We start from the raw sequence: 43854 nt of genomic DNA, 5'->3' as shown, positions 1-43854 counted from the left end.
ATCACGAAGTCTGCGCCAGACCCTGGAAACCAACGTGATCGGGGTCATCCGGGTCACCAACGCGATGCTGCCGATGCTGCGCGCCTCGGCCGCACCGCGGATCGTCAACATGTCCAGCAGCGTCGGGTCGCTGGCCCTGCAAACCACGCCCGGCATCGACATGGGCCCGGTTCCCGCCGCCTACTTGGCCTCGAAGACCTTCCTCAACGCCCTCACCATCGAATACGTCAAGGAACTGGGTGATACCAACATCCTGATCAACTCCGGCTGTCCCGGTTTCACCGCCACCGACCTCAACGGCTTTCGCGGCGTCCGTACACCGCAACAGGGTGCGGCCATCGCAATTCACCTCGCGACCCTGCCCGACGACGGACCGACCGGCGGATTCTTCGACGACGCCGGAACAGTGCCCTGGTGACGGGCACACCGGTGCCCACCATTCCCGTTCTCGAGGTCGGCCGCGCGGCGCGCATCGGAGGAGAAGCAACACAATGGCAATAGCAGTCAGATACGACGAGTTCGGCGGAATCGAGGTCTTGCGGGTCGACGATGTCGACCGTCCCGTACCTGACGACGGGCAGGTCCTGGTTCGGGTAAAAGCGGCAGGCATCAACCCTGGTGAGGCGGCCATCCGCACCGGCGCGATGGCCGGCGTCTTTCCCTCGACGTTTCCGTCCGGGCAAGGCAGCGATCTCGCCGGGGTTGTCGTCGAGGTCGGCGTCGGAGTCGACCGATTCTCGCCCGGCGACGAGGTGATCGGGTTCTCCGAGAAGCGGGCCGCCCAGGCCGAGTTGGTCCTGGTCGACGTCGACAACCTCACACCCAAACCGAAGAACGTCTCATGGGCGGTGGCCGGCGGCCTGTACGTCGCCGGGGTGACTGCCTGGGGGGCAGTACATTCCGTGCAACTCGACAAGGCGGAGACCGTTGTCGTGTCCGCAGCAGCCGGCGGAGTCGGCTCGCTCGCCGTTCAGCTCGCTCGCCGTGCCGGAGCCACTGTCATCGGCCTGGCGAGCCGGCATAACCACGAGTGGCTGCAAAGCCACGGCGTGATCCCGGTCGCATACGGTGACGGAGCCATCGACCGGATCAAGGCCGTCGCACCGGGTGGCGTCGATGCCTTCATCGACACCTACGGCGGCGGGTACGTCGAACTGGCCCTTGCCCTCGGCGTCGCAGTCGAGCGGATCGACACCATCGCCGATTTCGCAGCGGCCGCGAAGTACGGAGTCAAGACCGAACCCGGAACAAACGCCAGGCCGGGCGCCGAGGTACTCGCCGAATTGGCCGCCCTGATCGCCGAGGGACACCTCGAAGTCCCGATCGCGAATGTCTACCCGTTGACACAAGTCCGCCAGGCCTACACCGAACTCGAACGCCGACACACCCACGGCAAAATCGTGCTCGAGCCCTAACCTGTACCAGCACAATGCAGCCCGCTCGAGAACCGCAGGATGAATCCCGTCGGCGCTGTCCAGTCGGCCACCCTGGGGACCGCTACAACCCGACGTCGCCGGGCTGAACAAGGCCGTCCGTGAACAGGAAACCGTTCCGGTCCGTTTCGGGAAGCGCCGGAGCGCAACAGCGCTTCAGCCGTTGCTGTAAACGCGATCCGGGAGCACGAGAACGACCGCCCGGCGCTCGGCGGCCATAACGCTGTCGTACTCCACCCAGTCCTCGTGGGTGCCGCCAGCCGCGGTGAACACCTCGCGCAGCAGTAGCCGCAACCGTTCGGCATCGATGCCAGGGGCCGGGTCGTCCGGACCGACGATCCACACCGGGCCCTCGACAGCCGCCCACTGCCAACCGACACGAGCCACGACCGTCATGCGAGCCCGGGCACGCACGTTCTCCAATTTGCGCGTACCGCCGCGCACCACCATCCCCACCACATGCTCGCCGGTAGCAGGGTGCTCCAACACACCCGCGTTGACAACCGAGGACTGAATCGTGCCGTCCGCCCGCACGGTAGAGACGACACAAAGTCCATGGTCGCCGGCAATCAGCTGTGTGAAGTCCGCGAGATCGCTCATCCGCTGAAGTCTACGTACTCCCGGAAGCCGCGCTGCGCGACGACTGCGGCGTAGCCGGACCGCTGGGTCCGGATGCTGTCGGGAGCGACAGGCGAGGTGGTGGACTGCCAGGCAAAGTCGGGCAACCCGCCGCAGCGTGCTGCGGTACGCCGCGTGCTGCGGTACGCAGCGTCCGCCCGGCGGACACCAACGGCCGCGTGGCCGACATCGCCGTGTTGACGGCATTTGATCGGCCGCCCGGTGATCAGTTGTCGTAGCAGATCAGTGGCGGGTTGATCGTTGATAAACCGCCGAGACACGATCGCTTACCGGGGCCTCTGCTCCTACGAGGAGGCCGTGGTGTGGTGGATGCCGTGGGCTTCGGCGACCCCTGGGCCATTTCCGGTTCCGCCGTTTTCGCCCCCGCCGTTTTCGCCGCAGCCGTTTTGTTCCCCGGTCCCGTTGTTCTCGCCGCAGTCATTATTGCCCCCGCCATTACCCCCGCAGTATTCATTGTCGCAGCCATGGGGCGCGACTGGCGGAGGTGGCGCGGCAGCGTCATTGCCGGCCCATCCCCGAGGCTGATCGAACTGCACGATGCCCGGCGCAGCGGTCGGTGCGGCCACGGCAGGAATCGCCGCCATCGCAGGGAACGCTGTCGCTATCCCCGCCATCGCGACCATGGTGAACAGTTGACGGGTGGTGCTGCGGTACGTCTCCTTGATCATCATCATTGCCTTTCTGGCGAGACCATTGCCTTTCCGGCGAGCTCGGTGAACCGAATTGTGCATTCGATCGCTTTCGTCACCTCGCATATCTCGTTCGCGTAACAACGACGTCGTCGAGACCATCTGGAGCAGCGGCGCGGGCGACGGTCTCGCCGTGGAATCCCGCTTGCTCGGGTGCAAAGCGAGCAAGCCCCGGTCTGCCGGCCGGCTCCGGCGAGAACATCGTGAGCCTCGACCAGCACTCGATTTGACGACGCGTTCGCGGCAGCCGCTCCGGAGAACGCCCCGCACTATCGTCATCGGCAGCGAAGGGTTCAGCGTGTGCAGGGACGCCGTCCACGGATACCTCCATACGTCCCTGGGACAACCCTACTCGGATGATCAACTGCCGGAAATCGTCGTCTGTGTCGAACCCGTAAACCTGCGAACCGAGTTCCACAACTAGTCCCACCGGATCCGGCCCGGCGGCATAGGCGCCAGGTTCGGGACCAGACCGCACGCGTGGACTTCGACAGCAACATCCGCCGGCCGGGGCCGGGAAACCAGCTCGATCGTGAATGGTTCACCCAGCCGGTGGTAGCGTGCGGCGGCCTCACGGGTGTCCTCGTACGACACGCTGCGACCGTACCGGCGCATTTTCACCAACTTGCCCGCAGAATGGTTGGGTTCGATCGGAACGGGTGCTGGCCATATCGAGCCCGAGGACCTCGGTGACTGGCATCGAAATAGCAGGAGCAGAACCCACTAGCTTCTCCTGCACGACAGCCGACTTCCCGACTCGTTTCAAATCGATCAGGTTCGGCCGCGTCCACTGGCCCGACTGCAGAGGGAGAATCAGATGACCGAATCCGGCCCCGCTGGTCTCAAGGCACGGCAGCGCGCAATGTGGGCACTGGGCGACTACCCGGCCGTCGCCACCGAAGTCATCCCTGAGCTGGGTCGGCGTCTCGTCGAGGCCTGCCGTATCGCCCCGGGGCAGCGTGTGCTGGACGTCGCGGCCGGATCCGGAAACGCAGCGATCCCGGCCGCGGAGACCGGTGCCGAAGTCGTTGCGAGCGACCTTACGCCGGAACTGTTCGACGCAGGCCGGCGTCTCGCTGCCGCGCGGGGCGTCGACCTGCAGTGGCAGGAAGCCGACGCCGAGGCGCTGCCCTATGCCGATGCCGAGTTCGACGCCGTGATCTCCTGCGTAGGCGTCATGTTCGCGCCGTTCCACCAGGCGGCCGCAGACGAACTGATGCGAGTGACCAAGCCGGGCGGCACGATCGGGCTGATCAACTGGACACCCACCGGATTCATCGGGCAGATGTTCGCCGTGATGAAACCGTTCGCTCCGCCGCCCCCGCCCGGGGCGCAGCCAGCCCCGATGTGGGGCGACGAGACACATGTCCGGGCGCTCTTGGGTGATCGCGTCGCCGACCTGGAGTTGCGACGCGAAAAAGCGGTCATCGATCATTTCGCCGACGGCGCCGAGTTCCGCGACTTCTTCAAGGCCTACTACGGACCGACGATCGCCGTGTACAAAGCCATTGCCGCAGAACCCGACCGGATCGCGCGGTTGGACCGGGAACTCGCGGATCTCGCTGCCCGACATGACGTGGGCAACGGCCGGATGGAGTGGGAGTACCTCCTGGTCACTGCACACCGATCAGCCTGAACTGGTCATATAGCCTTGGCCGGACCGTGGGAAAAGACACCTACACGTTCGCCGCCGCCGACGCCAGGGTGTTGAAGGTGCGAGAGCAAGGGGCGGCACACCCTGGCCGGGTGGGCGCGCACTGTTGAGTCGCAAGCCGGCGAGTAGGACCGCGGACGGAAAGGTGCACAGCAGGGTCCGTTCGGAGTCGCCGTCGGGGAGGCGAAGCGGAGTGCGCGGCCTGCGCGGCGTTGCACCGACGGCAGGACCGGCATGGCTACCGAACTGCCTGCGGCCGAACCCTATCCATAAAGGCTGAATCGCTGTTTGTCGGTTGGTGCACAGTTTCACGAAGTTGCGTCGCGCACGACGCACCGGAAGCCGAGATGGCAGGTAGCGGTTTCCTCGGTCTGACCTTGTCGGGCCGCAGGCCGGTACCGCAGGCAATAGCATGCCGCGCACAGATATGATCCACCTTTGATGATACGACGTGGAAACCGTTGCGGCACTGTCGATTCTGGTGTGCCCACCTGCGGATTGCGTGGAGCGCAGCAGGTCGGCGTCGGATGCCGAGGGCGGAAATAGTCGATGGTCCATTCCCAGACATTGCCGGTCATATCGTGCAGACCGTAACCGTTCGGCGCATAGGTGCCGACCGCTGTGGTGCCAGGAGTCCCAGCCTGCCCGCGACCGGGTTCGAATTTCCACGGAAACGCGCCAACCCAGACATTGGCCATACGGCGACCGGTAGGTTCGAATTCGTCGCCCCAGGTGAACGTGGCCCCGTCCAGTCCACCGCGAGCGGCATACTCCCATTCGGCTTCCGTCGGCAGCTGTTTGCCGACCCAAGCCGCATACGCTTGCGCGTCCTCGTAGGCGACCTGAGTGACCGGGTGGCGGTCGAGCCCGTCGAGTGTGGTGCCGGGCCCGCGTGGGTGGCGCCAGCACGCGCCGGGCACGTACCGCCACCAACGGTGCCAGTTGTCCAATGGCACCGGTCGCCTGGTGGGCCGGAATACCAGTCCGCCCGGGATCAGGTTCTCCGGCTCCGCATCCGGATAATCCTCGGCTGCGGGAGTGCGTTCGGCGACCGTGACGTATCCGGTCTGCTTCACGAACCGTCGGAAAGCGGCGTTGGTCACCGGGTGCGGGTCGATCCAGAACGCATCGACCCGCACCCGGTGCACCGGCCGCTCCTCGGGAAAGAAGTCCTCCGATCCCATCGCGAAGCTGCCGCCGGATATCCGGACCATGCCTCGCCGAATATCGTCACCGATCGCGGTAGCCACGAATCGCCACCTCAATCCCGCGAAAATGCCGCAGCCGCGGCCATTTCCAGGTCCTGATACGGTTTGCCGCTCACGTCCTCGATGACCTGACGCATGGTGCCCCCGGTGAACGGGAACGGTGCGCGGTAGCGTGCGGAAACAGATTGACCACCGTCGCGACCGACGCGGATTCCTTCCCCGACACCGGAGAACACGATGGGCTGGGTGCGCATGTCCTCGAACGAGCCGACCGGATCCTCATCGATATACAGGACGGCCTCCCCGGTCGGGGTGAAGTTGTCAGCGCGGGTTCCACGACGTTCGTACCGTATCCCGAGGATGTGATCGCCCAGCGGTATCGTTCGATCCGAAACGATGGTCTGCTCTTCCTCGCCGAGGAAGTTGTAGGTGTAGTGCAGGTGGCCGTCCTTGACATAGAGCGTGTGTCCGCCGAGTCGGCCGCCGTGGGCGAACAGCACCCCTTCGGCATCTGCGCGGTCGATCGTGGTCTCCGCGAGCAGCGCGAACGACCGGCCCTGAATCTCCAGTGCCGCACCGGGTCCCACCTCCGCGCTGCCCGGATAGTAGACAGCACTGTCCCGCTTCGCGCCGTATGTCGGACGGTAGCGGGTCAGAGCGGAGATGACGTCGAGATCATTGAGCGGCATGCCGTTGTATTTGTCGGCCTCCGCGAACCACAGCGCTTTCAGCTCCTCGAGTTTCTCGGGGTGAACCTCGGCGAGGTCGTGCACCTGGCTGCGGTCCTGCTCGATATGGAACAGTTCCCAGCGGTCCTTGTCGAAATTTCCCCAGCCGGACGGGCATGCCGCATGAATGGTGTCGGCGAACCACCCGCGATGCCAGATGCCGCGCGTGCCGAGCATCGAGTAGAACTGCGTGTGCTTGCCGACGTCCGCGTTCGCGTCGTCGAACAGCGCCCGGAAACTGACCCCTTCCAATGGGCGCTGCGCCACATTCTTCACGGTGTCCGGCGGTGTGATGCCGAGTAGGTCGTAAACAGTCGGGGTGACATCGCAGACGTTGAGGTACTGGTGGCGCACTTCGCCGCGGGCCGCTATCCCGGCGGGCCACGACATCAGGCACGGGTCGGCGATGCCGCCCTCATGCGAGGCATATCGCTTGTACAGCTTGTACGGGGTGTTGAACGCCATCGCCCACCCGATGCTGTAGTGGCTATAGGTGGTCGGCGAACCCAGTTCCTCGAGCTTGGCCAGACTGTCATCGATCGTGTCGAGGTAGCCGTTGAAGAACTTCATCTCGTTGGCGGTGCCGTTCGGACCGCCTTCGCCGCTGGCGCCGTTGTCCGAGAACGTGACGATGATGGTGTTGTCGAGTTGGCCGCTTTCCTCGAGATAGTCCAGTAGTCGGCCGATCTGCGCGTCGGTGTAGGACAGGAATCCGGCGAACACCTCGGCCTGCCGTCGGAACAGCCGCTTCTCGTCCTCCGACAGCGAATCCCATGGTCGCACCGTGTCCAGCAGCGGCCACGGCTTGCCGTCGGCACTGGTGACATCCGCATACGGGTTCATGGGTGAGAGTTCGGTGTTCTCCGGCACCAGACCCAGGCGCTTCTGGTTCTCCAACACGATCTCGCGGTATTTCTCATAGCCCATGTCGAACCGGCCGCGGTACTTGTCGGCCCATTCCCGTGGCACGTGGTGCGGGGCATGCCCGCATCCGGGGCAAAGGTAGGTGAACCACGGCTTGTCGGGGGCGACCACCTTCGCGTCGCGGATGAACTCGATTGTCTTGTCGGCGAGGTCCTTCGACAGGTGATATCCGTCTTCCGGTGTGTACGGCTGCGTGATCGGATGATTGTCGTAGACCAGATTCGGATACCACTGGTCGGCCTCGCCACCCAGGAACCCGTAGAACCGCTCGAACCCACGCCCCAGCGGCCAATGCCGTTTGGACGCCGCCAGATTCTCCTCTTCCAACGGTGTCATATGCCATTTGCCGACCGCGTAGGTGTTCCACCCACGCTCGGCGAGCACCTCCGAGCACAGCGCCGTTTCTGCCGGTATGCGACCGCACATGCTCGGGAAGCCGTCAGTGAACTCCTCGATGGTCGCCATACCGACCGAGGTCGCATTCCGGCCGGTCATCAAGGACGCGCGAGTTGGTGAACACAGGGCAGTGGTGTGGAACTGCGTGAACTGCACACCACTGTCGGCGATGCGCTTCATATTCGGCATTTCGACCAGACCGCCGTAACAGTCCCAGGTACCGATCCCGATGTCGTCCCACACCAGATACAGCACATTCGGCGCGCCCCGCGGTGCCGTCGGTTCCGCGTAGGGCCCCCAATCGGGCACCGAATCACGTATATCGAGCGCGACCTCCCCCTCGAACTTCCTGGCCATCATCCACCTCCGGTAACGAAAGCTGATTATTTGCCATTCATCCTGTTATCCGGGCTCGGGACCTCATGTCGGCTACACCCGAGAGCGCCGATCGGTGCGGCTGTCGTGTCGGGATGGGCATTCCCAGCTCCGGCGATACCGCGGAGACGGGCTCGGATGTCCGATTCGATGTGTGGTGGTCATGCTCCTCCAGAACCTGATGTCCGGATATTCGCTGATCAACACCTTCGGTACTCAGAGAGTACGACTACATACGGCGGTGTGCTCCCGAATCGATCGGATCGAAGAGACAGCAGCAACTGCTCACATCGCCCGGTTACGAAACAGGTTGCGATTTGCAAGTGGCCGCCGTGCCTCGAGTTTCTCGGCTACGTCGGTGGCGGATGTCAGGCCGGAGGAAGTGCGGGCGCCGTCGATGGCACCGTGTCCCGGTGCGGTGCCGGCACCACCGAACTACCGGTCATTGGCGTGGGGGCAGCCAGCCCTTGTCAACCGGACGCGGACAACGGCCATCGCTCGCCGCGGGTGACCGAGACGACTGTTCCATCGAGTTGGTTACGACCCCCACACCGGACGCGGGGTCGGCAACCTCATCGCCGCACCCTTGGCCGGAGCCCGCCGCCAGCACGGCACCACCGTCTTCGTCGACCCCGCCACCCTCGAACCGTTCGAAGACCAATGGGCCTGTCTGTGCAGCATTTCTCGACTGTCCCTGAAACAGTCGATTTCACGCTCTTCTGCAGGAACCAGCGATCTCTGTTCAAGACGTCGTCTCGATGAATCGCGAACAACATGTCGGGTCGAATTCCTTGTCAATCGTGCTCGATTTCCGCAGTGACGTCCCGTCCGGGATCTCCGTCCGGCAGGTAGGAGTAGTCGCCTCGCTGCTGGCGTGCTACCAGGTCTTGATAGATCTTGCGGTAGCGGAGGGCGCCGACGTCGAACCGGGAGTTCATTTCCGGCTCCTCGCCGGCCCGAAGGTACGAGTTGTTCTGGGCGCGCAACGCCCAATTGTCCTGTCGCGCGATCAAGTGCGCGGACAGGGGCGAAAGATGGCGAGCCAGTGGCGAAACGCGCAGCGTGTCGAAGGTTACCGGAGTGCGTGTCCGTGCGGGCGACTCCGGATTCGCCGGATGCATCATCCAGAACAGCAGTCCCGGCTGATACGAGCCGTAAGAGATGCAGATTCCGCTGCGGACGTAGACAAACGTCGCCAGGCGCAAGTTCTGCCGGTCGCTCCCGAGTCTGCGGCGCTGCGCCTTCGGAACGGGCCGGTCATTCGCCGTGCGCACCATCGTGACGGTCTCCGACGTCGAGGTGACCCGGATTTCGGATCCGACGACCTGCTGTGACCAGGAGTGCAGGAAGTCCGCGTGGGTGAGATCGAGCAGATTTTCACACACGAGCTGCTGGCTGCAGTCGAAGACCACGTTGTTCAAGAAATGGCGGGGCAATCCACCTGCGGCGGGCAGATGCGGGATCCGCGGAATCAACTCGAACGAGGCCGCGGCTACATCGCCGTACCAGACCCAGACATATCCGTATCGCTCGGCGACCGGGTAAAGTCCGGTGCCCCTGGTCAATTCACCTGCCCGGAGTCGGCCGTGTTTGCGGTCGGCCGGGGAGTGTTCGGATGCGTGCACCGCCCCGTTCTCGCGCCACAAGTAGATCGGTCGGCCGTGGATCGGCCGGTACACCGGCCGGCGGCCGACGAGTCGACTGTGCGCGACCGGGAACCACACGTCGCGTAGCGCGAAACCATTGGGAGGCAGAGCCACGTTGTCGGGTGCCGGCTCGTACTGCGGCGACGGGAGGGTCGGCGATGCTGCCAGGACGGGCGAATTCGTGGTCATCTTGTTCATTGCGCCTCCGTTTCAACAGCGCCGGTTCGGAACTCACGCACCCGATCGACGGCGGGATCGCTGACCGCCTCGGCGGCATCAGCGGTTGTTTCCAGTGCACGTACCACCTGGATGGCAGACCGCCCGGCCATGCTCGCCCACAGGCGCATCCGCGCGTGCAGCGCGGAAGTGCCCTGCGCCTCGACCAGCCACCGGACGGTGGTGCGGTGGCCGGCGGTCGGAGTCAGCCCGACCAGGATCCGCACCGCGGCCGGGCCTCCGCGGGTGTCGGCAGCCGCGATAGTCGTCCCCGTCGTGGGGACGACAGCCACCCGCGCGTCGGTGGTGCGGCGGCTGACCGGGTCGAAGGTCGCCAGCCGTGGCAGATTCCAGGTCAAACGGCGTCGGCGGACCACCACGCCCGAGGCGTTCACGGCAACCTCCGGGCCGAGCGTCTCGTCACCGCATCCGAGAAGTCGGCCGAGTCCGAGTGCCTTTCCCGGGTTGACGAGCAGCGCCTCGGCAACCAGGGAATGCGGCGCCCGCACTTCGGCTACACCACGGACCGTTCGAACCTGGGCGGGCCCAGCCGGGACCCCCGCCGCAGGCAGCGCACTGGCGAGCGAGTCGGGTGGACCGAACCCACTCCAGACGAACACGAACCCGCCCTCCTCCATGACCGGATAGGCGGGAACCCGGATTCTCGCCGGCAGCTTCTCGTCCGGGCGTACGCCGGGAATCAGCGAACACCTACCGGTCGCCCCGTCGAAGGTCCAGCCATGGTATGCGCACTGCAAACCCGCTGAGGTGAGCCTGCCCATCGAGAGCGGCAGCCACCGATGCGGGCAGCGGTCGGCCACTGTTCGGACCGAACCGGCCTGATCACGGTAGAGCGCGATGTCCCGTACGCCCAGGCGGGCGCGACGGACGGACTGCCGGACCTCGGCGGAGAAAGCGACCGGCCACCATCCCGCGGACAGCCCGAACGGTCCCTCGCGCAGCGCACCGGTATCCGCCGACGGTTCCCGTGGGTTCCCGGTCGATACGGTGCTCACGTTCGTATGAATCGGCATGCCTACCCCTCCTCTGCGTCGACCCGGTTCGGATCGGTTTCTATCAAGTTCCTTATGAACGAAAACAATTATCGGATCGAATATTCAACGGAATTCGGCAAAAGTGTTCGGGCGACCCGTCAGAGCCGGAAAGGTCGTCGACTGAATAATTTAACGATGGTGTTGGCGCCTCGCGACGAGATCGTCGCGGATCTGCCGGGGTGCGACGTCGGGATGGGACACTTTGGCGATGATCCTGGTCCGGCACACGATCCGACCGCCTGGCTGCTCCGTGATATGCGGCAGATTTTTCGGAGCGAAATCTGGCAAACATTTCACCGAATCTGTGGCTCCAGCTGTTGATTCACCCGAGATATCACTATTTCCCGGTTCCAACGGCGCGTCTTTCTCAGTGATCACTTGTACTCCTTGGGGCACTGCCGACGGTATCGGCCGGCGCCCAGCCGAAGATGTTGCCTTCCAGTACCTTAGCGGCTTATCACGCGTTGGCAAAGGTTTCGCCGAATCCGATGCGCCATCCGATCTCGATGGATTGGTGACTCCAGGTTTGCTGGAGACCGTTGGATCTGGAAAGAAGCAGCGATTTGGGGTTCGGCGGGAACCAGGAAGCCGGTTGAACTGTGGGAATGTGCCGCGGCGAGGGTTTCTGAGGGTGAGCGAGCGGGGTCCCCGAACTCGAGCGCGCCAATTCAATTCTGAAGGTGCTCCGGCCTTTTTCGCCAAAGAATCGGCCTTTTTCGCCAAGGAACTGGACCTTCCGCCGCCGATATGGTGGGGTGTGATCGACACCCACCGGTCCGACGTGTCTGGCACGCCAGGAAGCCGAGAAGTAGTCGTTGTCGTATACCAGCGCTACTTTGAGCGTGTGACTAGGTTCGTGGACTTCAGCATCAAACTGGCCGTTATCGACGAACTTATGTACGGAGACTCTCCGAAGCTTGCGCCATGGTCGCTCGAGGACACACTGGAAGCCCGTGGGTTCGACGGTGACCTCTGGGAGTATTCCTTCGACAACTATCGCGACCAGGTCATGCCGGAAGCGCGGACGTACTTCGAGAGCCTGGAGCTTTCTGCCGATCTACTCGGAGGGGTTGAGCAGCTGATCTTCGATGGTGGCTGTCAGGTCTACCTCGAATGCTGCCCACACTGGGATGGTGAGAGCGACCAGTTCGACGTCGCCAGTCTCGATGACCTCCATCTCCTTCCGAATTTGAAGCGCGTGATCGGTGCGGATCGGCTTGCACCCCAACTGCAGGCCTTCTTGCGTTCCCGGGGCATCGAATTGATCGACTAGCCTCCAGCACACATCGGCAGAAGCGGACGCTCGATACGCGCGCCCAGCGGAATGAGCACCCACCGCGCCCGGCTCGGAAAATGACACGACGATCCAGAGCGGTTCAGCGGCAGCAGTTGGGGTCCAGCCGCCGCCGCACAACGCCGACGAGGCCTCGCGTTTGGCGTGGTGGACCACGTTCACTCCGGCGTGTTCGGAATCGACGAGTCCGGCTTGCGGAGCCGGCCGACACCGCTGGGAACCTCGTTTGGGTGTCGTCATCGTCCTCGATTGGCGTGTCGGGACACACCGCCACGTCACCCCGTTACCGTGCGGGGGTCGACCACAAAGGACTGCCCGGCGGCTGGCGGGTAAGAGTTCCCTTGGCAGCCGGGTACTGGCGTAGCCCGATTGAGAGGATCTGGACCTTGAGCGATCTTTCTCGCCGCGACCTGCTCAGGACGTCGGCGGCCGCTGGCGTCGGAGCAGTCGTCGGCGCGGGCCTCACGGCCGCGGACACACCGGATATTGCGGATGCAAGCGCCCCGGGAATCGAGGCCGCGGGCCAGCCCAGTGAAAGCCCGGGATGCCCGCCCGCGACGCTGACCGGCCACATCATCCGCCCCGGTGACGCGTCGTACACGGATGCGCGACTCGGCTGGGACCAGCTCTTTTCTCACTATCCGCTGGTCATCGCCTTCGCGCAGGAAACCAAGGACGTGGTGAACGCCGTCACGTGGGCGCGGCAGCATGACATCGCGCTGCGGGTGCGCAGCGGCCGCCACGCCCTAGAGGGCTGGTCGAACGTCGACAACGGCATCGTAATTGACGTCAGCCAGCTGAAATCGGTCCAGATCGACCCTGGCGCGCGTATCGCGACGGTCGGAGCCGGGCTGAACCAACTGGAAGCGGTGACGACGCTCGCGAAGCAGAACTTTGCGGTCACAACCGGAAGCGAAGGCAGCGTAAGCCTGTGCGGTGCGACGCTCGGCGGTGGCCTCGGGCCGCTCAACCGCTGGCTCGGCATGGCCTGCGACAGCCTGATCGCGGCCGAGGTCGTCGTCCCGTCAGGTGACGACTGCGCCGAGGTGATCAACGCGGACTTGCAGCACCACTCGGACCTGCTCTGGGCGCTGCGCGGAGCAGGAAACGGCAACTTCGGGATCGTCACACAACTGACCTATAAGGTGTATCCGCTCGAACATCTTGCCTATGTGCAGGCGACATGGGATGGACTCGGGGACCTTCACGGGGTTTTCGAGGCATGGCAGCGTACGGTGCCGTCCGCCGACAGCCGTCTGGGATCCGAGCTCGAGATCCACAAGTCCCAGATCCAGCTGTCCGCGTGGCTTGTGGACGGGGCAGCCGAACAGGCCAGACAGATGCTGGCTCCGATCCTGTCGGTCGGCACGCCTGATGTGACGGTGCAGGTCGGTAACTGGGGCGACATCTTTGCGGGAGCCCAGATCCCGCTCGCGCAAGAGCCCGCGAACTGGAAGTTCTTCTCGCAGTTCGTCAAAGAGCGGTTCCCGAAGACAGCGATCGACATCATCGGCGATTTCATGCGAAACGCCCCCACAGAGGAGAGCAACTACTTCGTCGATGCCTTCGGTGGGGCGATCAAGACGGAGCCCCCGGGCGGCACGGCGTTCGCGCATCGCGACGCGCTTTTCTACGGCGAGATCGGCGCAGCCTGGGGGACTCGTTCACCACAACCAGGCGTCGGCGACCCACTGACCTCGCAGGCCCAGGCCTGGACCGCTGAGTTCAGCCAGGCGCTGCGGCCCTACGCGGATGGCGCCTACGTCAACGTGCCGAACGTCGCAATGCAAGACTGGGAGACCGCTTACTGGGGGAGCCAGCGTTTCGAACGGCTGCGTAGGATCAAGGCGAAGTACGACCCCCACAACGTCTTCCAGTACGAGCAGAGCATCCCGCCCGCGTCACACTGATCGCAGTTCGCCGCTGCTCCCCCAACCCCTCGGGTAGCTGTCGGCGGCGCGGAGGGTTCCGGCGCGTCATCGCCAGCCTCCTGAAGATCGTCATCCACAGAACGACCGACGCCGCTACGGCGACATAGCCACGTGCGGCTGGACTACTGAATCTCGAGTTCAGGGATGGTCGACATCGGGGATGATGGTCTCGGGCTTGAAGATCACCTTGTAGTGGTAGCGGCTCACGTCAGCGCCTTCGAGCTGTTCCACGAAGTAGCTCACGTTGTCCGAGAGTCCGAGGAAGTGCTTCTTGTATTCGTCATCACCGGTCTTGCAAGTAACCTCGAGCTGGTTGTTCTCATCCTTGATCGAGCACCTGCCCTCGATGGACAGCAGGTACTTGTCGGTGATTCCGTTGAAGAACACCACGCGCCGGTTGATCTTGAACTGGTCCGATTCTTTGGACAGGTTCTTGGACACTACGTCGGCGTCACTCGAGCACCCGGTCAGTGCGATGACACCCGCGAACAGAGCCGCAGCAGCGGCGATGAGCTTCTTCTTCATTCCCTACCCCTACCGAAATCCACCGAGGCGGAACCAGAATCATATACTCCGATGAACTCTGCCTGAAAGGGTGCGCATGGGGTCGAGATCGGGTACATCCGGCATCAGCACCTCCGCTGGCCGATGCCAGCTGTGATGACGTATCTCGTGGATGGTGAGCAGGCATGCGTCAGGTATTTGGCGTCCGGCTATCGCCGATCTTGGTCTGCGCTCAGTTGCGCAACACCGTTGCCGGCGAGGAGATCTCGCGCCGCATTACGGCCGGTGGCAAGTAACAGCAACGCGGCGGCAGGCCCTTCGATGGCCAGCGGCCCATCCCACATCGGTTGCTACGACGCGATACGCAGCCAACTTTCTGCGGGAACCGAACATACCGGTTTTCCAGACTCGTTCGAGGGCCAATCGCGCAATGTCGTTGGGCATTTCGCGGGCAATGCCGAGTCGCCGCTGAGCGGGCAGGCCTGGTCGAACTGCTGGAGACGTTGTCCGAAGCCGACTGGGACCACAGCTCCCTCTGGGGGCTGGCGCGTCCGTGATGTCGTCGCGCATAGTCCGAAGCCCGGTCAGTGATCGTAGGCGATCAGTGACCGGGTGACCGGTGCATCGATGATGTGGCTGTGCGAGATCGCGGCGGCCATGGCCAGCGCGCGCTGGGCGACGCGGATTTCCACGCCCTCCATAAATCGGCACCGCCGCCTGTGGCTCGGCGCACCGACCTCCAACCCAGGAAGGTGCCTTCGGCACCCTCTCTGCACAACCTTCGTCTACCTAGCGAGCTGCGCGTTCAGGCGGGGGCGCCTTCGGCCGCGACCGACACCTCGGACCACTCGTCCCACGTCTTGAGTCGCTCAGCGTAGACCTGCGGGACAATCTGGAGGGGGGTGGTGCCGAAGAAGACCCGAAGCGGAGGGTTCTCTGCGTCTACGATTTTCAGCAGAGCAGGGCCTGCGGCCGTGGGGTCGCCGATCGTTCCGCCGGCGAACGCCGCAGCGACGGCTTCGCGTGCACCGTCATAAGCTGCGAGCGGTTCGGACTGGACCGCGGACGAGCCAGCCCAGTCTGTGGCAAAGCCTGCGGGCTCGACGAGGGTGACTTTGATCCCGAACGAAGCGACCTCCTGGGCCAAGGCATCGCTCAGACCCTCCAGGGCCCACTTCGAGGCGTTGTAGCCGCCCAACGTGGGAAATGAGGCTACCCCGCCGACGGTGGAAATCTGCACGATGTGGCCGTCACCCTGGTCACGCAGGTACGGCAGGACCGCCTGGGTCACCCACAGTGCGCCGAAGAAGTTCGTTTCGAACTGATCGCGGATCTCCTTCTCATTGATTTCCTCGACCGCGCCGAAAAGGCCATAACCAGCGTTATTGACGACCACGTCCAAGCGCCCGAAGTGATCATGAGCCTGCTGAACAGACGCGGTGACTGCCGCTTTGTCGGTCACGTCCAACGCCAGCGGGAGGATCGCGTCGCCGTACGCGGCGACCAGATCGGACAAGGTTTCGGTGTTACGGGCGGTAGCCGCAACCTTGTCACCGCGGGACAGGGCCGCATCGACGAAGTGGCGGCCGAAGCCACGGGACGAACCAGTGACGAACCAGATCTTGCTCAAGGGGCGCTCCCAAAGTTGATACGAAGTATTCAAACGCAACCATAGATCATTATGAGACTGGATCTCAATTTGAGCCCTCAAGTGTAGACTTGTTGTAATGACTGACACATCGAGAGCTCCGACCCGCCGCGAGGCGCCCTCCACACTTCGCGCTCGGACACGACAGGCAATGCAGGCCGAGGTAAGCTCCGTGGCTTTCCGCCTGTTCGCCGAGCATGGCTTCGATCAGACAACCGTCGACCAGATCGCTTCCGAGGCGGGCTTGTCGCGTGCCACCTTCTTTCGGTATTTCGGGACGAAGGAAGATGTCATCCTCGGCGATCTCGAAGACCTCGGCCGAGACGTCGCGAGGCGCTTCGCCGAGCGCCCCGCCGGCGAGCCTCCCTGGGAGTCGCTGCGCCGCGCCTTCGACGCGCTGACCGAGTTCAATGCCGACGAACCCGAGAAGGCTTTGGCTTATGTCCGCATGCTCTGCGAGACGCCGTCCTTGAAAGCCCGACAGTGGGAGAAGCAACAGGCTTGGCACGACTTTCTCGTGCCGGAGGTCTCCCACCGACTTGGCATCGACCCCGCCGCCGTCGAGGACCCCCGCGCTCGCGCGCTCGTCGCCTCGGCCCTCGCATGCAAGGATGCGGCGACCGACGCCTGGACGGCTTGTGATGGCACCATTCCCCTCGCCACACTGATCGACCGCGCTATGGGGACCCTGACCCCTTAAGCCATAGATGGAACGTTCCACATACTGGTGGGATGTCGAAGGTGGAGAACGGGTCTGCACCGGATCGTCGGTCGGAGGCGCGCGAGGTAGCCCCCTGGCTCTTTCGGTGCCTGCCGGGACACCCGCCGTGGATCATCCGTGCCCAGCTGCTTCGCCGAGATGTACCTCTATCGACAAGTTCCAGTTTGGCGTCCGGATCGGCTTTCTGAACTCAGCGCGCAAAGGACAGTTCGGGGGTGCGAGCGATGAGAAGGCGCCGCACCTTGCCGTCCGCATCGAGCTGTGCGGTGGCGTTGAAGGAAGCTTCGAACACCCCGCCGCGGGTTGTCCGGCCGAGTACCAGCTCGTAATCACCCACCACCGCACCGGTGTCGATGTGATGGACCAGTGTGCTCTTCTCGCGCTGCGCCAAGTAGCCGACCAACCCCGCACGGTCCCCCACGAATTCGGCGGACTGCCCGGCCCCTTTGGAGAACTGTACCGACATCGCGAAGTCGCCCGAGATCATGCCCAGCACGCGGTCGGGGTCGTCCGAATCCATGTATTCGAACCATCTGGCCAGCACGGGTGGCTCTGCAGTCGTCATCCGGCCACTCCCTCGACGTCGAAAGATGTTGGTATCAGCGCGAAGTCGGTACTGAATGACACCTGGTAGCGATCGATCAGCCCGCTGGCATCGATATGCATCGCGCCGACGAAGAAACCAGTTGTCGTCACGTCGTTCTCGGTGACGGCGCCGTGCGCGAACTCCACACCATTGTCGGCGGCCACCCGCAACAGCCGATGCTTGCGGTTCACCTTCGGCCGGCCCTGCAGGTAATCGAGCATGGCCGCCCGGCCACGCCCGAGTTTCACTCCGGTGGGCAACAGCATCGCGAACTCGACGTCTTCAGCGAGTAACGCCACCGCGTCGTCCAATCGCCCACTGTCCAAGGTTGCGTAGTAGCCCTCGATGGCCAAACTCATGAAATGAACTTAGTTCGGTAAATCCCTTCTTGTCCAGACTTCGGCGCGATACTCTCGAATCATCAAACTGAACTCAATTTAGGCAGGTTAGATGTCCTCGCTCGCGAGAGAAGTGCCATGGCCCCACGCGGACCCACCTGCGCTGACACCCGGACCGGAGCATTCCGACCTGCGTGCGGCCGTCCGCGGCATACTCGCCGAACATGGCGGTATCGAGCAGGTGCGAACGGTCGCGTCCACCGACCCCGGCTATTCGCCACAGCTGTGGAAAACGCTCGTCGATGACATGTCGGTGACCACATTGACGGTCCCCGAAGATCGTGGCGGGCTCGGCTACGGCATGGTCGAGCTGGGGATCGTGCTCGAGGAATGCGGTCGCGCGCTCGCGTGCGAGCCGGTATACACCTCAGCAGTCCTCGGTGTCCACGCCCTGCTGTCGGCGGATCCCGGCCAGGACGGTGACGTACTCGCCGGAGTTCTGGACGGAAGCCTGCTCGCCACGGTCAGCGCCTTATCTGCCAACACAGATCACGTGCGTGCGGAGCCGACGCGGGCCGGGTGGCTATTGCACGGCACGGCGAGCCTGGTAAGTGGCGGCAACGCCGATGTGGCCGTCGTTTCGGCGCAATGTCCGGACGGCCGCCGCCTATTCGCCACCCAACCGGGCGCACCGCTTGCCCGGGCCGAGCGTCGAGTGCTCGACCCCACGCGCCGTCGCGCGGATATCACCTTCGATCGGACTCCGGCGAACGCGCTTACCGACGTCGATGCCACCGCGGCGACCGCGGCGCGGCTGGGCGAGCTGGCAACGCTGGCGCTGGCATGCGAGAACACCGGCATTGTCGACCGCCTGCTCGAGATGACCGTGGAGTACGCGGGGACTCGGTGCCAGTTCGGTCGCCCCATCGGCTCGTTCCAGGCCGTCAAACATCGGCTGGCCGATCTGCTGGTCGTCCTCGAACGTGCTCGATCGGCCTCCCGCTATGCGGCGGCGATTTACGCGCAGGACCCGGGATCGGCCTCGTTGGCCGTGGCGGTCGCCGGCGCCGTATGTACCGATGCGGCGGTGCACGCGGCGGCAGAAGCGATCCAGTTGCACGGTGGCGTCGGTTTCACCTGGGAACACCCCGCGCACTCCTACTTCCGCAGGGCAATGGGAAACGAAGCGCTACAGGGTGATTCACGTGCGCACCGAGCGCGAATCGCCACTCTCATCGGAATCTGAAGCAGCGAACGGCGCCGGCTCCCCTGTTGACGCGGAGCGATCGGCTAGGTAAAACTGAATTGAATCCAGTTCAAGTTCAAGAAAGAGGTTCGAGATGGTGGACACCGACCACATCGTGTTGGAGAAGGACGGTGACGTCGCACGCGTGTGGCTCAACCGCCCGCACAAGAAGAACGCCGTCACCGTCGAACTTCTGCACCGACTCGACGAAATCATCGTCGAGGTCGATAGGGACCCGGAGCTCAAGATGCTGGTGCTCCGTGGCCGCGGCAATACGTTCTGCTCGGGCTTCGACCTGGACGAACTGCTCGCCAACTATGTCGGCAGTACCAACGCGATGGATGTCGCAGTACTTTCGGCCAAGGTGTGCGATCGCCTCTACTCGATGAACACGCCGTCCCTGGCGGTTCTCGAGGGGCATGTGACGGCCGGCGGTTTCGAGCTGATGATCTCCTGCGACTTCGCGGTCGCGTCCGAGGACGCGCTGATCGGTGACTTCCACATTCGGCGTGCGCTTTTCGGTGGCGCGGGTCCGATCTACCGGTTGCCCCGCATGATCGGCATCCGCAAGACCAAGGAACTGATGCTGACCGGAAAGCTGCTGTCCGGCACGCAGGCCGCGGACTTCGATCTCATCAACGCCGCCGCGCCCGCGGACCAGCTCGACGATCTGGTCGCCGAGTTCATCGCACCGATCGTGGACAAGAGCCCGTTCACCATGAAGCTCACGAAGATGACCATCGACCGCGGTCTGGATGCGGACATCCAGTCGCTCATGGTGATGGAGCATCTCGCGGTGGGCAACGCCCTGCAGTCCGAGGACGCGCGCGAGGGCGTGAACGCATTTCTCGAGAAGCGCGAACCGAAGTGGGTCGGTCGCTGACCGACGCCACCGGCGTGCGACTCGAAGAGGAGATCGACATGGGCGAGCACACAACATCGGTGCTGGAAGGTAGCCGCTGCGCGGTCTGCAATACCGTCGCTTATCCGGCAACCACCATCTGCGCACGTTGTGTCCAGCCGACGGCCAGCGCAATGGAATTGAGTACGCGGGGAGTGGTGTGGGCTTATACCGTGCAGCGGTTTCCACCCAAATCGCCGCCGTATATGCCGCCCGCCGAGGGCTTTTCCCCATTCGCGGTGGGCTATGTCGAACTTCCGGAAGGTATTCGCATTCAAGCAATCCTGGAATGCGAGGACTTCGCCGAGTTGGAGCGGGCACCGGTGCAGCTCGTCAGCACCGCACCGGTGCCCCGGTTCGCGGTCGTTCCACAGAGAGAAGCGCAGTGACCCAGACAGTTTCGATCATCGGCGCCGGGCTGTCGAAGTTCGGCAGGCAGCCCGGCATCACCGGCCGTCAGATGGCGGTCAGCGCGATCGCCGCCGCGCTCGACGATGCCGGGGTGACCTGGCCCGACATCGAGGTCGCCTTCGGCGGGAGCGACGGTTCGGGACTCGCCGACACACTCGTCGCCGAACTCGGTTTCACCGGGATACCTTTCAGCAATGTGAGAAATGGCTGCGCCACCGGTGGCAGCGCATTGTTCTCGGCGGTCAATGCGGTCCGTTCGGGCACTGCCGAAATAGCGCTGGCGGTCGGATTCGACAAACACCCGCGCGGAGCCTTCGATCCGACACCCGCCGAATGGGGACTATCCGAGGGATACGGCTCGGCCGGGCTCATGGTCACCACGCAGTTCTTCGGCGCCAAGATCGGCCGATATATGCGCGAATACGGGATATCCGGTATGACCTTGGCGAAGGTTGCCGAAAAGGCGTATCGAAACGGCAGCCTGAATCCGAATGCCTGGCGACGTGCGGCGATCTCGGCCGGCGAGATCGCCGCCGCCGATATGGTGAACGACCCGTTGACGCGATATATGTTCTGCTCCCCGGGCGAGGGCGGGGCCGCCGTCATCGTCGCGACCGAGGCTGCCGTCCGGCGACTCGGCGGTCGGCCGGTCCGGTTGCGCGCGATCAGCCACCGCACCCGCCGGTTCGGCTCTTTCGAAGTATTCAGCCCGGCCGTTCAAGGCGGGGGCGAACCGACCAGCGTGAGCGCCGATGCGGCCGCGGCCGCCTTCGAACTGGCGGGCATCTCCCCCGCAGATGTCGACGTCGCGCAATTACAGGACACCGAGAGCGGCGCCGAGATCATGCATATGGCCGAATGTGGCTTCTGCGAGCACGGCGAACAGGAGTCGATGATCGCGGCAGGCCACACCGAGATCGGCGGACGACTGCCGGTCAATACCGACGGTGGGTGCATCGCCAACGGCGAACCCATCGGCGCATCCGGTCTCCGGCAAGTGCACGAGATAGTTACCCAACTGCGCGGCGAAGCCGGGGATCGCCAGGTGCCCGGAACGCCGAGGGTCGGCTTCACGCACGTGTACGGGGCGCCCGGAATCAGCGCCTGCACCGTGCTTTCGGTGTGAGATGACAACACTTTCGAGGTGAATCAGTGACCACACGAACACTTCCCGACCTCGTCGGCTTCACCGATGAGGCCGTCGCCTGGTTGCGCAGTGTGGCGGTCCCACGAGCGGAATCGATCTGGGGTTCGGGTTCGGATTCGGTAGCCGTTTTCGAGAGCTGGAACGCCGAGGAGGAACGCGCGCACACCGACCGGATCCGCGAGTACGAGCGCGCCAAATTCGACGCCGGCTGGGGCGCACTGAACTGGCCCGAGAGCTATGGTGGCCGCGGTCTGCCGATGTCCTACGTCCTTGCTTTTCGGCGCGCCGAAGAGGATTTCGATGTGCCACGACGCACCGAGATGTTCTCGGTGACACAACAACTGGTCGCTCCCACCGTCGAGCAATGGGGCACCGACGAGCAGCGGTCACGCTATGTCCGAGCCATGCTGCGCACGGATATCATTGCCTGCCAATTGTTCTCGGAGACCGAGGCCGGGTCCGATCTGGCAGCGGTGCGGACACGTGCCGTCCGATCCGCCGACGGCACCTGGACGCTCGATGGCCACAAGGTGTGGACCTCGGGCGCGCGGGTGTCCGATATCGGCGTCGCCGTGTGCCGAACCGACAACGCCGCAGCGAAACACGCCGGGCTCACCGTCTTCCTGGTGCCGATGACCAGTGCCGGGGTGACCGTCCGCCCGATCCGGCAGATGACCGGTGGCAGTTCGTTCAACGAGGTCTTCCTCGACGGCGTACGACTCGACGACAGTTATCGGCTCGGCCCCGTAGGACAAGGCTGGCCGGTAGCGCTCACCGTATTGGCCGCCGAACGCCTCGACGGGGGCAACCTCGGTCTGGCGAACGCGGATCGGGCGGTAGCGCTGGCACAGCATCTCGGACGGCAGCTGACCGAGATCGAACGCGATAAGGTCGCCGACCTCGTAATACGCAGCTATCTACAGCGAATCGGCAATATGCGGGTGGCGGGCGCCGTCGTAGCGGGCCAGGACCCGGGACCGGAGGCCTCAATCGGCAAACTTCTGGCGACCGATACGATGGCTCGCACCTCCGAGGTCGTGCGCCTGCTACTCGGGCGAGACCTCACCGTGGACTCCGGTCGCTGGGGAACCTTCGCGTGGTCCGAGCACATTCTCGGCGCGCCCGGCTACCGGATCGCCGGGGGCACCGACGAGATTCAGCACAACATCATCGCCGAGCGAGTACTCGGACTACCGAGGGAGCCACGCCCATGAGTTCAGCATCGGGTAGCGATTCGGTGGGGGGTGGCGGTCGGGCGAATACCGTGGAACAACGCGTCCGCGCCCGGCTGCACGCGGACCTCGACGCGACAGTCACCACCTTCGAGCCGCTGCTCGGCGGACATTCCGGTTTGACCTACCGGGTGCGAACGACCGGCGGTGACTTCGTGGTCAAGGCCGTTCCCGAGGGACAGCAGGCCATCGGCCGACACGACATGCTGCGGCAGGCCCGGATCATGCAGGCATTGGCACACACACCGGTTCCCGTACCGGGCATCGTCGCGGTCGACGACGTCGGACCGGCCTGGTTCGCCATGGAATTCGTGGCCGGGCAGGCATTGGAACCGGTGCTGGACGATCCAGCCGTCGAACCCGGCTCGGCCGCGGCCCGGATGCGGCGTGCCGCGGAAATTCTGCCGCGCCTGCACACGATAGATCCGAGCACCGTGCCCGGCGCGCAAGCCCCGCTCACGCCGGACGCCGAGCTCGCCCGCTGGGCACGCACCCTGGGGGCGGTCCCACCCGACCTCGTCGCCGGTGGTGACCGGCTGCTCGAGTTGCTCGGCCGGAGCACACCCGAACCGACGACACCGACACTGGTGCACGGTGATTACCGCCTCGGAAACATCATCTCCGACGGCGTCGAACCGGTCGCGTTGATCGATTGGGAGATCTGGAGCGCCGGCGACCCTCGGGTCGAATTGGGCTGGTTCCTCGTCTTCGCCGACGGCAGCAACTTTCCCGGCGTCGGCCGGGAGGTGCCCGGACTGCCTGCAGCGCAAGAACTGGTCGATCTGTACGTCGGAGGTGGGCCCGCGCTCACTGATATGACGTGGTTCGACGCGCTGGGTCGCCTCAAGATGGCCGCGATCATGGGCCACAACCTGCGCCGGCACCGGGAAGGCCGGCACTACGACCCCGACCAGGAAAAGCTGCCCGCCACCATCAACCGACTGATCGAGACCGGGACCGCGCTACTCGCCGGTTGATATCGACCGCACCAGTTCAGGAGCCGCACCGTGGATTTCTCCTATTCTCCCCGCACGCAGGATCTGCTCGGCAAACTCGAATCGTTCATGGACGAGTATGTCTATCCCGCGGAGCAGGTGTTCGACGCCCAGCTCGCGGCGAACGACAACCCGCATGAGCAGCCGCAAGTCATGCGAGATATGCAGGTCAAGGCCCGCGAATTGGGTCTGTGGAACCTGTTCATGACCCACGACGGCCTCGGCGCCGGACTCACCAATCTGGAGTACGCGCCACTGGCCGAGGTCGTCGGTCGATCCATCCTCGGAAACGAAGCCGTCAACTGCTCGGCTCCCGACACCGGCAACATGGAAATACTGGCCATGTATGGGACCGAGAAACAACGACAGCAATGGCTGAAACCATTGTTGGACTGCACTATTCGCTCCGCATTCGCGATGACCGAACCCGCGGTGGCCAGCTCCGACGCCACCAACATCACCTCCACCATCGTTCGCGACGGCGACGAGTACGTCCTCAATGGCCGTAAGTGGTACACCTCCGGCATTCTCGACCCGGACTGCAAGCTCATCATCTTCATGGGCAAATCGGATCCGCGGGCAGCGACATATCGCCAGCAGAGCATGATTCTGGTTCCCCGTGACACACCGGGGATCGAAGTGCTGCGCGATCTTCCGATGTTCGGCTTCCGTGACCGGCTCGGCCACGGCGAAGTCCAGTTCACCGACGTCCGCGTCCCGGCCGAGAACATGCTCGGCGCCGAAGGCGACGGTTTCGCCATTGCCCAGGGCCGGTTGGGACCGGGCCGGATGCACTACGCGATGCGCGCCATCGGCATGGCCGAGCGGGCGCTCGACATGATGTGCCAACGCTCCCTGGAGCGCATTGCCTTCGGCGGTCCACTGGCCGATCGCGGGGTCGTGCGCGAGTGGATTGCCCGCAGCCGCATCGAAATCGACCAGATTCGCTTGCTCGTCCTGAAGTCGGCCTGGCTCATCGACAACTACGGCAACGCGGCCGCCCGGTCGGAGGTCGCCGCCATCAAGGTTGCGGCAATGGAAGTGGCGCACACCGTCGTCGACCGCGCGGTGCAGACCTACGGTGGCGCTGGTGTCAGCGACGACACTGTCCTGGCCCGCCTGTATGCCATAACCCGGGCGCTGCAGATCGCCGACGGTCCCAACGAGGTACATCTGCGTACCATCGCCCGCCTCGAATTGAAGAAGCACAAATGAGCACAACGGAATTGACCGGAAAGGTCGCCTTGGTCACCGGCGCCAGCCGCGGCCTCGGACTCGCCATCGCGCGCGGACTGCGTGACGCGGGCTGCACGGTGATCGTGTCCAGCCGCAAACGCGACGCGTGCGAGCAGGCGGTTGCCGCACTCGGCGACGACGAAGGGGCGGGCAGCGCGCACCCATTCGAACTGCATGTCGGCAAGTGGGATTCGATCGAACCAGCCGTGGATCGGATCATCGCCGATTTCGGGAGTCTCGATATCGTCGTGAACAATGCGGGTATCGCACCGCTGGCCGACAGTCTGCTGTCGGTCTCGGAAGGGTTGTGGGACAAGACCATCGAGGTCAACCTGAAGGGCCCATTTCGCCTGATGGCGGTTGCCGGTGCCCGGATGGCCGCCGCCGGTGGCGGGTCGATCATCAATATCTCGAGTATCGGGGCCGTCCGCCCGAGTCCGCCCGAGGCGATGTACGCCGCGGCCAAGAACGGACTCAACGCCTTGACCATGGCGTTCGCCCAGGAGTACGCGCCCACTGTGCGCGTCAATTGCGTGATGCCGGGCGGATTCGCGACGGATATGGCCGAGAACTGGGACGAGGAGTTCGTCGGGAAGATCCTCGATCGCCTGCCGGCGGGCCGGTTGGGCCGGCCAGCGGAAATCGCCGGTCTGGTCACCCATCTGGCGAGCGCCGCCGCCGGTTACACCACCGGTGCGATGATCCCGGTCGACGGTGGCCGGACCGCGGTGTACTGACATGCGAAACGATGTGAGTGTCGCCGGAACGACACTGGGCGCCCTGTTCGGTTTGACCGGCCGGGTCGCTGTCGTCACCGGCGCGTCGTCGGGTCTCGGGATGGGCTTCGCGCGGGCTCTCGCTGGTGCCGGGGCCACCGTGTACGCTGCGGCTCGCAGGCTCGACCGATTGGCGGCGCTGGCCGCGGAGGATCCCCGGATCGTTCCGGTTCGTTGTGATGTGACATCCGACGAGGACCGCCGAATGCTGGTCGACCGCTGCTATGAGCAGTCCGGACGGCTCGATGTGCTGGTCAACAACGCGGGCAAGCCCGGTCCTGCGCATGCCGAAGACGAAACGGCAGCCGGGTTCGCCGCGCTCCTCGAGGTCAACCTGATCGCGGGATTCCACCTCGCCACCTATGCCGCGACACGACTGCCGGAGGGGGAACGCGCGTCGTATATCAATATTTCATCGGTGATCGGACTGGTCTCGACCGCACCGATCGGTGGCGCGAGCTATGCCGCATCCAAGGCCGGGATACTCGGACTCACCAGGGAACTCGCCGGGCAGTGGGGGCGCAGAGGGATTCGGGTGAACGCTGTCGTGCCGGGATGGTTCGATACCGAGATGACCGATGGCCTGTTCGACAACGAGAAGTCGGCGGGGTGGGTGCGCCGCAACACGATGCTCGGCCGTGGTGGCAAGGCCGGTGAAATCGACGGCGCGGTTCTGTTTCTCGCCTCCGACGCGTCGTCGTATATGACCGGCCAGACGCTCATTGTCGACGGCGGCTGGACGGCTCGCTGATGCTGGCCGTTCAACTGACCGAGTGGGGTTGCGAACCAGAGTTGCGCGAGATCGCCGTGCCGCAGCCACGTGGTGCCGAGCTACTGCTACAGGTCACCGCAGCAGGGCTGTGTCGCTCCGATCTGCACGTCATGGATGCCGCCGAATCGAGCTTCGACTATCCGCTGCCGCTCACCCTCGGCCATGAAGTCGCGGGCACGGTGATCGACACCGGTCCCGATGCGGATCAGTCCTGGATCGGCGAAGCCGTTGTGGTCCACGGTATCTGGGGCTGTGGCCGCTGCCGCAATTGTGCGCGGGGACGGGAGAACTACTGTCTGACGCTGCAACCTCGTCCGGACGGCAGACTGGCCCCGATCGGCAACGGCCTCGGCTATCCCGGCGGTCTGGCACAGGCCATGGTGGTGCCGTCGGCTCGATTCCTCGTTCGCACCGGCGAGCTCGAGCCCGCCATCGCCGCTCCACTCGCGGATGCCGGGACAACCGCCTACCACGCCGTGCGCCGGCACGCCGATGTCATCGACGAATCCGCGATCTGTGTCGTGATCGGTGTCGGCGGGCTCGGTCACCTGGCGATTCAGATCCTTCGCCACTTCGGTGCCGGACGTGTCCTCGCCATCGACAACCGGCAGGAAACCCTGCCCGGCGCCGTGCGGCTGGGCAGCGATGCGGCGTTTGCCGATCTCGCCTCGGCGCTTCCGGCACTCGACGGCGGCGCAGACCTGATCCTCGATTTCGTCGGCGCCGCCGACACGATGGAGTCGGCCGCGCGAGTGCTCGCGCCAGGTGGCCGACTCGCGGTCGTCGGCAGTGCGGGCGGCCGTCTGGCTGTCGGCAAACGGATCGGCCTCGCCGCCGGGTGGCAGGTTGACGCGCCGTTCTGGGGTGCCCGATCGGATCTGGAGGCCGTGGTCGAAATGGCGATCGAGAGGAAACTCCACGTCGAGGCCACGACGTATCCGCTCACGGACGCGGTCGACATCTACCGACGCCTGCGAGACGGGACCGTCACCGGACGCGCGGTGCTCGTGCCCCCGCTATTGACAAGCCACGCACCCCAGCGCGTGGAAGCGAGTAGACAGATATCGAGCGTCGCGAGAGAAGTGGGGCGATGAAGAAACTTGCGCAGGAAATGATCGAGCGGGCACAGCGCACGCCGGAGCAGATCGCGGTCGTGGACGAATTCGGTCGCCACACGCTCGGGGAGATCGTCGCAGCGGCCCGAGCGCTGGCCGAGCGGATCGAGTCCATCGATCCGGCCCCACCCACTGCCCTCGTCCAGGCCGACAACACCTGGCACACCGTGGCGGCCGCCGTGGCAATCGGTCTGCGTGGTGGTGTCGTCGCGGTATTCGGCGCGCATGCCACCGAATCCGAGTTCGCGCTCGCGGTCGCGGATATTGCCCCGGATCTGGTGGTCGCGGCACCGGACTCGCTGCAGCGCTGGGGTGTGCGGGAGGATCGCTTCCCGATTCGGGCGGCCGCCTTCGACGCACGCGTGTTGTGCTCGCGAACGGGACCGTTCGATCCGGTGGACCGATGGCACGCAGGCACGGCCATTGCGATGACCTCCGGGTCTACTGGTCGTCCCAAATGTGTGGTGCAGTCCGAAGAAGCCATCCGCTATGCCTGCCAGTGCACCATCGACACCGTTCGACTGCAGCCGAATGAGGCAGTCGGAGCGTTTGTGCCGCTGTCTTCGGTGGCCGCCTTCTGTTTCGGCATGTACCTACCTGCCTATCTCGGCGGCTCGATGGTGTCGATCGGCAAATGGGAACCTGCCGCTGCCCTGGCGGCCATGGCGGAGTGCCGTATTGCCTGGACGATGCTGGTTCCGACCATGGCGCTGCAGCTGTCGATGGTCGACGGCTCCGAAGGCGCGCTGTCCGCCCTGCGAGCGATGACCGTCGGCGGCGGTCCGATGAACGAACGCGCGCTGCGTGCGGCCGAGAAGAAGCTCGGTACCACGTTCCTGCGGGTTTTCGGTATGTCCGAATGTCTCGGACACACCACGCCACAACTCGACGATCCGCCCGCCATCAGGCTCGGCCGGGACGGGCGACCATTCCGTGGCACCGTCGTACGGGCGGTCGACAGCGCTGGGAACGTCGTGGCGGCCGGTGAGATCGGCGATGCGCAGGTAAAGGGCCCGTCCCTGTTCGTCGCTTACGCCCGCGGTGGCGTCGCGATTCCCCCGGCCCGCACCGCGGATGGTTTTCTCCCGACCGGTGATCTGGTCGAGGTCGCGGCCGATGGCTCCATCCGGGTGACCGGGCGCCAGAAGCAGATCATTATCCGAGGCGGGCGCAATATCGACATCAACGAACTCGAATCGGCCATCGCGAATGTGCCCGGCATCGTGCAGGTGTGTGTGGTCCCGGTACCTGATGCCATGCTCGGCGAACGAGCGGCAGCGCTGGTAGTCACCGACGAAGAATCGCTGACATTGGCCACTGTCACCGATCAGCTCGCGGCGGCGGACTTTCCCAAGTCGAAGTGGCCCGAATACCTGTTCACGGTGCAAGACCTACCGCAGAACGCCGTGGGCAAGTTGTCTCGGCCCGACGCGGTGCGGCTGGCGACCCAGCTGGCAAGCATAGTTGACCCGAGTTCATCTCAGTTCCGGTAGAGTCATGTCGAATGCACACCATCGAATGCGGGGTATAGACACTGATGACCCTTGACGCGGAGGTTCGCCGCGAAAGCGCGCGCTCGAAACGAAGCGGAATCCTGACCGCTGCCGTCGAGCAGTTCGGGAGAGTCGGATACGAGCACACCAAATGGGCCTCGATCGCCGACGAGGTGGGCATCGGTCAGACCGCTCTGTACCACTATTTCGAGTCGAAGGCCCACTGCCTGCTGACGATCATGCGACTCGAACTGGCCGATTCGGCCGAAAGATTCAACGCCGCAATCGCCGATCAGGCCGTCCCGGAGCAAGCGCTGCGCGCCGCCATCGCCGCGGCGCTGACCGCCTCGCCGACCGATGCGCTGCAGCGCCGCATCCTGCAGAATCATATGGATTTGCTGGCCACCCCGCGTCAGTCGGCCAAAGAAGAGGCCGAGCGCCTGCGATCGCGCGAGCTCGTGCGACAGATCGAGCAGAATTGGACCGGGCTGATTTCGGACGGCATCGAGGCCGGTGTCTTCACTCCGGGCGATCCGCGAATGCTCGGTCGAATGGTCCTCGGGCTGGTGATCAGCGTGTGGCGCTGGTACCGGCCGAAAGGCGGCGTCACCCTCGAGCAGATCACCGAGTCGGTGACCGAAGCAGCAGTACGGATCGTGCGTAACTGAGCTCCTACCGCCCATATGGTGGGAGCGCTACGCTCGCAGAACCTGAACAGAATTCAGTTAGGATTCACATGTACAACCTGATCGTCCTCGCATCGCGTCCCACGGATTGGACCCACGAGCAGTTCATCGAATGGTGGCGGGGTGAACACGCGGAGGTGACCTACCCACTGCCGGGCCTGCTGCGCTGGCAGCACACCGAACTCCTCGAATCCTTCGACGAGAAGTCCGCCGGCTGGGACGGTCTGTCGATTCTGAGTTTCGAATCCCGCGCAGCGCTCGACGCCGCATTGGCGAGCCCGGAATGGAAGGCCGCCGTCGAGAACGTGGGGACCATGCGGGGACGTCGCATGATCTGGTACGGCGAGGAGCAGACTATGGTGCCGCTCGCCCCGGCGGTCGAATGAGCGCCGAATAGGCCGATCCCGGGTGCTGTCCGAAACTTCTCGCCCACCATGACCGCCGGTTCGACGAAATCCGCACTGTCGTCGGTGATCTGGGCCGTACACCAGCGTTGCGGTGGCCCGCGCTCTGACCTGGACGTAGCGCGACCGCCCGTTCGGCACGCTCGACAACGTCGATCAGATGGTGGCGACGTGCGAGACGATGGCGCATCTGGATGTTCTGGTCGCCCGAAATATGTTGTCCGCGAAGGATGTGGACGGCGTCATAATACTTCGGATGGCCGCACGATGCGCCTGAGCGCCCGCTGAGCCGTGGACGCAACGCGCCTGACGAGCCGCTCCCAGCCAGAAAGCCCGCACCTCTGATCTGATATCGAGGTGCGGGACTTTCCGTTGCGGGGGAATCGCCGCACTATCGTCGGCGACGCCAACAGCTTCGCCGGTCAGGCGCAGGTCCAGCCGCCGTCGACATAGAGTTCGGTGCCGGTGATGAAGGTCGAATCGTCGCCTGCCAGGAACGCGGCGGCGGCGGCGACCTCTTCGGCGCGGCCGAGTCGGCCCATCGGGGTGTTGGCGACCATCGCCTGGTGTCGCTCGGTGCCCTCGTACCGTTCCAGCAGCTGTGGCGTTTCGATGAATCCCGGGTGGATCGAGTTGACCCGCACTCCCCTCGTCGCCCAATGCAAGGCGGCGTTCTTCGTCATGCTGCGCACCGCGCCCTTCGCCGCGGCATAGGCCACGCTGTTGCCGAGACCGCCGACGGTGCCGAGGATCGAGCAGATATTGACGATCGATCCGCCGCCGGTCCGCTCGATCAGCGCACCCGCGTGCTTCATGCCCAGCCAGGTGCCGGTCTGACTCACCTCGATCACCCGGTTGTACCGATTCAGATCCTCGTCCACCACCGACGCCAGGCTGCCGATGGCACCATTGTTGACGACGGCATCCAGACTCGGGAAGCGTTCGGACACCGCGGACATCGCCTGCTGCCACTGCGACTCCTGGGTGATGTCCAATCCCAGAACCTGATGCCGCGCACCGTGTTCCAGGTCGGCGCTCAGCCTCTCGCACGCCTCGACGTCGATATCGGTCAGCACGACCGAGGCCCCCTCCTCGGCCAGGCGGCGCACGATTTCGACGCCGATTCCCCCAGTCGAACCGGTCACCAACACGACCTTGCCATCGAGCCTCGAAACACCGAGAGGCATTGCTGTGCAGTCCTTTCGAAGTCGGAGCCGAGCTCCGCCGGTCAGAGCTTGCTGAGGACGTTGCGGCCGCCGACCAGCATGGCGAGTGCGACGCCGATCGTGGTCACCGCTGTCATGAGCAACGCCATCGCCGCGACCAGCGGGTAGGAACCGTTCTGCCACATATCGAAGAGCAGGGTCCCCATCACCTGGGTGGTCGACGCGCGCACCAGCAGCGATGCCGCGAATTCGTGCGTGAGCAGGATGAACATCAAGGCAACCGCGCTGAGGATGGTGGGACGCATCAACGGCAGCATGATCCGCGCGTTCGTCACGAACGGTGATGCTCCGCTGGTTGCCGAGGCCTCGGTATAGGTGTTGCCGAGCGACAGCATCGCGGTCATCTGCATGCGCGTCGCGAAGGGCAACATCAGTACGACGTAGACGAGAACGATCACCGTTCGCGTGCCGTACAGAATCAAGGGCGGCTCGGTATAGGTGAGCAAGAAGCCGACGCCGAAGATCACCGCCGGGATGCCGAGCGGCAATGCCGTGATGAAATCACCGATGAGCGCCAGTATTTTGGAGCGCCGGCCGCGCACCAGCAGGTTGGCCATCACGTACCCGATGGGTGCGCAGATCGCCACCGCGCCGAGCGATGTCAGCACACTGGTGATCACCGATTCGACGATCGCGTCGGTGGCGGCCAATTCTCGGAAATTGTCGAGCGTGAACAGGTTCCACGATAGCGACCCGGACCAGTACCGCGTCGAGGCCACGATGATCAACCCGACCAAAGGGATGACGAGGGCGAACAACGCGTAGCCGGCAATCGTCACTACGGCCCAGGTAGCGCGGCCGGTGGATGGTGCGAATGCCTTGCCGCCGTGCGTGACGAAGCGAGTCTGGTTGCCGAGCAAGGCCTTCTGGATCAGCACCAGTACGAGCCCGAAGATCACCAGTGGCGAACCTGCCGCAGCGGCGGCGGCGAAGTCGGACGGTGACTCGGACACGCGCCGATACATCTCGGTGGTGAGTACCTTGACGCCACTGTTCTGGCCGAGCAGCAGTGGACCGGTGAACTGGCCGAGGCCCAGCAACAACGCGATGCCGCCGCCATAGATCAACGACGGGCGCAGCAACGGCAGCACCACCCGGAAGAAGACTCCGAGCGTGGACGACCCGCTCACCTGTGCTGCCTCGAGATGTTCCGAGCTGACGTTCTGCATGCCCGCGCTGACGAATAGATACACGAACGACGTGAGCCCGAAAGCGGTGAGAATGATGATCCACGGAACGGTGTAGACATCGATCGGTCCGGAATCCGATCCGCTCCACCACGGCAACTTCCTGAGCACAAGGTTCAAGTAGCCGGGCCCTGGCGATAGCAGGAAGGCCCAGCCCACGATGTTGGCAACCGCGGGCATGACGATCGGCAGGATCGGAATGATCCGCAGAAAGCCGAGACGGTCCGGCAGTCGGCTCGCCGCGAACGCCAGGACCGTGCCGAGCACCATCGCGATCACGAGCGATCCGAGGGCCAGCGCGATGGTGGTCCCGATCGTTTCCGCGATATCGAAGCGGCCGTACTGGTTCCGATAACCTTGCGCGCCGTTTTCGAACGCCAGCGATTGCAGCCGGATCATCGGCAATACGACCAGATAGGCGAGAACTGCCAGCAAGGCCAGATATCCGATTCTGGCCCGCAAGTGTGCGGGAATCGCGCGCAATTCGATCGAGGTGGCAGTCGATGTGGCCATCAGGAGTGCCTTCCCGCGCCGGCCGTCGCCAGCACCGGCAAGTCGCTGCCTCCGCCGTCCGGCTGTCGTGCGAACACGCGCAAGCTCGCCGGCGAGAAACTCACGATCATGGGATCTCCTGGGCGGCTTCGGCGCAACGTGGCTCCATGGGCGGCCGCATCGACCCGCAGCGCGAGCTGTTCGCCACCCGTGCGGACGGTCACGTCGAAGTGGCGGCCGCCGTATTCGTAGGTCACCAACTCGGCATGCAGCGCCACATCGCCCTGCGGCACGTGGTCGATCGAGGAGTGGACCACGACATCGTCGGGACGCAGCCGCGCGACCGCGGACGTACCTTCGTCGGCTCGTCCGCGCACCACCGCATGCGTCAGGTCGATATCGTCGCCGGCCGAGGTCATCCAGCCACCGGGACCGCGGCGCAGTTCCAGCCGGTTGGCCATACCGATGAACGCGGCCACGTACTCCGATACCGGATGCTCGAAAACCTGCTCGGGCGCATCGTACTGTTCGATCTTGCCCGCTTTCATAATCGCGACGCGGTCGCCGAGCGCGAATGCCTCGGCCTGGTCATGGGTGACGAAAACCGCCGTGAATCCGAGACTGCGATGCAGTTGATGGATTTGCGTACGAACCTGATCCCGCAATCTGGCATCCAGATTGCTCAATGGTTCATCGAAGAGCACCAGATCGGGCCGGGCCACCAGGCCACGAGCCACCGCGACCCGCTGTTGCTGTCCACCGCTGAGCTGCGCCGGGTACCGGTCGAGCAGCTCTGTGCAATCGACCATGGCAGCGGCAGTTTCGACAGCGCCGCCGGAGATCTCCTTCCGCAATTTGCGGACCTGCAGTGGATATCGAATGTTCTTGCGCACGGTCATATGCGGCCACAGCGCATACGACTGGAACACCATTCCGATATTCCTTTTGTGGACCGGCACATTCAGCTTCGCCTCGGCGTCGAAAACGCGCCGATCCTTGAAGGTGATCGAACCATCCTGGGGCGTCTCCAATCCGGCGAGGCAGCGCAAGGTGGTTGTCTTGCCGCAGCCACTCGGGCCGAGGAGTACGAGGAGTTCGCCTTCCTCGATCGCGAGGTCGAGCTGGTCGACGACGACATTCGATCCATAAGTCTTGGTGAGACCGGAAACTGTGAACTGCGAGCTCATCTCATGCCTTCTAGGTCTGCTTCTGGGGTGTGCGGACGCCGGCGGCGATACCGCCATCGACCAGCAAGTCGATCCCGGTGACGTAGCTGCTGTCATCACCGGCAAGGAACAAGATCGCCTTCGCGACCTCCATGGGGCTGCCACGCCGCTGCAGGGGGATGGATCGCACATACGCTTCGACATCGTCGGCGGAGAAGTCGGGAACCGCGGTGATCTCGGTGTCGATGCTGCCCGGACACACCGTGTTGACGCGGATGCCGCGATCGGCCAATTCCAGTGCCGCGACCTTGCTCAGGGCGCGGACCCCGAACTTCGACGCGCCGTAGGCGCCGAGTTCGGCGGTCGCGAGTACGCCGCGCAGCGACGCGATGTTGATGACCGTCCCGCCGGCAACCATCGCCGCGGCGGCCGCCTGCAGTCCGAGGAATGTGCCGACCAGATTGAGTTCGATCATCCTGCGGAACTGCTGCAGCGTAGTCTGTGTCAGCGGCGCTTTCATCGCTGCTCCGGCGCTGTTCACCAGCACTTGGAGGGGGTGGCCCGCGCGATCCATTTCGGAAGTGACCGCCTGCCAATCGGATTCGGCGGTCACATCGAGCCGACGGTAATGCGCAGTCGTCCCCAGTTCGTGTGCGCGGCGCTCCCCCGCCGCGTCGTCGACATCGGTGAGGTACACCGTCGCGCCCTCGTTCGCGAACAGTTCGGCGGTCGCGCCGCCGATTCCGCCGGATGCTCCGGTGACCAATACGTTGATTCCGAGCAATGCAGCACGCCTGTCCACTGTCAGCCCTGGAAAAGTTGAGACCACTCTTGGGAGTACTTCTCGATCTTCTCGGGCGTCAGCTCACTGGTGTCGGGTGCGGCGATGTCCTGAGCCCGGGCCACCGCGCCTGGGATATCGGCCAACGCCGCCGCGTATCCCCCGTTGAGCGCTGTCTGCCCGGCACGGGTGACCATGAAATTCGCCAGTACCTGAGCGGCATTGGGATGCGGTGCCACACTCGTCACCTGGCTGTACCAGGCGGTGCCCCATGGCGACGGTGGCAGGGTCCAATTGACCGGCGCGCCTGCGGCCACTTCGGTCACCAGGGGCTGAACCGAAGGCGCCACAACAATTTCACCGGAGGTCAGCGCCTGGGCGACACCTAGGGCGCTCGGGTAGATCCGCGGCTTCAGGGCTGCGATTTGCTTCCAGTAGTCCGCGCCGTAGGTGCGCGCGTAATGCCGGTACAGATCGACGTAGGAGGCGATGCCGGTTGGATTGACGATTCCGATCTTGCCCCGATAGGCGGGATTCACTATGTCCTGGGGATTTTTCAGGCCGTTCGGGACCGCACCGGTGTTCCAGCCCACTCCGTAAACCGCCGCGCTCGTCAGGAAGAACCGGTTGTTGAGCACACTCTTGTCCGGCTGATACTCGGAAGCCTTCAAGTCCGGCCCGACCAACTCGGTGGAGTACGTTCCCGATTTCGCGGCATTGGCGATCCACGCCGCATCGGTCAGCATGTGCACATCGGCGGTGCCCTTGCCGGTCTTCTTCTCGGTCTCCACCCGCGGGTTGATATCGGCGTCGGTGCCGCGCACGAAGTCCAGCTTGATCCGCGGATACTTGGTCTGGAACGCGGTCTTCAGGGCATCGAGGTTGGCCGGCTTCTGGCTCGAGTAGAGCGTCACTGCGCCCTCCTCGTTGGCCGCGGCGACAACGTCCTCCCAGCTCCCCTCGACGGGCTTCGAGGCGGACGAATTCCCTCCGCAGGCGGCCAGACCGAATGTCGAGGCGGCAATCGCGAGAGTCGCGACCGCCTTGGTCAGCGATTTCATGAAACCTCCGAAACTGAACTGATCTCAGTTTGAGAATCTATCCGTAGCCCGATGTGGTGTCAATCACAAGGGGCAAATGTGTGCAGTGCATCCAGTTGGCGTGGTGGCCGCACAATTGGGCACGCCCCGCTCGGCTAGGGATCCGGGCGGGGCGTGACTCCGACCTTTGCTTACTGTCGCACTCGGTGAACTACTTCGGGGCGGGCATCGGCTGGTTGATGGTGGTGAAGTACTGGATAGCGGCACCGATCGCGACCGGCGCGGTCACCAGGATCTGACCGGCCAGAGTGCCGAGCGCGCCGATGGCGACGATGCCGCCCAGGCAGCCGACGGCGGCGGCCGGAATGAACGGACCGAACATGCCGACGATGGTCGCCGCGGCGACCGTCGCACCCGCGATGCCACCGAGCACGCAGCCTGCCGCACCGCCGACCAGACCGCCGACCAGCGTGCCGATCGTGGCACCCGCGCTGATGGTGCTGGTGAGGCGGTTCCAGGCGGCCTGCTCGCGGTCATATTGGGTCTTCCACGGCGCCTGATCCTCGTAGGGCAACGCGACCGGCTTGTAGGTTGCGTGTGCCGCATCGAACTGCGGGGACAGGGTCGCGGTGCGGTCGTTGATTTCCGCGGCGATCGGGAATTCGAAATCATCGATACGGAACCGCAATTCGGTCCCCGCCAGGGTGGTCCCATCGGCCGCCTTGATCTTGAATACACCATCCTCGACAGCCATCGATCCCGCACTGGTCGTGATGATCGTGGACCGGTCGGTCGCCGCGGCGGTGAAATCGACGTCACCGTGGCCGGAGGTGGGCGCGGCATGGGCGGTCCCAGCGCTGATCCCGAGTCCGGTAGTCACCAGCACGGCCGTCGCCGCGAATTTCTTGAATTTCATCGGTTGAATCCTCATCGGTTCTTCATGTGTCGAAACAAGTTGGCATTACTACTGATTCTGGAATCAGGCGGTAATGCCCGGACCGCGTCCGACCGGTACGCCGGACGCGACAAGGGTGCCCAAATCGTCGGCGCACCGCCGCCGCACCAAACTGAGTTGAACTCGGTTCGGGCACCACCGTACATGAGGTGTGATCGGCTTCACAAGCAGATCTATACTTGAACTGACTTCAGTTTCGCAGCTAGGGTGGCCAGCACGTCGGGTAGCCAACGCAACGCATGAGGAGCATCGAATGCCAGAGGTACACACGGACGTACTCGTGATCGGCGGCGGAATGGCGGGGCTCACCGCAGCGGCTCGATCACTGCATCGAGGCAATTCGGTGATCGTCGTCGAAAAGGCCGCCGCAGTAGGCGGATCCGCGCAATTCGCGGGATACGCCTGGACCGCCCCCTCCCACGCGATCATGGACGAGGTCAACCCGCGCGGCGATATCGAGCTGCGCCGCGCACTTGTCGACGGATTCGGGCCCGGTATCGCTTGGATCCGATCGCTCGGCGTCGAATGCGCGGATGCGGTCACCGTCCTGCGCTACGGTTGCGGCCATCAATTCGACACCAACCGGTACATCGACGAATGCCGCCGACGGATCCGTGCCGAGGGCGAGCTGCTCACCGAGACCGACACTCGAGCCCTGCTCACCGAGGACGGTTCCGTCGTCGGCGCTCGTGTGCGGCTTCCGGATGGAACCGAACGCGAGATTCGCGCTGCTGCAACGATACTCGCGACGGGCGGGTTCCAGGCGAATCCGGAGCTGGTCGACGAGTACATCCATCCCGCTGCGAGCGCGATGCAATTGCGGTCCAATCCGGCCAGCGCCGGCGACGGACTCCGGCTCGCCGAGGACGTCGGGGCCGCGACGGGTACGGAACGATCCGGTTTCTACGGCCACCTCATTCCCGCCGGGCTGGAGTTCCGCGATCCGTCCGACTTCGTCGCGCTGTCGTTGTACTACAGCGAGCACGCTCTGCTGTTCAACCTGCACAACCGCCGGTTCACCGACGAAACCATCGGCGATCACCTGACCACCATGGAACTGCTGGACCAACCCGAGTCCCGAGGATTGCTCGTCGCCGACGAGCGGGTCTACCGCGACTGGATCACCGGAAGTTACGTCGAAGGCGCGCAGGCGCTCGACAAGTTCGATCTGGCACAACGCCGCGGCGGCCGTTGCGGCATCGCCGAAAGCCTCGACGACTTCGCCTATCTGCCCGCCGAATGGGGCTACGACGGCGTCGAGATCGCCGCGCAGATCCGGGCTGTCAACGCAGCGGGCGCGGCCGCGCAGCCGCCGCGAACCTACGACGCGCAAGCGCTCGACCACGGCCCGTATTACGTCATCGAGGCGCGTCCCGCCCTGACATTTCCCTTTCACGGCATTCGCATCGACCGGTACGGCCGGGTCCTTGCCACCAGCGGCGGAACTATCGCTGGACTCTTCGCGGCGGGCGCCGATATCGGCGGTCTCTACGACCACGCGTACACCGGTGGAATCGCCGCCGCGCTCGTATTCGGACTCGCCGCGGCCGACCGGGCGGCAGCCGACCGCGCCGTCGCGGCCGGCTGACCGCCGTGGTTCACCTTCGATCTCCCGACAGTTCAGATCAATTCGATGACCAGTTTGCTCGACTTCGCTCGAGACACACAGAGCGCGATCTGATTTCCGGCAGCCTTGTCGGCGGCGGACAGGCAGTTGTCCCGGTGCTCCGGTTCGCCCTCGAGCACATTCGAGACACAGGAGCCGCAGATGCCTTCCTCACAGGACTTGAAGACCTCGATACCGTTGTCCTCGAGCACCGACAGAATCGAACGATCCGCCGGAATCTCGAAACTCTCGCCGGTGTCGAGTTCCACTGTGAAGCCGCTGGCGCCGGAGGTGTCCACGTCGGTGGCCTCGAAATGCTCGACATGCACGCGTCTTTCGCCGACCGCCGGTGTGGCGGTTGCTTCGACACCGGCCATGAAACCGGCCGGGCCGCAGGTATATACAGCGCTGCTCGTGCTCAGCGTGGCGACCGCGGCCTCGATCAGGGCACGCTGTTCGTCCCGGGACACGCCGATGTGCAGCCGGACCCGCTCCCGGAACTCGGCGCGATTGTCGAGCAGATCGCGAAACGCCGTCTCCGCAGGCGACCGCGTGAAGTAGAGAAGCTCGAAATCCGCACCGCAGCTGTGCATCTCGTAGGCCATGCTGAGCAGCGGGGTCACTCCGATGCCCGCGGCGACGAGCAGATGCCGGTCGGCATCCGGGGCTACTGTGAGGATATTGCGCGGTGCGCCGACTTCGATGATGTCGCCCACGCGCACCTCGTGCAGCGCCGCGGACCCGCCACGCGACTCCGGTTCGCGTTTCACCGCGATGGTGAAAGTGGCGGCCTCGGTGGGCGGGCCGCACAGCGAATACTGCCGGAGCACTCCGGTCGGCCCGGTCACGTCGATGTGCGCCCCAGCCCGGTACGGACCGAGCGGCAGCCCGTCTTCGCGCGCCAAACGCAGCGAAAGGACCGTCGGAGTTTCCGAAATCACTTGCTGGACAGTCACTTTGATGTTCGGCACAAGTGCTCCTATCGCATGTAGAGACCGCCGTTGGCGTCCCAGCACGCCCCGGTGACCGACGCGGCGGCCGGTGACGCGAGCAGGGCGACCATGTCGGCGATGAAAGCCGGGTCGCCGAGGCGCCCGACGGGAATCGAACGCGCGAACGCCTCGAGGTTGTCCGCGCCGACGATGCTGCGCACGATCGGCGAGTCCTGCGGGCCCGGCGATACCGCGTTCACGGTGACACCCGAGGGCGCGAGCTCGCGGGCGAAGACCTTGGTCAGCGACATGACCGCGCCCTTGGCGGAGGCGTAGTGCCCGCCGGTGGCGGTACCGCCGTTCTGACCGGCCAGCGACGCCATATTGACGATCCGGCCGTAGCCACGCTCGGCCATGTGCGCGCCGAAAATCTGGCAGGCCAGGAACGTCCCGCGGAACCCGACCGCCATCACACCGTCCAGTTCCTCGGGGGTGATCTCCAGCAACGGAGGGCGCGGTCACAGCAGGAATCCCGCAGCGGGAACAGCAGTTGAATCAGCGGGACCATCCGGCACCGGTAGTCTTCTGCTCCGCACACGGGGATATTCCGATGTCGGTTCGTGCCCTGCGAGCAGGCGCGGTCGATTTCCTCGAGAAACCGTACGAACCGCAGCGGATGCTCGAAATCGTCCAAGAACAATCGCTGGTCGCCACCCGGCTGTTCGTCGAACGGGCGGACCGGCTGCGGCTCGCGGCCCGGCTCGAAAGTCTCACCCCCCGCGAGCGTGACGTGTTGCGCCTGGTCATCGAGGGGCGCTCCAGTCAGCAGATCGCAAGCCGGCTGGGCTCGAGCGTGAAGACCGTGGACGTACACCGAGCCTGGATCAAGGCCAAGACCCAGGCCGAGAGCCTGGGCACGCTGGTGCGCGACATCCTCACCTACCGCGTGGTGGTGTGAGCGGGGCCCCTCAGCCGCGGGCGTCCAGCCCGATCCGCGGCCGAGGGCGTCCGCCGCCGTGACACAGCAACCCGAAGAAACCAGGGCGGGAAGTTTTTTCAGGGGTTGTGATGGCGGCTTGCTGAGCCGTCCCGTGGCCCTGCCCATTCCCTGAGTGCTATGGCGAAGCGCTGCAACTGTTCCAGGGACCGGCCGTCGTTGGCATCTTCGAGTAGAGCCAGGTAGTCCCATGTGGTGTACGGAAATCAGTCCGTGACGACGATGTAGATCGAGCTGTCGATGTGGGATTGCATGACCCCGATCGGTTCGCTCATCCCATCGCCACCGATACCGCGCTCAACGCGTCCTGGAAAGGACGGCACTCGCCACCATGCCCGGAATGCACCGACAGAACGTAGCGGGCGTGCTCCTGGCCTTCGATGACGATCCCGAGAGTGCAGTCGCGGGACCGCAACTCCCAACGGTCGATATCCGGCTGGCTGGCGCCGGACATCATTTCTGGCCTCGGGCGCTGTCGCGTCGCTCTGGCCGGTCGACCACGTAGGCCGCGGTGTAGCAAATGGCTGCTACTGCAAGGAGGCCGAATACGACGAGCAGTGTGAGCAGAATTCCGGGCATCGGATACCCCCTGGCGCGTTGTGTGTTGTCATGGAGTTGAAGGCACTCGGTGGCGCGGCTACGAACTCGCTGCCTGGTGATATCGGCCCGCATCGGGTGCTGTGATCAGCATCGATCAGCGAAGACCAGCGAACTAACAATCTCTTTGTTAGTTTTGTGAGCGGCGCTGAAGTCCAATAGGAACCGTGAGCGTGATGACCCAAGCAACAGACAACCGCGTAGGCCAGAAGGTCAGGGCCACCCGCAAGCTTCGCGGCTGGACGCAGGAGAAGTTCGCCCAAGAGGTGGCGACATACTCCGACACCGTCTCCCTATCCCTGATCCGCCGCGTCGAGCAAGGCCAGGTGCCCGCCTCGCCGTCGTTCACTGCGGCGTGCGCACGGGCGCTGAAGGTCAGCACCGAAGACCTATACGAGAAGATCATCCCAGCGAGCACAGCCGCCGAGCAAAAGATGCACGCCGGCATCCCCGAGATCCGGCGGGAACTCGCCACGTACAGGCTTCCACCGGAGGACGTTCCGCCCAGGCCGTTCGATGAGCTGGCGAAGGACGTCGCTCGGGCCTCGCAACTGCGGCACATGGTGAAGCTCGACGAACTCGGGCAACTGATTCCGCAGTTGTTACACGACCTTCGGGTGGCCTGGTATTCGACGGCCGGGACCGAGCAGGAGCGGATCTTCGGGCTGCTCGCCGAGACGTACTCGGCCACTTCGCAGGTGGTGTACAAGCTCGGCTACATCGACTTGTCCTCCCTCGCGGTCGACCGATACGAATGGGCTGCGGCCCGATCCGGCGACCTGCTCGCGGTCCTCGTCGGCGACTACCAGCGTGCAGGGGAGATGATCTGTGCTGCGGACTGGAACGGCGCCACGAAATTCCTGGAGGAAAGCCGACGACAGATCGAGAGCGAGGTGGAGGCGGGCGATCCGGCGACGCTCAGCGTATGGGGCAACCTGCACTTGAAGTCCGGCCTCGCCGCAGCTCGCGCCGGGCGCAAGGATGTCGCGGACGATCACCTGGCCGAGGCCAGGGAGACGGCTCAGCGGATCGGAGTTGATCGCGACGACTACCGTCTGTGCTTCGGTCCGACGAACGTCGACATCTGGTCGGTTGGATTGGCGGTGGAGGCGATGGATGGCACGGAGGCAGTGAAGCGGGCGAAGGACCTGGAGCTGCCGACGGAGACACCCCGTGAAAGGTTGGGTCACCACTACATCGACCTGGCACGCGGGTTCCTGCTGCACGGTGATCGGGACGGCGCGTTCTCCGCGTTGCAGATCGCGAAGAAGATTGCACCCACGCAGACCCGGTACCACCCGATGGTGCACGAGACGATCCGGGCATTGGCTCGGCAGGAAGCTCGGGCGTCGGACACGGTGCGTGGTTTTGCCGCCTGGTGTGGCATCACCACCGCCTGAAAGGCGGGCAGGGCAGCTATCTCGGCTGACTCCGATCGGTCAGGCTCGGCCTCCCGCTCCGAGTTGGGCAATGCGCTCTTGCGGTGAGCGCGTCGTGCTGGGCTTCGGGATGCTGGTCGCGGGTGGAAACCCACCCGTAGCCGATTCGCATGCGGCGCACTGTATTGCGAACCCCCGACAGGTTGACCTTGGCCCGTACACGGCAACCCTTACAGTCCTGGTGGAAGGCCCCGCCGGTGATCAACACCGCCGCGGCCACCGCGCCCAATCCTTCCCGAAGGCCATCAGCAACCGCCGGAAGATACTCGACCGGAATCTGCTCATCGGGAGCGGTGCAGAAAATCTCTGTCTCACCCGGCGTGCCGGGCGGTTCGAAGTCCGCCACAATCTTGGCGAAGAACCCGCACGAGCCGATGATTCGCGCGGTCACGGTCACGCCCGGCACTGCCCTCGGCAAATCAGTCACGCGCGTCCACCGCGCTGAATCGAGGCGCGGCTACGGCGATCTGTTCACGGCCAGAAGACATGATCATCTCGCACCACCAGCGGGACTGGCTCCGAGTGCTCATGCCAGCGCAGCCGCCCGATCTCGACCGAGCCATCGGCGCGGACCATGCTGAAATCCACACGCCGGTAGAACCAGACCATCAGCTCGGTCATTTCCTCGAACGTCTCCGGATGTACCTCCTGGCGGGCGTCGAGGTGCCATCCGAGGGCGGTTCGCTCCAGACTCGCGCTCAGCATCCCTCTGACCTTCCACGCAGGCCCGTGCACTCCCAACAACGGTTCCGGTTCCACCTCGACCATGGAGCCGTTCGCGTCCTCTACCGCCCATTGAATTCCGCTCCCGATCCGAAGTCCATCGGCGGGTAGTTCCCCGAGTCCCAGATGCCAACGCAGCTCGGCTACATCCCCTGCGGAAAGGTTGTCTCGCAGGCCGATAGAGATGACGAACTCGAACATATCTGCCACTACGTCACCAACTTCTTCGGCGCCATCGACGCCGAGCTTACCCAGCTCGGCCCAACCGGTTTCCGGCCGCTCCGTGTCCGCGACACCCTCTTCTGACCTCGGCC

Annotated in this window: 43 protein-coding genes and 3 pseudogenes; 25 read left to right on the top strand and 21 right to left on the bottom strand. The window is 64.5% G+C overall.

The window, feature by feature from the left end:
- The coding region (locus ACT86A_RS26515) for an SDR family NAD(P)-dependent oxidoreductase (RefSeq protein WP_445094946.1) at positions 1-418 on the top strand (418 nt) is incomplete at its 5' end.
- A gap of 73 nt (positions 419-491) precedes the next feature.
- On the top strand, positions 492-1415 hold the full coding sequence (locus ACT86A_RS26510; protein ID WP_445094945.1) for an NADP-dependent oxidoreductase: 924 nt from the start codon (positions 492-494) through the stop codon (positions 1413-1415).
- 174 nt (positions 1416-1589) lie between these two features.
- Here the strand turns inward: ACT86A_RS26510 and ACT86A_RS26505 are convergent, their stop codons facing one another.
- Positions 1590-2033 carry a pyridoxamine 5'-phosphate oxidase family protein gene (locus tag ACT86A_RS26505; protein WP_445094944.1) on the bottom strand — a complete coding sequence of 148 codons (444 nt, stop codon included), beginning with the start codon at positions 2031-2033 and terminating at the stop codon, positions 1590-1592.
- Between the two features lie 341 nt (positions 2034-2374).
- Between ACT86A_RS26505 and ACT86A_RS26500 the strand changes: the two genes are divergently transcribed.
- On the top strand, positions 2375-2842 hold the full coding sequence (locus ACT86A_RS26500; RefSeq protein WP_445094943.1) for a hypothetical protein: 468 nt from the start codon (positions 2375-2377) through the stop codon (positions 2840-2842).
- Between the two features lie 736 nt (positions 2843-3578).
- Positions 3579-4397: a class I SAM-dependent methyltransferase gene (locus ACT86A_RS26495; protein WP_445094942.1), complete on the top strand. Its 819-nt coding sequence runs from the start codon at positions 3579-3581 to the stop codon at positions 4395-4397.
- A 326-nt stretch (positions 4398-4723) separates the two neighbouring features.
- Here the strand turns inward: ACT86A_RS26495 and ACT86A_RS26490 are convergent, their stop codons facing one another.
- Together ACT86A_RS26490 and ACT86A_RS26485 are read right to left on the bottom strand one after the other, a co-directional pair.
- Complete coding sequence (locus ACT86A_RS26490; protein WP_445094949.1) at positions 4724-5629, bottom strand: formylglycine-generating enzyme family protein; 906 nt, start codon at positions 5627-5629, stop codon at positions 4724-4726.
- A 47-nt stretch (positions 5630-5676) separates the two neighbouring features.
- Positions 5677-8028 carry an arylsulfatase gene (locus ACT86A_RS26485; protein ID WP_445094941.1) on the bottom strand — a complete coding sequence of 784 codons (2352 nt, stop codon included), beginning with the start codon at positions 8026-8028 and terminating at the stop codon, positions 5677-5679.
- 604 nt (positions 8029-8632) lie between these two features.
- Here ACT86A_RS26485 and ACT86A_RS26480 point away from each other — a divergent pair.
- Positions 8633-8866, top strand: a complete 234-nt coding sequence (locus tag ACT86A_RS26480) for a hypothetical protein (protein WP_445094940.1) — start codon at positions 8633-8635, stop codon at positions 8864-8866.
- On the opposite strand, the gene ACT86A_RS26475 is transcribed toward ACT86A_RS26480, so the two are convergent.
- Positions 8841-9890 (bottom strand): Rieske 2Fe-2S domain-containing protein, encoded by a 1050-nt coding sequence (locus ACT86A_RS26475; protein ID WP_445094939.1) that lies wholly within the window; start codon positions 9888-9890, stop codon positions 8841-8843. The two genes, ACT86A_RS26480 and ACT86A_RS26475, sit on opposite strands and share 26 nt — an antisense overlap.
- The gene (locus ACT86A_RS26470) at positions 9887-10942 is read right to left on the bottom strand and encodes a Rieske 2Fe-2S domain-containing protein (RefSeq protein ID WP_445094938.1); all 1056 of its coding nucleotides are present in this window, start codon (positions 10940-10942) and stop codon (positions 9887-9889) included. The genes ACT86A_RS26475 and ACT86A_RS26470 overlap by 4 nt, the downstream gene beginning before the upstream one ends.
- A 54-nt stretch (positions 10943-10996) precedes the next feature.
- On the opposite strand from ACT86A_RS26470, the gene ACT86A_RS26465 reads away from it, so the two are divergent.
- The 3 genes from ACT86A_RS26465 to ACT86A_RS26455 all read left to right on the top strand — a co-directional run bounded on the left by ACT86A_RS26465 (position 10997) and on the right by ACT86A_RS26455 (position 14167).
- On the top strand, positions 10997-11284 hold the full coding sequence (locus tag ACT86A_RS26465; protein ID WP_445094937.1) for a hypothetical protein: 288 nt from the start codon (positions 10997-10999) through the stop codon (positions 11282-11284).
- 310 nt (positions 11285-11594) lie between these two features.
- Positions 11595-12236, top strand: coding sequence for a DUF6892 domain-containing protein (locus tag ACT86A_RS26460; RefSeq protein ID WP_445094936.1), 642 nt, complete (start codon positions 11595-11597; stop codon positions 12234-12236).
- A 407-nt stretch (positions 12237-12643) separates the two neighbouring features.
- Complete coding sequence (locus tag ACT86A_RS26455; RefSeq protein WP_445094935.1) at positions 12644-14167, top strand: FAD-binding oxidoreductase; 1524 nt, start codon at positions 12644-12646, stop codon at positions 14165-14167.
- 159 nt (positions 14168-14326) lie between these two features.
- Here ACT86A_RS26455 and ACT86A_RS26450 read toward each other — a convergent pair whose 3' ends face one another.
- The 3 genes and pseudogenes from ACT86A_RS26450 to ACT86A_RS26440 form a co-directional block, all read right to left on the bottom strand.
- Positions 14327-14713 (bottom strand): beta-sandwich lipoprotein, encoded by a 387-nt coding sequence (locus tag ACT86A_RS26450; protein WP_445094934.1) that lies wholly within the window; start codon positions 14711-14713, stop codon positions 14327-14329.
- A gap of 563 nt (positions 14714-15276) precedes the next feature.
- Positions 15277-15399, bottom strand: a pseudogene (locus tag ACT86A_RS26445) (IS982 family transposase); the annotation flags it as partial.
- A gap of 98 nt (positions 15400-15497) precedes the next feature.
- Positions 15498-16313, bottom strand: a complete 816-nt coding sequence (locus tag ACT86A_RS26440; RefSeq protein WP_445094948.1) for an SDR family oxidoreductase — start codon at positions 16311-16313, stop codon at positions 15498-15500.
- A gap of 199 nt (positions 16314-16512) precedes the next feature.
- Here ACT86A_RS26440 and ACT86A_RS26435 point away from each other — a divergent pair, with 199 nt between their 5' ends.
- On the top strand, positions 16513-17040 hold the full coding sequence (locus tag ACT86A_RS26435) for a TetR family transcriptional regulator (RefSeq protein WP_445094933.1): 528 nt from the start codon (positions 16513-16515) through the stop codon (positions 17038-17040).
- Between the two features lie 211 nt (positions 17041-17251).
- Here ACT86A_RS26435 and ACT86A_RS26430 read toward each other — a convergent pair whose 3' ends face one another.
- A complete protein-coding gene (locus tag ACT86A_RS26430) occupies positions 17252-17626 on the bottom strand; it encodes a hypothetical protein (protein WP_445094932.1) in 375 nt (124 codons plus the stop codon).
- Entirely contained in the window at positions 17623-18006 is a 384-nt protein-coding gene (locus ACT86A_RS26425) for a nuclear transport factor 2 family protein (protein WP_445094931.1), read from the bottom strand. Before ACT86A_RS26425 ends, ACT86A_RS26430 begins: the two co-directional genes overlap by 4 nt.
- 91 nt (positions 18007-18097) lie before the next feature.
- On the opposite strand from ACT86A_RS26425, the gene ACT86A_RS26420 reads away from it, so the two are divergent.
- From ACT86A_RS26420 to ACT86A_RS26360, 13 genes are all read left to right on the top strand, one after another.
- Complete coding sequence (locus ACT86A_RS26420) at positions 18098-19231, top strand: acyl-CoA dehydrogenase family protein (RefSeq protein ID WP_445094930.1); 1134 nt, start codon at positions 18098-18100, stop codon at positions 19229-19231.
- Between the two features lie 94 nt (positions 19232-19325).
- Positions 19326-20114: an enoyl-CoA hydratase/isomerase family protein gene (locus ACT86A_RS26415; RefSeq protein WP_445094929.1), complete on the top strand. Its 789-nt coding sequence runs from the start codon at positions 19326-19328 to the stop codon at positions 20112-20114.
- Between the two features lie 38 nt (positions 20115-20152).
- Positions 20153-20521: a Zn-ribbon domain-containing OB-fold protein gene (locus tag ACT86A_RS26410; RefSeq protein WP_445094947.1), complete on the top strand. Its 369-nt coding sequence runs from the start codon at positions 20153-20155 to the stop codon at positions 20519-20521.
- Positions 20518-21669: a thiolase family protein gene (locus ACT86A_RS26405; protein WP_445094928.1), complete on the top strand. Its 1152-nt coding sequence runs from the start codon at positions 20518-20520 to the stop codon at positions 21667-21669. The genes ACT86A_RS26410 and ACT86A_RS26405 overlap by 4 nt, the downstream gene beginning before the upstream one ends.
- A gap of 26 nt (positions 21670-21695) precedes the next feature.
- Positions 21696-22904 carry an acyl-CoA dehydrogenase family protein gene (locus ACT86A_RS26400; protein ID WP_445094927.1) on the top strand — a complete coding sequence of 403 codons (1209 nt, stop codon included), beginning with the start codon at positions 21696-21698 and terminating at the stop codon, positions 22902-22904.
- Positions 22901-23899 (top strand): phosphotransferase family protein, encoded by a 999-nt coding sequence (locus tag ACT86A_RS26395; RefSeq protein WP_445094926.1) that lies wholly within the window; start codon positions 22901-22903, stop codon positions 23897-23899. The genes ACT86A_RS26400 and ACT86A_RS26395 overlap by 4 nt, the downstream gene beginning before the upstream one ends.
- Before the next feature lie 30 nt (positions 23900-23929).
- Positions 23930-25132: an acyl-CoA dehydrogenase family protein gene (locus ACT86A_RS26390; RefSeq protein WP_445094925.1), complete on the top strand. Its 1203-nt coding sequence runs from the start codon at positions 23930-23932 to the stop codon at positions 25130-25132.
- On the top strand, positions 25129-25890 hold the full coding sequence (locus tag ACT86A_RS26385) for an SDR family NAD(P)-dependent oxidoreductase (RefSeq protein WP_445094924.1): 762 nt from the start codon (positions 25129-25131) through the stop codon (positions 25888-25890). Before ACT86A_RS26390 ends, ACT86A_RS26385 begins: the two co-directional genes overlap by 4 nt.
- 1 nt (position 25891) lies before the next feature.
- Complete coding sequence (locus tag ACT86A_RS26380; protein WP_445094923.1) at positions 25892-26680, top strand: SDR family NAD(P)-dependent oxidoreductase; 789 nt, start codon at positions 25892-25894, stop codon at positions 26678-26680.
- On the top strand, positions 26680-27795 hold the full coding sequence (locus ACT86A_RS26375; RefSeq protein ID WP_445094922.1) for an NAD(P)-dependent alcohol dehydrogenase: 1116 nt from the start codon (positions 26680-26682) through the stop codon (positions 27793-27795). Before ACT86A_RS26380 ends, ACT86A_RS26375 begins: the two co-directional genes overlap by 1 nt.
- Complete coding sequence (locus tag ACT86A_RS26370) at positions 27792-29309, top strand: class I adenylate-forming enzyme family protein (RefSeq protein ID WP_445094921.1); 1518 nt, start codon at positions 27792-27794, stop codon at positions 29307-29309. The genes ACT86A_RS26375 and ACT86A_RS26370 overlap by 4 nt, the downstream gene beginning before the upstream one ends.
- A gap of 44 nt (positions 29310-29353) precedes the next feature.
- A complete protein-coding gene (locus ACT86A_RS26365; RefSeq protein WP_445094920.1) occupies positions 29354-29977 on the top strand; it encodes a TetR/AcrR family transcriptional regulator in 624 nt (207 codons plus the stop codon).
- Between the two features lie 68 nt (positions 29978-30045).
- Complete coding sequence (locus ACT86A_RS26360) at positions 30046-30381, top strand: EthD family reductase (protein WP_445094919.1); 336 nt, start codon at positions 30046-30048, stop codon at positions 30379-30381.
- A gap of 440 nt (positions 30382-30821) precedes the next feature.
- Here ACT86A_RS26360 and ACT86A_RS26355 read toward each other — a convergent pair whose 3' ends face one another.
- The 6 genes from ACT86A_RS26355 to ACT86A_RS26330 all read right to left on the bottom strand — a co-directional run bounded on the left by ACT86A_RS26355 (position 30822) and on the right by ACT86A_RS26330 (position 37207).
- Complete coding sequence (locus ACT86A_RS26355; protein ID WP_445094918.1) at positions 30822-31586, bottom strand: SDR family NAD(P)-dependent oxidoreductase; 765 nt, start codon at positions 31584-31586, stop codon at positions 30822-30824.
- Between the two features lie 41 nt (positions 31587-31627).
- Entirely contained in the window at positions 31628-33325 is a 1698-nt protein-coding gene (locus tag ACT86A_RS26350; RefSeq protein WP_445094917.1) for an ABC transporter permease, read from the bottom strand.
- Positions 33325-34491: an ABC transporter ATP-binding protein gene (locus tag ACT86A_RS26345; protein ID WP_445094916.1), complete on the bottom strand. Its 1167-nt coding sequence runs from the start codon at positions 34489-34491 to the stop codon at positions 33325-33327. The genes ACT86A_RS26350 and ACT86A_RS26345 overlap by 1 nt, the downstream gene beginning before the upstream one ends.
- A gap of 10 nt (positions 34492-34501) precedes the next feature.
- Positions 34502-35254 (bottom strand): SDR family NAD(P)-dependent oxidoreductase, encoded by a 753-nt coding sequence (locus ACT86A_RS26340; RefSeq protein WP_445094915.1) that lies wholly within the window; start codon positions 35252-35254, stop codon positions 34502-34504.
- 20 nt (positions 35255-35274) lie between these two features.
- A complete protein-coding gene (locus ACT86A_RS26335) occupies positions 35275-36312 on the bottom strand; it encodes an ABC transporter substrate-binding protein (protein WP_445094914.1) in 1038 nt (345 codons plus the stop codon).
- Positions 36313-36502: 190 nt separating this feature from the next.
- A complete protein-coding gene (locus tag ACT86A_RS26330) occupies positions 36503-37207 on the bottom strand; it encodes a DUF8020 domain-containing protein (RefSeq protein ID WP_445094913.1) in 705 nt (234 codons plus the stop codon).
- 292 nt (positions 37208-37499) lie between these two features.
- Here ACT86A_RS26330 and ACT86A_RS26325 point away from each other — a divergent pair, with 292 nt between their 5' ends.
- Positions 37500-38834, top strand: a complete 1335-nt coding sequence (locus tag ACT86A_RS26325) for an FAD-dependent oxidoreductase (RefSeq protein WP_445094912.1) — start codon at positions 37500-37502, stop codon at positions 38832-38834.
- Between the two features lie 32 nt (positions 38835-38866).
- Here ACT86A_RS26325 and ACT86A_RS26320 read toward each other — a convergent pair whose 3' ends face one another.
- Both ACT86A_RS26320 and ACT86A_RS26315 read right to left on the bottom strand, forming a co-directional pair.
- Entirely contained in the window at positions 38867-39823 is a 957-nt protein-coding gene (locus ACT86A_RS26320) for a PDR/VanB family oxidoreductase (RefSeq protein WP_445094911.1), read from the bottom strand.
- Positions 39824-39831: 8 nt separating this feature from the next.
- A pseudogene (locus tag ACT86A_RS26315) lies at positions 39832-40290 on the bottom strand (SDR family NAD(P)-dependent oxidoreductase); the annotation flags it as partial.
- A gap of 77 nt (positions 40291-40367) precedes the next feature.
- Between ACT86A_RS26315 and ACT86A_RS26310 the strand changes: the two are divergent.
- Positions 40368-40742 (top strand): annotated as a pseudogene (locus tag ACT86A_RS26310) (response regulator transcription factor); the annotation flags it as partial.
- 310 nt (positions 40743-41052) lie between these two features.
- Here ACT86A_RS26310 and ACT86A_RS26305 read toward each other — a convergent pair.
- On the bottom strand, positions 41053-41235 hold the full coding sequence (locus tag ACT86A_RS26305; protein ID WP_445094910.1) for a hypothetical protein: 183 nt from the start codon (positions 41233-41235) through the stop codon (positions 41053-41055).
- Positions 41236-41554: 319 nt separating this feature from the next.
- Between ACT86A_RS26305 and ACT86A_RS26300 the strand changes: the two genes are divergently transcribed.
- The gene (locus ACT86A_RS26300) at positions 41555-42778 is read left to right on the top strand and encodes a helix-turn-helix domain-containing protein (RefSeq protein ID WP_445094909.1); all 1224 of its coding nucleotides are present in this window, start codon (positions 41555-41557) and stop codon (positions 42776-42778) included.
- A 16-nt stretch (positions 42779-42794) separates the two neighbouring features.
- Here ACT86A_RS26300 and ACT86A_RS26295 read toward each other — a convergent pair whose 3' ends face one another.
- Positions 42795-43244, bottom strand: a complete 450-nt coding sequence (locus ACT86A_RS26295) for a hypothetical protein (protein ID WP_445094908.1) — start codon at positions 43242-43244, stop codon at positions 42795-42797.
- Between the two features lie 44 nt (positions 43245-43288).
- On the bottom strand, positions 43289-43854 hold a 566-nt coding region (locus tag ACT86A_RS26290; protein ID WP_445094950.1), incomplete at its 5' end, for a hypothetical protein.

This window comes from Nocardia glycosmidis, from assembly GCF_052545115.1.
The sequence above is the reverse complement of the archived record's forward strand: the minus strand, read 5'-3'. Positions and strand labels throughout refer to the sequence as shown.

Bases quoted from the DNA above. Each gene is read 5' to 3' on its own strand.
- ACT86A_RS26450 (WP_445094934.1), bottom strand. From the start codon at position 14,713: ATGAAGAAGAAGCTCATCGCCGCTGCTGCGGCTCTGTTCGCGGGTGTC.
- ACT86A_RS26510 (WP_445094945.1), top strand. From the start codon at position 492: ATGGCAATAGCAGTCAGATACGACGAGTTCGGCGGAATCGAGGTCTTG.
- ACT86A_RS26430 (WP_445094932.1), bottom strand. From the start codon at position 17,626: ATGACGACTGCAGAGCCACCCGTGCTGGCCAGATGGTTCGAATACATG.
- ACT86A_RS26330 (WP_445094913.1), bottom strand. From the start codon at position 37,207: ATGAAATTCAAGAAATTCGCGGCGACGGCCGTGCTGGTGACTACCGGA.
- ACT86A_RS26425 (WP_445094931.1), bottom strand. From the start codon at position 18,006: ATGAGTTTGGCCATCGAGGGCTACTACGCAACCTTGGACAGTGGGCGA.
- ACT86A_RS26305 (WP_445094910.1), bottom strand. From the start codon at position 41,235: ATGTCCGGCGCCAGCCAGCCGGATATCGACCGTTGGGAGTTGCGGTCC.
- ACT86A_RS26385 (WP_445094924.1), top strand. From the start codon at position 25,129: ATGAGCACAACGGAATTGACCGGAAAGGTCGCCTTGGTCACCGGCGCC.
- ACT86A_RS26375 (WP_445094922.1), top strand. From the start codon at position 26,680: ATGCTGGCCGTTCAACTGACCGAGTGGGGTTGCGAACCAGAGTTGCGC.
- ACT86A_RS26360 (WP_445094919.1), top strand. From the start codon at position 30,046: ATGTACAACCTGATCGTCCTCGCATCGCGTCCCACGGATTGGACCCAC.
- ACT86A_RS26335 (WP_445094914.1), bottom strand. From the start codon at position 36,312: ATGAAATCGCTGACCAAGGCGGTCGCGACTCTCGCGATTGCCGCCTCG.
- ACT86A_RS26465 (WP_445094937.1), top strand. From the start codon at position 10,997: ATGAACGAAAACAATTATCGGATCGAATATTCAACGGAATTCGGCAAA.
- ACT86A_RS26325 (WP_445094912.1), top strand. From the start codon at position 37,500: ATGCCAGAGGTACACACGGACGTACTCGTGATCGGCGGCGGAATGGCG.
- ACT86A_RS26505 (WP_445094944.1), bottom strand. From the start codon at position 2,033: ATGAGCGATCTCGCGGACTTCACACAGCTGATTGCCGGCGACCATGGA.
- ACT86A_RS26345 (WP_445094916.1), bottom strand. From the start codon at position 34,491: ATGAGCTCGCAGTTCACAGTTTCCGGTCTCACCAAGACTTATGGATCG.
- ACT86A_RS26490 (WP_445094949.1), bottom strand. From the start codon at position 5,629: ATGGTCCGGATATCCGGCGGCAGCTTCGCGATGGGATCGGAGGACTTC.
- ACT86A_RS26370 (WP_445094921.1), top strand. From the start codon at position 27,792: ATGAAGAAACTTGCGCAGGAAATGATCGAGCGGGCACAGCGCACGCCG.
- ACT86A_RS26380 (WP_445094923.1), top strand. From the start codon at position 25,892: ATGCGAAACGATGTGAGTGTCGCCGGAACGACACTGGGCGCCCTGTTC.
- ACT86A_RS26350 (WP_445094917.1), bottom strand. From the start codon at position 33,325: ATGGCCACATCGACTGCCACCTCGATCGAATTGCGCGCGATTCCCGCA.
- ACT86A_RS26300 (WP_445094909.1), top strand. From the start codon at position 41,555: ATGACCCAAGCAACAGACAACCGCGTAGGCCAGAAGGTCAGGGCCACC.
- ACT86A_RS26475 (WP_445094939.1), bottom strand. From the start codon at position 9,890: ATGAACAAGATGACCACGAATTCGCCCGTCCTGGCAGCATCGCCGACC.
- ACT86A_RS26495 (WP_445094942.1), top strand. From the start codon at position 3,579: ATGACCGAATCCGGCCCCGCTGGTCTCAAGGCACGGCAGCGCGCAATG.
- ACT86A_RS26485 (WP_445094941.1), bottom strand. From the start codon at position 8,028: ATGGCCAGGAAGTTCGAGGGGGAGGTCGCGCTCGATATACGTGATTCG.
- ACT86A_RS26410 (WP_445094947.1), top strand. From the start codon at position 20,153: ATGGGCGAGCACACAACATCGGTGCTGGAAGGTAGCCGCTGCGCGGTC.
- ACT86A_RS26395 (WP_445094926.1), top strand. From the start codon at position 22,901: ATGAGTTCAGCATCGGGTAGCGATTCGGTGGGGGGTGGCGGTCGGGCG.
- ACT86A_RS26470 (WP_445094938.1), bottom strand. From the start codon at position 10,942: ATGCCGATTCATACGAACGTGAGCACCGTATCGACCGGGAACCCACGG.
- ACT86A_RS26355 (WP_445094918.1), bottom strand. From the start codon at position 31,586: ATGCCTCTCGGTGTTTCGAGGCTCGATGGCAAGGTCGTGTTGGTGACC.
- ACT86A_RS26420 (WP_445094930.1), top strand. From the start codon at position 18,098: ATGTCCTCGCTCGCGAGAGAAGTGCCATGGCCCCACGCGGACCCACCT.
- ACT86A_RS26365 (WP_445094920.1), top strand. From the start codon at position 29,354: ATGACCCTTGACGCGGAGGTTCGCCGCGAAAGCGCGCGCTCGAAACGA.
- ACT86A_RS26415 (WP_445094929.1), top strand. From the start codon at position 19,326: ATGGTGGACACCGACCACATCGTGTTGGAGAAGGACGGTGACGTCGCA.